67 protein-coding genes (1 of these 67 only partly in view) are annotated in these 57,671 nt (G+C 43.9%); all 67 read left to right on the top strand.

What is annotated here, in order from left to right:
* Positions 1–232, top strand: the final stretch of a protein-coding gene (gene smc, locus E4663_RS07525; protein WP_135327139.1) for a chromosome segregation protein SMC. 3,335 nt of this gene lie to the left of the window's left edge; only the last 232 of its 3,567 coding nucleotides appear in the window; its start codon lies beyond the left edge, outside the window; it ends in the stop codon at positions 230–232.
* Between the two features lie 13 nt (positions 233–245).
* A complete protein-coding gene (gene ftsY / locus E4663_RS07520) occupies positions 246–1,511 on the top strand; it encodes a signal recognition particle-docking protein FtsY (RefSeq protein WP_135327138.1) in 1,266 nt (421 codons plus the stop codon).
* Positions 1,512–1,660: 149 nt separating this feature from the next.
* A complete protein-coding gene (locus E4663_RS07515; protein ID WP_079480218.1) occupies positions 1,661–1,990 on the top strand; it encodes a putative DNA-binding protein in 330 nt (109 codons plus the stop codon).
* Positions 1,991–2,002: 12 nt separating this feature from the next.
* A complete protein-coding gene (ffh, locus tag E4663_RS07510; protein WP_135327137.1) occupies positions 2,003–3,343 on the top strand; it encodes a signal recognition particle protein in 1,341 nt (446 codons plus the stop codon).
* Positions 3,344–3,439: 96 nt separating this feature from the next.
* On the top strand, positions 3,440–3,709 hold the full coding sequence (rpsP, locus tag E4663_RS07505) for a 30S ribosomal protein S16 (RefSeq protein ID WP_079480216.1): 270 nt from the start codon (positions 3,440–3,442) through the stop codon (positions 3,707–3,709).
* A 21-nt stretch (positions 3,710–3,730) separates the two neighbouring features.
* Positions 3,731–3,958 (top strand): KH domain-containing protein, encoded by a 228-nt coding sequence (locus E4663_RS07500; RefSeq protein ID WP_079480215.1) that lies wholly within the window; start codon positions 3,731–3,733, stop codon positions 3,956–3,958.
* A 121-nt stretch (positions 3,959–4,079) separates the two neighbouring features.
* Positions 4,080–4,463, top strand: a complete 384-nt coding sequence (locus E4663_RS07495) for a YlqD family protein (protein WP_135327136.1) — start codon at positions 4,080–4,082, stop codon at positions 4,461–4,463.
* An 8-nt stretch (positions 4,464–4,471) separates the two neighbouring features.
* Positions 4,472–4,981 (top strand): ribosome maturation factor RimM, encoded by a 510-nt coding sequence (gene rimM / locus E4663_RS07490; RefSeq protein ID WP_079480213.1) that lies wholly within the window; start codon positions 4,472–4,474, stop codon positions 4,979–4,981.
* A complete protein-coding gene (gene trmD, locus E4663_RS07485; RefSeq protein WP_079480212.1) occupies positions 4,981–5,712 on the top strand; it encodes a tRNA (guanosine(37)-N1)-methyltransferase TrmD in 732 nt (243 codons plus the stop codon). The genes rimM and trmD overlap by 1 nt, the downstream gene beginning before the upstream one ends.
* Positions 5,713–5,840: 128 nt before the next feature.
* Positions 5,841–6,185 (top strand): 50S ribosomal protein L19, encoded by a 345-nt coding sequence (gene rplS, locus E4663_RS07480; RefSeq protein WP_079480211.1) that lies wholly within the window; start codon positions 5,841–5,843, stop codon positions 6,183–6,185.
* 249 nt (positions 6,186–6,434) lie between these two features.
* Positions 6,435–6,989 (top strand): signal peptidase I, encoded by a 555-nt coding sequence (gene lepB, locus E4663_RS07475; protein ID WP_079480210.1) that lies wholly within the window; start codon positions 6,435–6,437, stop codon positions 6,987–6,989.
* A gap of 1 nt (position 6,990) precedes the next feature.
* The gene (ylqF, locus tag E4663_RS07470; protein ID WP_135327135.1) at positions 6,991–7,833 is read left to right on the top strand and encodes a ribosome biogenesis GTPase YlqF; all 843 of its coding nucleotides are present in this window, start codon (positions 6,991–6,993) and stop codon (positions 7,831–7,833) included.
* Positions 7,834–7,941: 108 nt separating this feature from the next.
* A complete protein-coding gene (locus E4663_RS07465) occupies positions 7,942–8,712 on the top strand; it encodes a ribonuclease HII (RefSeq protein WP_135327134.1) in 771 nt (256 codons plus the stop codon).
* Positions 8,712–10,640, top strand: coding sequence for a hypothetical protein (locus tag E4663_RS07460; RefSeq protein WP_135327133.1), 1,929 nt, complete (start codon positions 8,712–8,714; stop codon positions 10,638–10,640). The genes E4663_RS07465 and E4663_RS07460 overlap by 1 nt, the downstream gene beginning before the upstream one ends.
* The gene (locus E4663_RS07455; RefSeq protein WP_135327132.1) at positions 10,637–10,906 is read left to right on the top strand and encodes an EscU/YscU/HrcU family type III secretion system export apparatus switch protein; all 270 of its coding nucleotides are present in this window, start codon (positions 10,637–10,639) and stop codon (positions 10,904–10,906) included. The genes E4663_RS07460 and E4663_RS07455 overlap by 4 nt, the downstream gene beginning before the upstream one ends.
* Positions 10,907–11,204: 298 nt before the next feature.
* Complete coding sequence (gene sucC / locus E4663_RS07450; RefSeq protein WP_135327131.1) at positions 11,205–12,365, top strand: ADP-forming succinate--CoA ligase subunit beta; 1,161 nt, start codon at positions 11,205–11,207, stop codon at positions 12,363–12,365.
* Positions 12,366–12,382: 17 nt separating this feature from the next.
* Positions 12,383–13,285: a succinate--CoA ligase subunit alpha gene (sucD, locus tag E4663_RS07445; protein ID WP_079480204.1), complete on the top strand. Its 903-nt coding sequence runs from the start codon at positions 12,383–12,385 to the stop codon at positions 13,283–13,285.
* Positions 13,286–13,350: 65 nt separating this feature from the next.
* Positions 13,351–14,229, top strand: coding sequence for a DNA-processing protein DprA (gene dprA, locus E4663_RS07440; protein ID WP_079480907.1), 879 nt, complete (start codon positions 13,351–13,353; stop codon positions 14,227–14,229).
* Between the two features lie 162 nt (positions 14,230–14,391).
* Positions 14,392–16,467, top strand: coding sequence for a type I DNA topoisomerase (gene topA, locus E4663_RS07435; protein WP_079480203.1), 2,076 nt, complete (start codon positions 14,392–14,394; stop codon positions 16,465–16,467).
* Positions 16,468–16,772: 305 nt separating this feature from the next.
* Positions 16,773–17,663 (top strand): tyrosine recombinase XerC, encoded by an 891-nt coding sequence (xerC, locus tag E4663_RS07430; protein ID WP_079480202.1) that lies wholly within the window; start codon positions 16,773–16,775, stop codon positions 17,661–17,663.
* Positions 17,664–17,673: 10 nt separating this feature from the next.
* Positions 17,674–18,216 carry an ATP-dependent protease subunit HslV gene (gene hslV / locus E4663_RS07425; protein WP_079480201.1) on the top strand — a complete coding sequence of 181 codons (543 nt, stop codon included), beginning with the start codon at positions 17,674–17,676 and terminating at the stop codon, positions 18,214–18,216.
* An 11-nt stretch (positions 18,217–18,227) separates the two neighbouring features.
* The gene (gene hslU / locus E4663_RS07420; protein ID WP_079480200.1) at positions 18,228–19,628 is read left to right on the top strand and encodes an HslU--HslV peptidase ATPase subunit; all 1,401 of its coding nucleotides are present in this window, start codon (positions 18,228–18,230) and stop codon (positions 19,626–19,628) included.
* Positions 19,629–19,648: 20 nt separating this feature from the next.
* Entirely contained in the window at positions 19,649–20,428 is a 780-nt protein-coding gene (codY, locus tag E4663_RS07415) for a GTP-sensing pleiotropic transcriptional regulator CodY (RefSeq protein WP_079480199.1), read from the top strand.
* A gap of 456 nt (positions 20,429–20,884) precedes the next feature.
* Positions 20,885–21,280, top strand: coding sequence for a flagellar basal body rod protein FlgB (gene flgB / locus E4663_RS07410; RefSeq protein WP_135327130.1), 396 nt, complete (start codon positions 20,885–20,887; stop codon positions 21,278–21,280).
* Positions 21,281–21,283: 3 nt separating this feature from the next.
* Positions 21,284–21,739: a flagellar basal body rod protein FlgC gene (gene flgC / locus E4663_RS07405; RefSeq protein ID WP_079480197.1), complete on the top strand. Its 456-nt coding sequence runs from the start codon at positions 21,284–21,286 to the stop codon at positions 21,737–21,739.
* A 61-nt stretch (positions 21,740–21,800) separates the two neighbouring features.
* Positions 21,801–22,073 (top strand): flagellar hook-basal body complex protein FliE, encoded by a 273-nt coding sequence (fliE, locus tag E4663_RS07400; RefSeq protein ID WP_241657168.1) that lies wholly within the window; start codon positions 21,801–21,803, stop codon positions 22,071–22,073.
* Positions 22,074–22,136: 63 nt separating this feature from the next.
* Complete coding sequence (gene fliF, locus E4663_RS07395; RefSeq protein WP_135327129.1) at positions 22,137–23,726, top strand: flagellar basal-body MS-ring/collar protein FliF; 1,590 nt, start codon at positions 22,137–22,139, stop codon at positions 23,724–23,726.
* A 12-nt stretch (positions 23,727–23,738) separates the two neighbouring features.
* Positions 23,739–24,752 (top strand): flagellar motor switch protein FliG, encoded by a 1,014-nt coding sequence (gene fliG, locus E4663_RS07390; RefSeq protein ID WP_079480194.1) that lies wholly within the window; start codon positions 23,739–23,741, stop codon positions 24,750–24,752.
* A complete protein-coding gene (fliH, locus tag E4663_RS07385; RefSeq protein ID WP_158290445.1) occupies positions 24,745–25,494 on the top strand; it encodes a flagellar assembly protein FliH in 750 nt (249 codons plus the stop codon). The genes fliG and fliH overlap by 8 nt, the downstream gene beginning before the upstream one ends.
* Entirely contained in the window at positions 25,487–26,794 is a 1,308-nt protein-coding gene (fliI, locus tag E4663_RS07380; protein WP_135327127.1) for a flagellar protein export ATPase FliI, read from the top strand. The genes fliH and fliI overlap by 8 nt, the downstream gene beginning before the upstream one ends.
* An 11-nt stretch (positions 26,795–26,805) precedes the next feature.
* Positions 26,806–27,255, top strand: a complete 450-nt coding sequence (gene fliJ / locus E4663_RS07375) for a flagellar export protein FliJ (RefSeq protein ID WP_135327126.1) — start codon at positions 26,806–26,808, stop codon at positions 27,253–27,255.
* Positions 27,256–27,259: 4 nt separating this feature from the next.
* On the top strand, positions 27,260–27,841 hold the full coding sequence (locus tag E4663_RS07370; protein ID WP_079480190.1) for a MotE family protein: 582 nt from the start codon (positions 27,260–27,262) through the stop codon (positions 27,839–27,841).
* Between the two features lie 32 nt (positions 27,842–27,873).
* Positions 27,874–29,307 carry a flagellar hook-length control protein FliK gene (locus E4663_RS07365; RefSeq protein ID WP_135327125.1) on the top strand — a complete coding sequence of 478 codons (1,434 nt, stop codon included), beginning with the start codon at positions 27,874–27,876 and terminating at the stop codon, positions 29,305–29,307.
* A gap of 10 nt (positions 29,308–29,317) precedes the next feature.
* The gene (flgD, locus tag E4663_RS07360; RefSeq protein ID WP_135327124.1) at positions 29,318–29,803 is read left to right on the top strand and encodes a flagellar hook assembly protein FlgD; all 486 of its coding nucleotides are present in this window, start codon (positions 29,318–29,320) and stop codon (positions 29,801–29,803) included.
* On the top strand, positions 29,796–30,167 hold the full coding sequence (locus E4663_RS07355) for a TIGR02530 family flagellar biosynthesis protein (RefSeq protein WP_135327123.1): 372 nt from the start codon (positions 29,796–29,798) through the stop codon (positions 30,165–30,167). Before flgD ends, E4663_RS07355 begins: the two co-directional genes overlap by 8 nt.
* Before the next feature lie 79 nt (positions 30,168–30,246).
* Positions 30,247–31,200 (top strand): flagellar basal body rod protein FlgG, encoded by a 954-nt coding sequence (gene flgG / locus E4663_RS07350; RefSeq protein WP_135327122.1) that lies wholly within the window; start codon positions 30,247–30,249, stop codon positions 31,198–31,200.
* A 52-nt stretch (positions 31,201–31,252) separates the two neighbouring features.
* Positions 31,253–31,465, top strand: coding sequence for a flagellar FlbD family protein (locus E4663_RS07345; RefSeq protein WP_079480186.1), 213 nt, complete (start codon positions 31,253–31,255; stop codon positions 31,463–31,465).
* Between the two features lie 6 nt (positions 31,466–31,471).
* A complete protein-coding gene (gene fliL, locus E4663_RS07340) occupies positions 31,472–31,885 on the top strand; it encodes a flagellar basal body-associated protein FliL (RefSeq protein ID WP_338323616.1) in 414 nt (137 codons plus the stop codon).
* A gap of 31 nt (positions 31,886–31,916) precedes the next feature.
* A complete protein-coding gene (fliM, locus tag E4663_RS07335) occupies positions 31,917–32,918 on the top strand; it encodes a flagellar motor switch protein FliM (RefSeq protein ID WP_135327121.1) in 1,002 nt (333 codons plus the stop codon).
* Positions 32,908–34,128: a flagellar motor switch phosphatase FliY gene (gene fliY / locus E4663_RS07330; RefSeq protein ID WP_135327120.1), complete on the top strand. Its 1,221-nt coding sequence runs from the start codon at positions 32,908–32,910 to the stop codon at positions 34,126–34,128. The genes fliM and fliY overlap by 11 nt, the downstream gene beginning before the upstream one ends.
* Positions 34,129–34,142: 14 nt before the next feature.
* A complete protein-coding gene (locus E4663_RS07325; protein WP_079480182.1) occupies positions 34,143–34,505 on the top strand; it encodes a response regulator in 363 nt (120 codons plus the stop codon).
* Between the two features lie 12 nt (positions 34,506–34,517).
* Positions 34,518–35,183: a flagellar biosynthetic protein FliO gene (locus tag E4663_RS07320; protein ID WP_135327119.1), complete on the top strand. Its 666-nt coding sequence runs from the start codon at positions 34,518–34,520 to the stop codon at positions 35,181–35,183.
* Positions 35,176–35,841: a flagellar type III secretion system pore protein FliP gene (gene fliP / locus E4663_RS07315; RefSeq protein ID WP_135327118.1), complete on the top strand. Its 666-nt coding sequence runs from the start codon at positions 35,176–35,178 to the stop codon at positions 35,839–35,841. Before E4663_RS07320 ends, fliP begins: the two co-directional genes overlap by 8 nt.
* Before the next feature lie 18 nt (positions 35,842–35,859).
* Positions 35,860–36,129: a flagellar biosynthesis protein FliQ gene (gene fliQ / locus E4663_RS07310; protein ID WP_079480179.1), complete on the top strand. Its 270-nt coding sequence runs from the start codon at positions 35,860–35,862 to the stop codon at positions 36,127–36,129.
* A 3-nt stretch (positions 36,130–36,132) separates the two neighbouring features.
* The gene (gene fliR / locus E4663_RS07305; RefSeq protein ID WP_079480178.1) at positions 36,133–36,909 is read left to right on the top strand and encodes a flagellar biosynthetic protein FliR; all 777 of its coding nucleotides are present in this window, start codon (positions 36,133–36,135) and stop codon (positions 36,907–36,909) included.
* A gap of 4 nt (positions 36,910–36,913) precedes the next feature.
* On the top strand, positions 36,914–37,999 hold the full coding sequence (gene flhB / locus E4663_RS07300) for a flagellar biosynthesis protein FlhB (protein ID WP_079480177.1): 1,086 nt from the start codon (positions 36,914–36,916) through the stop codon (positions 37,997–37,999).
* 18 nt (positions 38,000–38,017) lie between these two features.
* Positions 38,018–40,051, top strand: coding sequence for a flagellar biosynthesis protein FlhA (flhA, locus tag E4663_RS07295; RefSeq protein ID WP_135327117.1), 2,034 nt, complete (start codon positions 38,018–38,020; stop codon positions 40,049–40,051).
* Positions 40,048–41,139, top strand: coding sequence for a flagellar biosynthesis GTPase FlhF (flhF, locus tag E4663_RS07290; RefSeq protein ID WP_135327116.1), 1,092 nt, complete (start codon positions 40,048–40,050; stop codon positions 41,137–41,139). Before flhA ends, flhF begins: the two co-directional genes overlap by 4 nt.
* Complete coding sequence (locus tag E4663_RS07285; protein ID WP_135327115.1) at positions 41,132–41,998, top strand: MinD/ParA family protein; 867 nt, start codon at positions 41,132–41,134, stop codon at positions 41,996–41,998. Before flhF ends, E4663_RS07285 begins: the two co-directional genes overlap by 8 nt.
* A gap of 2 nt (positions 41,999–42,000) precedes the next feature.
* Positions 42,001–43,053 (top strand): protein-glutamate methylesterase/protein-glutamine glutaminase, encoded by a 1,053-nt coding sequence (locus tag E4663_RS07280; protein WP_135327114.1) that lies wholly within the window; start codon positions 42,001–42,003, stop codon positions 43,051–43,053.
* A 14-nt stretch (positions 43,054–43,067) separates the two neighbouring features.
* Complete coding sequence (locus E4663_RS07275; protein WP_135327113.1) at positions 43,068–45,119, top strand: chemotaxis protein CheA; 2,052 nt, start codon at positions 43,068–43,070, stop codon at positions 45,117–45,119.
* A gap of 14 nt (positions 45,120–45,133) precedes the next feature.
* On the top strand, positions 45,134–45,601 hold the full coding sequence (locus tag E4663_RS07270) for a chemotaxis protein CheW (protein ID WP_135327112.1): 468 nt from the start codon (positions 45,134–45,136) through the stop codon (positions 45,599–45,601).
* Positions 45,601–46,236, top strand: a complete 636-nt coding sequence (locus tag E4663_RS07265; protein ID WP_135327111.1) for a chemotaxis protein CheC — start codon at positions 45,601–45,603, stop codon at positions 46,234–46,236. The genes E4663_RS07270 and E4663_RS07265 overlap by 1 nt, the downstream gene beginning before the upstream one ends.
* Entirely contained in the window at positions 46,229–46,726 is a 498-nt protein-coding gene (locus E4663_RS07260) for a chemotaxis protein CheD (protein ID WP_079480169.1), read from the top strand. The genes E4663_RS07265 and E4663_RS07260 overlap by 8 nt, the downstream gene beginning before the upstream one ends.
* Positions 46,726–47,088 carry a hypothetical protein gene (locus tag E4663_RS07255; protein ID WP_135327110.1) on the top strand — a complete coding sequence of 121 codons (363 nt, stop codon included), beginning with the start codon at positions 46,726–46,728 and terminating at the stop codon, positions 47,086–47,088. The genes E4663_RS07260 and E4663_RS07255 overlap by 1 nt, the downstream gene beginning before the upstream one ends.
* Positions 47,089–47,108: 20 nt before the next feature.
* Entirely contained in the window at positions 47,109–47,885 is a 777-nt protein-coding gene (locus tag E4663_RS07250) for a FliA/WhiG family RNA polymerase sigma factor (protein ID WP_079480167.1), read from the top strand.
* A 22-nt stretch (positions 47,886–47,907) separates the two neighbouring features.
* Positions 47,908–49,272 (top strand): DUF342 domain-containing protein, encoded by a 1,365-nt coding sequence (locus E4663_RS07245; protein WP_135327109.1) that lies wholly within the window; start codon positions 47,908–47,910, stop codon positions 49,270–49,272.
* An 80-nt stretch (positions 49,273–49,352) separates the two neighbouring features.
* Complete coding sequence (locus E4663_RS07240; protein ID WP_135327108.1) at positions 49,353–49,646, top strand: hypothetical protein; 294 nt, start codon at positions 49,353–49,355, stop codon at positions 49,644–49,646.
* A gap of 6 nt (positions 49,647–49,652) precedes the next feature.
* Positions 49,653–50,129 carry a DUF6115 domain-containing protein gene (locus E4663_RS07235; protein ID WP_135327107.1) on the top strand — a complete coding sequence of 159 codons (477 nt, stop codon included), beginning with the start codon at positions 49,653–49,655 and terminating at the stop codon, positions 50,127–50,129.
* Between the two features lie 156 nt (positions 50,130–50,285).
* On the top strand, positions 50,286–51,026 hold the full coding sequence (gene rpsB / locus E4663_RS07230; protein WP_135327106.1) for a 30S ribosomal protein S2: 741 nt from the start codon (positions 50,286–50,288) through the stop codon (positions 51,024–51,026).
* A gap of 84 nt (positions 51,027–51,110) precedes the next feature.
* Positions 51,111–51,995 carry a translation elongation factor Ts gene (tsf, locus tag E4663_RS07225; protein WP_135327105.1) on the top strand — a complete coding sequence of 295 codons (885 nt, stop codon included), beginning with the start codon at positions 51,111–51,113 and terminating at the stop codon, positions 51,993–51,995.
* A 95-nt stretch (positions 51,996–52,090) separates the two neighbouring features.
* Complete coding sequence (gene pyrH / locus E4663_RS07220) at positions 52,091–52,813, top strand: UMP kinase (RefSeq protein WP_079480161.1); 723 nt, start codon at positions 52,091–52,093, stop codon at positions 52,811–52,813.
* A 2-nt stretch (positions 52,814–52,815) separates the two neighbouring features.
* Positions 52,816–53,373 (top strand): ribosome recycling factor, encoded by a 558-nt coding sequence (gene frr, locus E4663_RS07215; protein WP_079480160.1) that lies wholly within the window; start codon positions 52,816–52,818, stop codon positions 53,371–53,373.
* A gap of 188 nt (positions 53,374–53,561) precedes the next feature.
* On the top strand, positions 53,562–54,335 hold the full coding sequence (locus E4663_RS07210) for an isoprenyl transferase (protein ID WP_079480159.1): 774 nt from the start codon (positions 53,562–53,564) through the stop codon (positions 54,333–54,335).
* A gap of 14 nt (positions 54,336–54,349) precedes the next feature.
* Positions 54,350–55,150 carry a phosphatidate cytidylyltransferase gene (locus E4663_RS07205; protein WP_135327104.1) on the top strand — a complete coding sequence of 267 codons (801 nt, stop codon included), beginning with the start codon at positions 54,350–54,352 and terminating at the stop codon, positions 55,148–55,150.
* Between the two features lie 19 nt (positions 55,151–55,169).
* Positions 55,170–56,312 carry a 1-deoxy-D-xylulose-5-phosphate reductoisomerase gene (dxr, locus tag E4663_RS07200; RefSeq protein ID WP_079480157.1) on the top strand — a complete coding sequence of 381 codons (1,143 nt, stop codon included), beginning with the start codon at positions 55,170–55,172 and terminating at the stop codon, positions 56,310–56,312.
* 16 nt (positions 56,313–56,328) lie between these two features.
* Positions 56,329–57,588, top strand: a complete 1,260-nt coding sequence (gene rseP, locus E4663_RS07195; RefSeq protein WP_135327103.1) for an RIP metalloprotease RseP — start codon at positions 56,329–56,331, stop codon at positions 57,586–57,588.
* Positions 57,589–57,671 lie beyond the last annotated feature (83 nt).

Here is a 57,671-nt window from a genome sequence, read left to right as displayed (position 1 = left end):
TCCTTTCTGCGTGTTGGATGAAGTAGAAGCTGCTTTAGATGAAGCGAACGTCGACCGGTTTGCCGCTTTCTTGAAAGAATTCAGCGAGGAAACCCAATTCATCGTCATCACCCACCGTAAAGGGACCATGGAACAATCTGACGTATTGTATGGTGTAACGATGCAAGAGTCCGGTGTTTCGCGTCTCGTATCGGTAAGGTTGGAAGAGACAACAGAATTATTAGAAGCATAGAAAGGATGAGTTGATGAGCTTTTTCAAAAAGTTGAAAGATAAGTTTACGAAAGACCTGCACCCTAACTTGGAACAAACCGAAGAACAAAAACAAGACCAACAAGAAGTCGAAGAGATGCCGCAAGAAGAAGTTGAAGAAGCTCCGGTAGAAGAGACACTTGGAGAAACAGAAGTCCCTGTCGAAGAACAGTCGACAGAATTGACTGAAGAGACAGAGGCAGAAGAGGAATCCACACCAGATGAAGAACCTTCAGCTGTCGAACCAGAACTCGAAGAGCCGACAATGGAGGAAAAGGAAGAGGAAGTCGTAGACTCTGTCGCCGACAAGTTCAAGAAGGGATTAGCTAAAACGCGTAACTCCTTCTCTAGTCGAATCAATGAACTCGTTGCCCGTTACCGTACGGTCGATGAAGATTTCTTTGAGGAGCTTGAGGAAGTACTCATTTCCGCAGACGTCGGTGTGAATACTGTCATGGAAATGATCGATGAACTGCAAATGGAAGTGAAACGACGCAATATCAAAGACACGAAGAAAGTGCGAGAAGTCATTTCAGAAAAACTGGTTGAAATCTACTATGGAGATGATGACTCCAGTGAAATTGAAGGCTTAACGGAAAACACGGACGGTCTTACAATCTACCTGTTCGTCGGTGTAAATGGTGTTGGTAAAACAACTACAATCGGTAAACTTGCACACCAGCTGAAGGCAGAGGGTAAAAATGTCACGCTAGCAGCAGGAGATACATTCCGTGCAGGAGCGATCGATCAGTTGGAGGAATGGGGCAAGCGCGTCGGCGTCAATACAATTAAACACAGTGAGGGAGCCGACCCAGCAGCCGTCATCTATGATGGAATCCAATCCGCTAAATCACGTAATGCAGACGTACTAATCTGTGATACAGCAGGTCGCTTGCAGAACAAAGTGAACCTGATGAATGAATTATCTAAGGTAAAACGCGTCATTGAGCGGGAGGTACCTGGAGCTCCTCATGAAGTGTTGTTAGTCCTTGATGCGACAACAGGTCAAAACGCTATGAGTCAAGCGAAGACCTTCTCTGAAGCAACGGACGTTTCTGGGATCGTACTAACGAAACTTGACGGAACTGCAAAGGGCGGAATTGTCCTCGCTATCCGAAAGGAACTGGATATTCCGGTGAAATACGTCGGTCTTGGTGAGAAAGTTACGGACCTTGAACAATTCGATGCCCACGCATTTGTATATGGACTTTTCGCAGATATGATAGACAATTACGATGAAGAGGAAGAAGAGGAGTCTTAATTAGGTGTTTCTCTTTTTCAATGCGGTTCTATTTATTATCTGACCGATTTTAATCTTAATAAAAAGGGAGGCAAGGCTTGACAGTAGAGCCTTGTCTCCGTTAATATTCCTATGTAAAGGTATTTCACTTAACAAGGGGTTGTTCTTGCGTGCTAGAAAAAACGACACGAGTCAATTATCTATTTGACTTTTACCAATCGTTGCTCACGCCGAAACAGAGAAACTATATGGAATTATATTATCTCGAAGATTATTCGTTAGGTGAGATCTCAGAGACCTTTGATGTGTCGCGTCAAGCGGTTTATGATAATATCCGCCGAACAGAAACGATGCTAGAAGAGTATGAAAAGAAGCTTCATTTATACGAGAAGTTCCAGAAGCGCCAACAGGTGATCAAAGAAATGGAGACCGAAGTAGAGGCAAATAACCTTCACACTCCATTCAAGGAATGGCTCGATCAACTACATGAACTAGAATAGGAGGTCATTCAGGTGGCATTTGAAGGTTTATCCGACCGTTTGCAGGAAACGATAAAGAAAATAAAAGGCAAAGGGAAGGTAACCGAACAAGACGTAAAAGAGATGACACGTGAGGTTCGTCTAGCCCTCCTCGAAGCCGATGTTAACTTCAAAGTCGTAAAAGACTTTGTTAAACGCATTAAAGAACGTGCGATAGGTCAAGAAGTAATGGAAAGTCTGACTCCCGGTCAACAAGTCATCAAGGTCGTAAAGGAAGAACTGACGGAATTGATGGGTGGCGATGAAAGTAAAATTGCCGTTGCCAAGCGGCCGCCGACAGTCATTATGATGGTTGGTCTGCAAGGTGCCGGTAAGACAACCACTACAGGGAAATTAGCTAACCATCTGCGCAAAAAGCACAATCGTCAGCCATTGCTCGCAGCAGCTGATATTTATCGTCCTGCTGCAATCCAGCAGCTTCAAACACTTGGTAAGCAGTTGGGTATGCCTGTTCACGAAGAAGGAACAGAAGCAGATCCTGTTGATATTGCGAAAAATGCTATTGCAAAGGCAAAAGAAGAGCATAATGACTATGTCATCATTGATACTGCCGGTCGCCTTCACGTGGATGGAGACTTGATGGAAGAATTACAGCGCATTAAAGAGGCAGTCCAGCCAGACGAAATATTCTTGACTGTAGACGCCATGACGGGGCAGGACGCTGTCAATGTTGCCGAAAGCTTTGACGAGCAGCTAGATGTGACTGGTGTGCTACTTACGAAGCTCGATGGCGACACACGTGGTGGTGCAGCGTTGTCTATCCGTGCTGTAACAGGCAAACCTATTAAATTTGCCGGTATGGGAGAGAAGCTGGATCAGCTGGAGCCGTTCCACCCAGAACGTATGGCATCCCGTATTCTAGGTATGGGAGACGTGCTTACACTCATTGAAAAGGCACAGACCAACGTCGATGAAAAGCAAGCTAAAGAGCTCGAATCGAAGATGCGTAATGCATCCTTTACATTTGAGGACTTCCTAGAACAGATGCAGCAGGTCAAAAATATGGGCCCACTGGATGAACTGATCAACATGATCCCGGGGGCAAATAAAATGAAAGGATTGAAGAACGCTTCGTTTGACGATAAGCAAATCGTCCACGTTGAAGCGATTATTCAATCGATGACTAAGCATGAGCGTCAAGATCCTTCTCTAATGAATGCAAGCCGGAAAAAACGGATTGCCAAAGGATCAGGCACGAATGTTTCAGAAGTTAACCGTCTACTGAAACAGTTTGAAGAAATGAAGAAGATGATGAAACAGATGAGCAATACCAAAGGGAAAAAAGGCAAGGGAATGAATTTTCCATTCATGTAATGGAAAAACCCTTTACACACAAATGAAGTTCTGCTAGAATCATTATTTGTGTGAAACTATATTAATTTTTCATGAAATATATGGAGGTATGTAACAATGGCAGTAAAAATTCGTCTTAAGCGTATGGGTTCTAAACGTAACCCATTCTACCGTGTAGTAGTAGCAGATTCTCGTTCCCCTCGTGATGGTCGCATCATCGAGCAAATCGGAACGTACAACCCAGTTGTAAACCCTGTAGAGGTTAAGCTGGATGCAGAGAAAGCAATCGACTGGATGTCTAACGGTGCGAAGCCTTCTGACACAGTACGCAACCTATTCTCTAATGAAGGCATCATGAAGCAATTCCACGAATCAAAAAACAACTAATTTTAAAGTAGTGGTGATTCCATGAAAGCCTTAATCGAAACGATTGTAACGCCGCTTGTTGATCATCCTACCGAAATTCAGGTAGAAGAAAGGGAAGAAGACGACAAAGTCGTCTATCACCTTTCTGTTCATCCAGAAGATGTCGGCAAAGTGATCGGTAAAAACGGGCGGATTGCAAAAGCGATTCGAACTGTCGTATATGCGGCAGGGTCTGATTCGGAAAAACGAATCTATTTAGATATTATGTAAGAAAAGGGAGAGGGCTAACCTTTCCCTTTTTTTCTAAGCTAAGGTAAAGATGCCAGTATTCATAGCTCCGGTTCCTACCGGTGTTTCTCCTTACTAAATATGAAGAACTTAGAGGTGTCCTATGAAGATCATTCAGAAAGTAACCGTCAAACAAGTTCTAACAACGACAAGTCGTGAGGAACTTAGGGAACGATTCAATCAGAGGACAGAGCAACTGGAGCGAGAATGCAGACAACTAGAGTTTGAGCAGAAGAAACTTGAACGCAAGCCCGAACTATCGAAACAAGAAGTAGAAAGACGATTTTCCATAGAGATCAGTAGGAGAAAGGACCGAATCAGGTGGATGTCCCACCAATTGCAACAATTGTCCATTTTGCCGAATGGAAGCGAGTTGGATACGGATGAGGTAGAATCCATTGTCGATGTTGAAGAAGGCGATCAATGGGAAGAAATCCGAAATAAGGAAATTGTCATACGAGACGGCAAAGTAATACGAGCGAGGTAATATAAGCGATGGAAAAACTATTCAATGTAGGAAAAGTCATCAATACACATGGTATTAAAGGAGAAGTGAAGGTTCAGCGGATCACGGATTTTGATGAACGATTTGAACCTGGGCAGACTTTGTATTGGGTGAATGATAAAGATGATCGAACTCCTTTGGTTGTACGCTCTCACCGTGTACATAAAGGTTTCGATTTGATCAGTTTCGAAGATCATCCTTCTATTAATGATGTCGAGCAGTACAAGAATGGGAAGTTGATGGTCACAAGCGAACAGCAGGTAGAACTTGATGAGCATGAATTTTATTTTCATGAAATCATCGGCTGTACGGTCTATTTGAATTCAGGAGAGGAACTAGGGGTTGTCAAAGAGATCCTAACACCAGGTGCGAATGATGTGTGGGTGGTCAAACGACAAGGGGAAGAGGATGCACTGATCCCTTATATCGAACCTGTCGTTAAAGAAGTGAATACAAAAGACAAATCCATTATCATTGATCCAATAGAGGGGCTGCTTTAATGCATATCGACATTTTGACATTATTTCCCGAAATGTTTGATGGAGTATTAAATCACTCGATTTTGAAGCGAGCTCAAGAGCGAGACGCCTTCACGTATAATTACGTGAACTTTCGAGACTATACGACGAACAAACATAATAAAGTGGATGACTACCCGTACGGGGGAGGCGCAGGGCTTGTATTAACGCCTCAACCAATTTTTGACGCTGTAGAAGCCATTCAGGAAAAGGTCGATAAGAAGCCGCGAGTAGTGCTTATGTGCCCCCAAGGAGAACCATATAATCAGCAAAAGGCAGAAGAGCTTGCTAAAGAAGATCATCTCGTCTTTATTTGTGGTCATTATGAAGGTTATGATGAGCGTATCCGCAAGGAACTTGTCACAGATGAAATTTCTATTGGGGATTACGTACTGACAGGTGGGGAGTTAGGGTCGATGGTCGTGATTGATTCTGTAGTCCGGCTTCTACCTGGCGTGCTTGGTAATGAACAATCTGCACCAGAGGATTCTTTCTCTAGTGGACTTCTTGAACACCCTCACTACACAAGGCCGGCCGATTTCAGAGGCCATAAAGTCCCTGATGTCCTGTTGTCAGGCAACCATGCTAAGATTGATGAGTGGCGTCACCAACAGTCACTGAAGCGAACTTATCAACGCCGTCCTGATCTATTACAGGAAAGAGAACTCTCGGACCGTGAAAAAACATGGATCGAAGAGTGGAAAAATAGTTAGAACAGGTTGATGTACCAACCTATCTATGATATATTTAAATTTGTGCTTAAACGTACGGTTTAAGTGGAAAACGATGTTCCGCTGTTTCATAGAAGACATGAGCATTAGTTAAAAAGGAGTGAAAATCCATGCAACAATTACTACATGACGTAACAAAAGAACAGCTTCGTACAGATCTACCGGATTTCCGTGCTGGTGATACAGTACAGGTACACGTGAAGGTTGTCGAAGGTAACCGTGAACGTATCCAGGTATTCGAAGGTGTTGTCATCAAGCGCCAAAACGGTGGAATCAACGAAACTTTCACTGTTCGTAAAGTTAGCTCTGGCGTTGGAGTAGAGCGTACATTCCCTGTACACTCCCCACGTATCGCTAAGGTTGAACGTACTCGTAAAGGTCGCGTTCGTCGTGCTAAACTTTACTACCTACGTAACCTACGTGGTAAAGCTGCACGAATCAAAGAAATTCGATAAAGTAGTGAGAAGGAGCTTGCATCGTCAAGCTCCTTTTTTCTTCTTAAATATTCTGACTTTGTACAAGAACCAGTTCAAAATAAGATTCAAAAAACCGATCCTCCAGTGAAAAGAAGCTGGTGTGATATACTAGTACTCTTTCTATTTGCATTACTATAGAGATACTACAAATAGAGACAATATTAGGGTATATTTGTAATAGTTCCTTAAAGAAACAGATGGGAAGTAGATAATAGAGGAGAGCTGGACATGAAACAACAGTGGTTGGATTGGATTAAGGCGTTTGTCATCGCAGCAGTTTTAGCTGTGGTTGTCCGTGTCTTTTTGTTTGCCCCCGTTGTCGTAGAAGGGCCTTCGATGTTAACGAACTTACATAGTGGAGATCATTTGATAGTGAGTAAAATCAATTATACACTAGGTTCTCCCGATCGGTTTGATATCGTCGTTTTCCATGCAACGGAACGGAAGGATTACATCAAACGCGTCATCGGTGTACCTGGCGATCACGTAGAGTATGTCGATGATCAATTATACATTAATGGCGATCCTGTCGAGGAGCCTTTTTTAGATGAACAGAAAGAGCAACACCCGAATGAAAATTGGACAAATAACTTTTCCATTGAACAACTTCCAGGCGGTTACGAAGAGGTACCCGAGGGTTCACTCTTAGTCCTTGGGGACAATCGTCAGAATTCAACGGACAGTCGGATGCTAGGAGTCATTGACGATGATCAAATCGTCGGACAGGCCCTTCTTTCTTACTGGCCGCTGGATCGTGTACAATGGCTAAGCGAGGAGGGTTAGAATGACCATACAATGGTTCCCCGGCCACATGGCCAAAGCAAGACGCGAAGTAACAGAAAAGCTTAAGTTAGTCGATTTTGTCATGGAGCTCGTAGATGCCCGGGCTCCGGAGTCATCACAAAATCCGATGTTGCAAGAAATCCTTCAAGAGAAGACGAAAATGATGGTGTTGATGAAGAAAGACCTCGCAGATCCTGAAACCACTAATGCATGGATAGAATACTATAAAGCTCAAGGTATGGAAGCTATTGCGATTGAAGCGAACCGAAAACAAGATGTTCAGAAAGTCATTCAACTAGCAAAGCAACTAGGTCAGAAAAAGCAAGATAAGTTGAAAGCCAAAGGAATTCGACCACGCCCTTCTAGAGCGATGATTATCGGCATACCGAACGTCGGCAAGTCAACACTCATCAATAGACTGGCAAACAAGAAGATGGCTCAAGTCGGAGATAAACCTGGCGTCACGAAGAAACAACAGTGGATCAAAGTGAAAAAAGAATTCGAGCTACTAGATACACCAGGTATTTTATGGCCGAAGTTCGAGGATGAAGAAGTAGGTTACAGGCTTGCTTCCATCGGTACGATCAAGGATCAGATTCTTCCGAAAGAAGATGTAGCTGCCTATATTTTAAATTACTTGGAATCAGACTATCCTCACCTATTAGAAGAGCGTTACGGTTTTTCAAGCTACGACGACATTATGGAAGCTTTCGAAACAATCGGCAGAAAGCGTGGTTGTTTAGAAAGCGGAGGTCACGTCAATTTTGAAAAAGTGGCCGACGTCATCATTCAAGACTTGCGGAGCTCTAAACTAGGTCTTGTAAGTTTTGAAAAGCCAGAATAAGCGCAACGAAACGCAGGCAGTACTTAGCTTGCGTTTTTCTTTTTATCCTTTGCTACATACATGGACAAGTTCTACCGATAACAAAAGAAATGAAGGGGATCTTCTATTATGACAACAATGACCATTACAGAAATTAAAAAGAAAATACAAACAGAAGAAGTGTCTTCAAAAGAGCTCGAGCAGTTCAAACAGGATACTAGAAAAGGCGTACAGAAGTTAGTCGCACAGTATGAGAAAAATCAGACAAAAAAAGCAGCATTACAAGCTCAATTTGAAGAAATGAAAAGCTTCGAATATGCTGCGAAACGTAACGGAAAACAACTCATTGCAGGAATTGATGAGGCTGGGCGTGGTCCGCTTGCGGGTCCAGTAGTAGCGGGAGCTGTGATCTTGCCAGAAGATTTTTATTTAGAAGGATTAAATGATTCGAAAAAGTTGTCTCTTGCTAAACGAGAGTTATTCTTCGATTATATTAAGACCCATGCAGACTATGGTGTTGGGATTGTCGACAACGAAGAAATCGATCGCTTGAATATCTACCAAGCGACCAAACTCGCCATGCGCCGTGCTGTAGAAGACCTAGAACAGACGCCTGACCATCTATTAGTGGATGCGATGGAACTAGATGCGTTCCCTTCCCAAGAGAGCATTATAAAGGGCGATGCACGCAGCGTATCGATAGCTGCAGCTAGTGTGGTTGCTAAAGTGACGAGAGACCGGTATATGAGTAAGATTCATCAATCCTATCCTATGTATGAGTTTGCTTCTAACCAAGGATACGGTACTAGTGACCATTTAGCCGCACTGAATAACTACGGTCCTTCACCGTACCATCGGTATAGTTTTTCCCCTGTGAAAGAGGTAAGGAGTGGAAGATAATGAACCCATCTGTTTCAAGTTTAGGTAAGTTAGCGTCTACACAGAGCGCTCTCACAAAGTCTGGTCAAGTGATAAAAGGAGAAGTACTTGAATTGAAACCTGGCAATCGGGCCGTTGTACTTGTCGGAAAACAAAAGATCCAAGCACAACTCGAGACGCCCCTGACGAAAGGTAAGTCTTATGTATTTCAAGTCATGTCAGAAGAGGGTGGTGCGACGAAATTGCGGGTCGTATCTGAAACGAAAGGAATAGCAGAGCGTCTCGATTTACAGCAACTCCTTAAGGGGCTTAGTTTAAAATCAACAAAGCTTAATAAGGATTTCCTCCAATCACTTCTGAAAACGAACGTATCGTTCCAGACACAAGACTTGAAGCAAGCCTTGACACTTCTTCAACAGGCAGAGAATAAAGCCGCTGCCAAGGATGTCCTCCTTCAATTGATGCAAAAAAAGTATCCTGTAAAACCGGCTGTTTACCAAGCTTTATTATCCAAGAAAACAACGGAGTTGACCCAACTTTTGAAGCAGTTCACCACTTCGGAGAGTCCTCAGACTTCTAACGATCAACGTGTGCAGAAATTGGTCGCAAGCCTGAAGGGGGTATCATCAGCTGTTTCATCCTTGGAATCCTCTGTTGCTAAGGTTTTGACAGAAGTCAGCAAAGACCAGAAAACATCTTTTCAGCTATTTCAAAAAGCAGGCATTATCCAGCACAAGCAGTCTTTCACTCAATACCAACGAGAGTGGAACCAGTGGGCGAGCCATGAGTCTCTTGACGCTAAGACTAGTTCTCAAGGAATGAAGTCATTAAGCTTCAAAGAAATCCTCCATTTGATTCAATCACCGAATACGACACCTCCGATCCCCGCTTCGCTTGATCAGATGGCTCAAGATATGAAGCGGTTGTTTGATCTGCAACTACCACTGACGAAAACGGAGCATCAAGCATTGAACCGCTGGACTTCCAATCTGGAGAAGCTAGGTTCCTCAACGGACACGCGGCAAGCAGGAATAAGTCTATTCACAGATTCCGCAAAACATAAATGGAGTGCGGACCATCAGCTTTTGCACAAGAATCAATCGTTTCAGAAGTTGTTACCGCATTTGACAGAATCAGAACGGTCCGCATTGGAACATGTGACAAGACAACTCCCGAAATTGTTGGACCATCAACTAGCTATGAATCAACCACCGCGAGAGGTTGTACAGGCTCTCCGTAACATCCAGTCGATGCAGCTTACTCAAGTTCAAAAGGCATCGCTGACAGATTGGATCAGTATGCTATCTGACCATCTTTCCCCTTCTGTAAAAGATTCAATGCTAATAAAGTTGAAAAGCATGTTACACCTATCTGGAATTCAAGATGAGTCGATGATGAAGCAAGCAGTACTCAATGACGAACCTCCTATCAGAGAGGGTAGTCTGAAGTCTGCACTCTTACAAAGCATGCAAGACCCTCATACGCAGATCAGGCCAGAACTAGCAAGGCAAATGGTATCTCTAGTGAACGGTATACAGCTGTCTGTTCATCAGGAAACTACTCAAACGATTCAGATGGCATTACAATTCCCTGGAGATCTGGTAGGAGCGACAGAAGATATCCAGATGAATATGGAGGGGCGGAAAACCGAGAAAGGGGAGATCGACCCTGCTTATTGTCATATAGTATTTTTCCTTCAACTAGAGAACTTCGAAGCTACGGTGATCGATATGAGTATCATAAATCGCCGTGTAGGTGTCACCGTATATAATCATCATGAAATTGACCCAGTCGTTGAAGAATTCAAACCGATGTTGAAAGATGGCTTGACGGCACTAGGTTATCAATTATCCTCCTTGCAAAGGAAACCACTTCAAAATGAAATGTCCAAACGCCATTCTACACAGGGCGATAGGCGACAAGAGGATGGAGTTGATTTACGGATATGAATGAAAAGAGAAAAGAGGCAATCGCGCTTAGTTACCAATCTGAACAAGCATCGGCACCTAAAGTCGTCGCGAAGGGTAAAGGTTATGTAGCAGGGAACATTTTAGAAAAGGCTAAAGAAAACGACGTACCGGTTCAAGAAGATGCATCCCTTGTGGAGTTGCTCTCAGAGCTTAATATCAATGAACAAATTCCAGAAGAGTTATACCATGTAGTAGCAGAGGTGTTTGCCTTCATATACAGATCTGATCAGAAGTTCAAGAAGTGACGGACCGTTCTAAGGGTTTTCTTAGAGCGGTTTCTTTGTGTATAAGCGATGCTGAATATAACTTTATTTCTAGCAATTTTATGAAAATGATAGAACGTGAAAGCAGTCAAATCGTTGTGAAAACAAAGAAAAGTGTCGAAAAATGAGGAGAAATAGTGGGATACAACCACATGGTTTACATAATATTAAACTAGTAAACATGTCAGAATTCTCTGCAAGAAAACCAGCTTACTATAGACAATTGACAGCGTTTTTATATACAATGGAAATGCAGTGAAATTTGATGGGAGGATGAAACATGAACATTCACGAGTATCAAGGAAAAGAGATCATGCGTGATTTTGGCGTATCTGTTCCAACAGGTTACGTTGCGTATACCGTAGATGAGGCTGTTGAAGCCGCAAAAAAATTAGGTAGCGATGTAACAGTCGTCAAAGCACAAATCCATGCAGGTGGACGTGGGAAAGCCGGTGGAGTGAAAATTGCCAAAAATCTTAATGAAGTGCGTACATACGCTGATGAGATACTGGGTAAGACACTTGTAACCCATCAGACAGGACCAGAAGGTAAAGAAGTAAAGCGCTTACTCATTGAGGAAGGCTGCGATATTAAGAGCGAATATTACGTAGGACTAGTCCTCGATCGTGCGACAAGTCGCGTGACGATGATGGCGTCTGAAGAAGGCGGTACGGAGATTGAAGAAGTAGCCGCTGAAACTCCAGAGAAGATATTTAAAGAAGTCATCGACCCTGTTACAGGATTGACTCCTTTCCAGGCACGTCGTTTAGCTTTCAATATTAATATTCCGAAAGAATCTGTAGGCAAAGCAGTCAAGTTTATGCTCGGCCTTTATGACGTTTTCGTGAAAAAGGATTGCTCTATTGCAGAAATCAACCCACTGGTGACAACTGGTGATGGTGATGTTCTTGCATTAGATTCGAAACTGAACTTTGATGACAACGCTTTGTTCCGTCAAAAAGATGTGGCAGACCTTCGTGACTTTGATGAGGAAGACCCGAAAGAAGTCGAAGCTTCCAAATACGACCTAAGTTACATTGCACTTGATGGAAACATCGGCTGTATGGTAAACGGCGCGGGTCTAGCGATGGCGACAATGGATACAATCAAACACTACAGTGGTGACCCAGCGAACTTCCTGGATGTTGGTGGAGGAGCCACAGCAGAAAAAGTAACAGAAGCATTCAAAATCATACTATCAGACGACAACGTCAAGGGGATTTTCGTCAATATCTTCGGTGGAATCATGAAGTGTGATGTAATCGCAGAAGGTGTCGTAGAAGCGACGCAACAAATCGGTCTGACTCTTCCTCTAGTTGTACGTCTTGAAGGTACAAACGTAGATGCTGGTAAGAAGATCCTAGAAGAATCCGGATTGAATATTACTTCTGCTGACTCGATGGCAGAAGGCGCACAAAAAATTGTAGAACTAGTCAAGTAAGAAAGGCGGGGAAACAGATGAGTGTATATATTAACAAAGATACAAAAGTCATTGTTCAAGGAATTACAGGCTCTACAGCCCTTTTCCATACAAAACAAATGGTTGAATACGGTACACAGATCGTCGGTGGTGTAACGCCTGGAAAGGGTGGAACAGAAGTCGAAGGTATTCCGGTATTCAACACCGTGTCAGAAGCGGTCGAAAAAACGGGAGCAAATGCATCCGTTATTTACGTACCGGCTCCATTTGCAGCTGATGCAATCATGGAAGCGACCGATGCAGAGATGGATCTAGCAATCTGTATTACAGAGCATATTCCCGTTCTGGATATGGTCAAGGTGAAGCGTTATATGGAAGGCAAAAAGACGCGCCTTGTCGGACCTAACTGCCCAGGTGTCATTACTCCAGATGAGTGTAAGATCGGTATCATGCCTGGTTACATTCATAAGAAAGGTCATGTTGGAGTTGTTTCCCGTTCTGGTACGCTTACGTATGAAGCGGTTCACCAACTCTCTGAAGCTGGTGTCGGACAGTCTACAGCCGTAGGTATCGGTGGAGATCCTGTAAACGGTACAGACTTTATTGACGTGCTGAAAGCATTCAATGAAGATGATGACACAGAAGCGGTCATCATGATCGGAGAAATCGGCGGAACTGCGGAAGAAGAGGCAGCTGAATGGGTGAAGGCTAACATGAATAAGCCTGTAGTTGGCTTTATCGGCGGACGTACTGCACCTCCAGGAAAACGTATGGGTCACGCTGGTGCCATCATTTCAGGTGGTAAAGGAACAGCAGATGAGAAGATCCGTGTCATGAACGAATGTGGTATTCAGGTAGCTGAGACACCATCCGTTATGGGAGATACGTTGATTAATGTATTAAAAGAAGAGAACTTGTACGAAAAATGTAAGACTCATTAATCTATTAAAGAAGGGAAACTGTGTCAGAAATGGCACAGTTTCTTCTCTATGAAAAGAGGAAGATTATGAATTTAAACCTACGACTCGCCCTCCTGCACCACTCTCCCCATGTAACGCGCCGTTTACTAAGGAAATGGCTTAGAAAAGACCGAGAACTTGCTTCAGCCCTTCAAATGTCCATAAGCGATCTTGCAACTTATTTGCAGATTCCCATCGAACGAGCCTCGAAAATCCACCACCATATACACCACCCCAATATAATGAAGAAAGTCGACATATTTCTATCGAATTACCAGTTCATCCCCTTCTATGACCCATTATTTCCACCGTTACTAAAGACGATTCCTGATCCTCCTGTTGTACTATATGCCCTCGGAGACCCCCATTTAATGCATACTTCCAAGTCCTTAAGTGTGATTGGTACAAGGACCCCTTCAAAAGAAGCTTTTTCATCTATGACGTATATTCTTTCTCCTATTATTCATAATGGTTATACCGTCGTAAGTGGTATGGCGAAAGGTGTCGACCAGTACGCACACCGTTTAGCCATAAGGCAGAAAGGTCGGACGATTGCTGTTCTTGGGTCAGGTTTTGAGCATATCTACCCAAGAAACGACATAGCTTTATACCAAGAGTTGGCTAAGGAGCATCTCATAATAAGTGAGTATCCTCCCGATCAAGCTCCAAGGAAGTATCACTTTCCAGAGCGTAATCGTCTTATCTCAGGCCTTACACCTTCCACTTTCGTCGTAGAGGCTAGGGTGAGGAGTGGATCGTTGATTACGGTGGACCAGGCACTTGAGCAGGGTAGAAATGTTTACGCTATGCCAGGGCGCCCAGGTTCTCCAACAAGTGAAGGGTGTCATCAAATGATCAATGATGGAGCGAAGCTGGTACACCAGGCTTCGGACATGCTCTCAGAGTGGTCAGAAAAATTTGAATAAAATTGTGACAAATGCCATCAGAACAAGGGATATAGTAGAAGTCAACCTACAAAAGTCCAACATTGATGTTTGACAAACGGTTTCATTGTATTTAATAATAGGGAAGATTTACTTTATGAATGAAATAGAGAAATTGAAAACACCTCTATGGGAGGAACCGATATGGCAGATTATCTAGTCATCGTTGAATCACCCGCAAAAGCAAAAACGATTGAACGATATCTTGGAAAGAAATATAAAGTGAAAGCATCACTCGGACACGTCCGTGACTTGCCGAAAAGTCAAATGGGCGTTGACGTTGAAAATGATTTTGACCCGAAGTATATTACCATCCGGGGTAAAGGCCCGGTATTGAAAGAATTGAAGACTGCCGCGAAAAAAGCGAAGAAAGTCTATCTTGCAGCCGACCCCGACCGTGAAGGGGAGGCAATCGCCTGGCACTTGGCGCATAGTCTGAATATTGATGAAGACTCTGATTGCCGCGTTGTCTTCAACGAAATCACCAAAGATGCAATTAAAGATTCGTTTAAACAACCGCGATCGATTAATTCAAATCTGGTGGACGCGCAACAGGCTAGACGGATATTAGACCGTTTAGTCGGGTATAACATCAGTCCTATACTATGGAAGAAAGTGAAAAAAGGACTGAGCGCAGGACGTGTTCAATCCGTTGCCGTGAAGATCATCATCGATCGAGAGAATGAGATTAAAGCATTCCAGCCGGAAGAATACTGGACGATCGAAGGGAACTTCCTGAAGGAGAAAGAGAAGTTCGAAGGTTCGTTCTATGGTGTGGATGGCAAGAAAAAAGAATTGAAATCAGAAGAAGATGTAAAAGAGATTCAAAAGCGTATGAACGGTGACGAATTCAAAGTCGACAAAGTCAATAAGCGTGAACGTCGCCGCAACCCATCTTTACCGTTCACGACTTCTTCTCTACAACAAGAAGCTGCCCGAAAGCTGAACTTCCGTGCTAAGAAGACGATGATGCTTGCTCAGCAGCTGTACGAAGGTATTGACCTTGGTGGTAAGCAAGGTACAACAGGTTTAATTACCTATATGCGTACGGATTCCACTCGTTTATCGGAATCTGCTAAAACGGATGCAAAGCAATATGTGGAGGATACGTTCGGGAAAGAATTTCTTGGAAAAGGAAAAGAAGCCAAGAAAAAAGAAGGCGCACAGGACGCGCACGAAGCGATCCGCCCTACATCAGCAGGAAGAGACCCTAAGTCCATGAAGAGTGTTTTATCCCGTGACCAACACCGCTTATATAAGCTGATTTGGGACAGGTTCATTTCCAGTCAAATGGCACCTGCAGTATTGGATACGATGACCGTCCATATGTTGAATGAAGGCGTCGAATTCCGTGCGACCGGATCCGAAGTGAAGTTCAAAGGATTCATGAAGGTGTATGTCGAAGGGAACGATGACAACAAGAAAGAAAAGGACAAGCTCTTGCCTCACTTCGAGGAGGGCATGATCGTAAAAGCGGAAGAAATTAATCCGAACCAGCACTTCACTCAGCCACCTCCGCGTTATACAGAGGCGCGTCTCGTCAAAACGCTGGAAGAGCTCGGTATTGGTCGTCCGTCCACCTACGCTCCTACACTGGATACCATCCAAAGGCGAGGATACGTAGCTCTTGATAACAAACGATTCATTCCAACAGAACTCGGAGAAATTGTTTTAGAACAGTTGAAGGAATACTTTCCAGAGATCATTGATGTGGACTTCACTAAGGAAATGGAAGATGATCTCGACTCCGTAGAAGAGGGCGATCAAAACTGGCATGCGATTATTCGTGAATTTTATAAAGATTTCGAACCACGGGTCACGAAAGCGGAAAAAGAGATGGAAGAGATCGAAATCAAGGATGAGCCAGCCGGTATCGATTGTGAAAAGTGTGGCCATGAAATGGTCTATAAGATGGGCCGTTACGGCAAATTCCTTGCTTGCAGCAACTTCCCTGAATGCCGCAATACGAAGCCTATTCTGAAGAAAATTGATGTCACTTGCCCTAAATGTGAAAAAGGAGAAGTCGTCGAACGTAAGAGTAAAAAGAATCGCAAGTTCTTTGGTTGCGAAAGGTACCCGGATTGTGACTTTATCTCGTGGGACAAGCCGATCACTCGCCCTTGTCCGAAGTGTGAATCCCTGCTTGTCGAGAAGAAGCAGAAGAAAGGTACGCAAGTCCAATGTACGAATTGTGACTATAAAGAAGAGCCTCAATCATAAGGTTATATTTTCTGGAGTCTATGACTATGCTTATAGTTGTAGACTCTTTTTAATTTTCAACCAAATCATTTCAATTTGACAAATCCCCTCATTTTTACATTGACACGGTAGGGGGAGACCGCTATAATTACGCTTTGTCAGTCTACATAGTTGACAAACTTCGACAAATCTAGCACATTAGAAATGATCATATTCTTGGAAACAATTCAGAATTTTGTTACATTTTTATTAAAGCCATTGTTCTAACTATTTGAAATGTGATAAAATTTAAACGCCTTTATGAGGGAAGAAGGAGAGAGTGCTCTATGTACAAATCGTCGTTCTTGGAATATTTGCAAATAGAAAAGAATGCATCTCCTTTGACAGTGGAGCATTACGCTCATGATATAGATGAGTTTTTCGTTTTTTTACAAACGGAACAGCTGAGCATCGAACAATGCGAGTACTCGGATATTCGTATCTTTCTCTCCGGCTTATACGATAGAGGCCTATCTAGAAGATCGGTTTCACGGAAAGTATCCTCAATCAGGAGTCTGTACCGTTTTCTAGAAAGAGAAGAAAAAGTGAAACAAAATCCATTCTCATTCGTATCTCTACCGAAAGCTGCCCATCCGATTCCTGAATTCTTCTATGAAGAAGAATTGCAGGAGCTTTTTACTGTGAGTGATCTCGAGGATCCGTTAGGACAACGTAATCAAGCGATCCTTGAGTTGTTATATGGAACAGGCATCCGTGTAAGTGAATGCACGAATGTAGAGCTTCGGGACCTGGACTTTTCCTTGTCTACGTTACTTGTACACGGAAAAGGGAATAAAGAAAGGTATGTACCGTTCGGGGCATTTGCGAGTCAAGCATTAAAGCATTACATCGAAGACGGTCGTGGGAAGCTTTTGCAGAAGGGTAAGGGCAATACCGACCGGTTGCTTTTAAACGCCAAAGGAGGCCCCTTAACGGCCCGTGGCATACGATTGATTTTAAATAAACTAGTAGATAAGACAGCTATTACAGCTGATATCAGCCCCCACAAACTTAGACACTCTTTCGCCACACATCTATTGAACGCTGGGGCAGACTTGAGGTCCGTTCAAGAATTGCTCGGACACAGCCAGTTGTCTTCTACGCAAATTTACACGCACGTATCCAAGGATCGGCTTCGAAACGTCTATATGGATAGCCATCCTAGAGCAAATAAATGAGGTGAAAAACATGGAACAATTTCACGCAACGACGATTTTTGCTGTACAGCACAACGGCCAGTGCGCCATGAGTGGTGATGGGCAGGTGACTCTTGGTAACCAAGTGGTCATGAAACATAAAGCGAAAAAAGTCCGCCGGTTATTCAATAATCAAGTTCTAGCGGGTTTTGCAGGATCAGTTGCAGATGCCTTTACGCTCTTTGAGAAATTTGAAGGTAAGCTTGAAGCTTTTGACGGGAATCTCGCCAGAGCCTCTGTTGAGCTTGCGAAAGAGTGGCGCAGTGATCGCGTGCTAAGGAAGCTTGAAGCTATGCTTATTGTAATGGATAAAGAGAAAATGTTTCTCGTCTCCGGTACAGGGGAAGTAATAGAACCGGATGATGGAATCCTTGCAATCGGGTCCGGTGGTAATTTTGCATTGAGTGCAGGTCGAGCATTGAAGCGTTATTCTCCAGATCAATCCGCAGAGCAGATCGCAAAGGCTGCTCTTGAGATAGCAGGAGAGATCTGTGTGTTTACCAATGACCAAATCGTTCTCGAGGTACTCGAGTAAGGAGGCGTACAATGTCACTTAATTTAACCCCTAAACAAATTGTAGAGAGACTTGATCAATATATAATTGGACAGAACAATGCGAAGAAATCGGTAGCGATTGCGCTCCGAAACCGTTACCGCCGTATGCAGTTGAATGATGAAATTCGGGATGAGATTGTTCCGAAAAACATTCTGATGATGGGTCCTACCGGTGTCGGGAAGACAGAGATCGCCCGCAGACTTGCTAAACTAGTCGGAGCCCCTTTTGTGAAAGTGGAGGCAACTAAGTTTACAGAAGTCGGTTATGTGGGGCGTGACGTGGAGTCCATGGTGCGCGACCTTGTCGAGATGTCCGTTCGGATGGTCAAGGAAGAGAAAATGGAATCAGTGAAGGACAAAGCAGAAGAACAAGCGAACAAACGCCTTGTGAAACTGCTTGTACCGTCGAAGAAGAAACAGGCAAACAACTTCAAGAACCCGCTTGAAATGTTCTTCAACCAAACGAACCAACAGGAAACCTCCGATTCCAACCAAGACCAAGAAGAAACAGAGATCGAGACCAAGCGCCGTCGCATTCGCCAACAACTGGATATGGGAGAACTTGAGGATCAGATGGTTACAGTAGAAGTAGAGGAATCCCAATCATCTATGTTTGATATGCTCCAAGGTTCGGGCATGGAACAGATGGGGATGAATATGCAAGATGCATTCAGCCAGTTTATGCCGAAAAACAAGAAAAAGCGTAAACTACCTGTATCAGAGGCCCGCAAAGTCCTAACACAAGAAGAGGCTGGCAAGCTTGTTGATATGGACGAAGTGGGGCAGGAAGCTGTCAACAAAGTAGAGCAGTCTGGTATGATCTTTATCGATGAGATAGACAAGGTAGCAGCAAAAGGAGAACAGCAAGGGAATGTTTCTCGTGAAGGCGTACAGCGTGATATCCTTCCGATTGTAGAAGGTTCCACTGTTGTCACTAAGTATGGCCCTGTTTCTACCGATCATGTCTTATTTATTGCTGCTGGTGCTTTCCATATGGCGAAGCCTTCGGATCTTATTCCAGAATTACAAGGGCGTTTCCCTATAAGGGTAGAGCTCAACAAATTGACTGTAGAAGACTTCAAGAACATTCTCATTGAGCCGTCTAATGCTCTTTTGAAACAATATAAGGCACTTTTAGAAGTCGAAGGTATAAAGGTTGAATTTTCTGACGATGCTATTACTAGACTCGCAGAAATAGCTCATGAAGTGAATCAGGAAACAGATAACATCGGAGCCCGTCGTTTGCATACGATTCTTGAGAAGCTTCTCGAAGATTTATCTTTCGAAGCTCCGGATGTCATGATGGAAACGATAGAGATCACACCTCAATACGTGGACAGCAAGCTATCTTCTATTGTTAAAAACAAAGATTTAAGTCGATTTATTCTTTAACTTTTGAGGAGGAAACTAACATGAAATTACTAGACCGTGCAAGAAACATTAACGCGATGCTGCAAAAAACAACCGGAAAATCCGTGGACTTTAACGATATGTCCGCAACACTACGTGATTCGATTGGCGCGAACACTTTCATCCTAAGTCGCCGAGGAAAGCTACTAGGCTTTGCTATCCGCCAGGAAATTGAGAACGAGCGTATGAAAGCAATGCTCTCAGAGCGTCAATTCCCACAAGAGTACACACAAAATCTATTCAATATTCAAGAGACAACACCTGACATTGATATCGACAGTGAATATACTGCTTTCCCTGTTGAGAACCGTGAGCTATTTGAAAATGGACTAACGACTATCGTACCAATCATCGGTGGCGGTCAACGTCTAGGTACTCTAATTTTGAGCCGATTAGACGGAAGCTTCCTAGATGACGATCTGTTGCTTGCTGAATACGGAGCGACTGTGGTTGGTATGGAAATCCTTCACGAGAAGACAGAGGAAATCGAGCAAGAAGCACGCAGTAAAGCGGTCGTTCAAATGGCGATCAGCTCCTTGTCTTACAGTGAGCTAGAAGCGATTGAACACATTTTCGAAGAGCTGGAAGGAAACGAGGGGCTGTTAGTAGCTAGTAAAATTGCAGACCGTGTCGGCATTACTCGTTCCGTTATCGTAAACGCTTTGCGTAAGCTTGAGAGTGCAGGTGTAATAGAATCACGCTCTCTAGGTATGAAGGGAACGTATATCAAAGTACTAAATAACAACTTCCTATTAGAACTTCAGAAGCTCCGTACAAACTAAGGAGCCTACTACAGCAACAGTCCACCGCATTGGTGGACTGTTGTTTTTTTTATTGCAAAATTTATCGTTTGTAACGGCATAAGAAAAAGCTCCCTCTGAAAGATTATTGGGAGCTTTTTTGTAATAGTTTCATAACAAGAGTAGTTGCGATCTAAGAGAGGGTCTTAGTGGGGGTGGCGACTTCTAATAAGAATATGTAAGTACAGCTTTTCATTCGACATACTTAGACCAATTCCCCTACCATTAGTCAGAAAACTATGACATAATAAGCTGTACAGACCATTCGTAGGATAAATGTAAACAAATTCCACAAAGTAGAGAATAAATCCCTAATTCGTTCGTACTGTTTGTAACACTATCGTAAAAATTCTGTAGATTTCGTAGACATGAGTATACAAAAATCCTTACAATGTAATTTGTAGGACTGCTGAAATTGTCGAATTTGAGGTGAAAAACTTGAATCTTTTCGGACAAACGTTCAGCGCATTAGAGAATGCGATGAACTACTCCACAGCCAAAAACCGTGCTATATCGAATAATATTGCTAATGTGGACACACCAGGTTATAAAGCGAAAGACGTCGTCTTTAAAGATGTATTACGTTCGGAAATGTCGTCTATAGATACAAAAAGAACGAATGCTAGACATATTGATTTTAAACAACATAACGGAGTATCCCCTTTCCAGACGATAACGAAACATAATACTACATATAATCACAACGGCAATAATGTCGATATCGACAAAGAAATGAACGAACTCGCTCAAAATCAGATCCAATACCAGGCATTGACTGATCGTTTGAGTAGTAAATTCCGCGGAATTGAATCCGTTCTCAAAGGAGGTAACTAATCTTTGAGTATCTTTAACGCAATGAACACAACCGCAAGCGCGTTGACTGCCCAGCGACTTCGCATGGACGTGGCGTCATCGAATATTGCCAATGCCAATACCACAAGAGCGACCGTGAACGAAAACGGGGAGTGGGTACCATACCAAAGGAAAATGGTTTCTTTTCAATCAAAAGAACAAGACTTCCGTTCGTATCTGCAAATGGCTTCGAACCAATCTTCAACACCTGGCCAAGGGGTCAAGGTGACGGAAATCGTTGATGACGATGAACCGTTCAAACAAGTTTTCAACCCTAATCACCCAGATGCAAACGGTGAAGGGTATGTACAGATGCCAAACGTTGATCCCCTTCAAGAGATGGTAGATATGATGAGTGCTACACGTTCTTATGAAGCGAACGTGACTTCTCTTAACGCCACGAAAAGTATGATGATGAAAGCATTAGAGATTGGAAGATAAAAAATAGGAGAGTTCATTTATGCCAGAAATCACTAATCAATTTATTCCAACGTCATTTCCAATGGATTCAACTGCGAAAACCTCAGCGTCAAAGGTGACACCAGGGGAAGCGCACGCAACTTTCGCCAACCAGTTAAAGAGCGCCATCGACGGAGTGAATAAATCTCAAGTACAATCCAACCAAATGACACAAGCGTTGGCTCGTGGTGAAGTGGACGATTTACATAATGTCATGATCACAGCACAAAAGGCCAGTATCACCATGCAAACCACTGTTGAGATTCAAAATAAAGTCGTGGAAGCTTATAAAGAAATTATGCGAATGCAAGTATAATCCATATACAATTCTATCGGTATTATACTATTCTCTTAAGTCGCGCTTTTTTTGGGGGCAATTATGAAAGAAAAATTATTAATTTATCAGCAAAGAATGAAATCATTCTGGAAGGATCGCAGCAAGATGCAAAAAGGGTTAATGGTAGGTTCGGGACTTGCCGTTATCCTTATCCTAGTCGTAGCTAGTATCTTTGCATCCAGTTCCAGAATGGTACCTCTATACAATAACCTGACACTACAGGAGGTAGGTCAGGTGAAAGCCGAGCTGGATACAAGGGGAGTACCCTACGAACTAACGGACGGCGGCACTACAATCAAAGTTCCTGAACCTCAGGCAGAGTCCTTGCTTGTTGACATGGCAGCATCAGGACTTCCCGACAGTGGCTCGATAGATTATAGCTTCTTCAGCGCAAATACTTCCTGGGGAATGACGGATAATGAGTTCGGGATGATCAAACTCGATGCGATGCAGAGTGAACTTGCAAGTCTGATGATGGGCATTACCGGAATACAAGATGCGCAAGTGATGATCAATTTACCAGAAGAACAAGTATTTCTCGATCCCGAATCCCAGCAGACAGCATCTGCATCTATCGTACTAGGTGTCCAGCCAGGATATCAGCTCGAAAATCAACAAATAGAAGCCCTTTATAACTTAGCTTCAAAGTCCGTTCCAAATCTTTCTAAAGATAATATCGTCATAATGGATCAAAATTTTCAGTATTATGACACAGAAAATTCAAATCCTTCTCAATCCGGAGACCTTTATACATATCAGCAACAAGTTAAGCAAGATATTGAACGGGATATTAAGCAACGTGTTCAGCGCATGTTAGGTCAAATGATTGGTCAACAGAAAGTCATCGCCACTGTGACAGCGGATATCGATTTCACTCAGGAAACGAGACAGGAAGAACTTGTAGAACCGGTTGATCCCGAAAGTATGTCTGGACTGCCTGTTAGCGTCGAAAGAATCGAAGAGACATATGAAGGCGGTATGCCAGAGGACGGAGGCGTACCAGGCGCCGGCGATGAAGACGTCACGAATTACCCAGCCGGTGTGAACGGGTCAAACGGAGACTATGAAATGACTCGTGAAACCATTAACAATGAATTCAACCGAATTCGACGTAACATCGAAGAAGCTCCTTACAAAGTGCGTGACCTAGGTATTCAAGTAGCGATCGACAACACCAAAGCAGGAGAAAATGGGGATGAAGTGACACTGACTCAGCAAGAACAGCAGACAGTAGAAGACAGTGTGCAATCTATTCTCGACTCTATGATTACAACTTCTATTAACGGAAGTTATGGAGAGGTCGATCCCGAAGAGAAAGTGTCGATTGTGTTCCAAGAGTTCAACGGGCAGATCGAAACGCAACAACCAGGTTTCAGCATTCCTATGTGGGCTTACGCAATAGCTGCGGTAATAGCAGCTGTCATCGGAGTACTCATATGGATGCTTGTTCGCAGGAGAGGTTCAGAAGAAGAAGTATATGAAGAAACGTTCGAGCGGGTTCCGGAAGAGATACCTGCTATTGAAGAAAAGTTTGATGAATCTACGCAACGAAGAAAACAACTCGAAAAAATGGCGCAGGAAAAACCAGAGGAATTCGCAAAATTATTGCGATCATGGATTGCAGAAGATTAAGGGGGTCCCTGTATGGCCGTGAAGAAATCGGAATTAACGGGCAGGCAGAAGGCCGCTGTTCTGTTAATTTCCCTTGGGCCGGATGTAGCTGCCCAAGTGTATAAACATTTGAACGAAGAAGAAATCGAACAGCTTACTTTAGAGATCTCTTCTGTACAGAAGGTTAAATCGAAAGAGAAAGAGGAGATCCTAGAACAGTTCCACCAAATCGCATTAGCACAGGATTATATTTCCCAAGGCGGAATAGGCTATGCGAAGACAATATTAGAAAAGGCTCTTGGTGATGAGGGCGCGGCGAATATTATCGGCCGTCTCACATCTTCCCTTCAAGTCAAACCTTTCGATTTCGCTCGAAAGGCGGACCCGAGCCAAATCTTGAACTTTATCCAGAATGAACATCCTCAGACGATTGCACTCGTCTTATCTTATCTCGATGCAGCTCAGTCGGGACAAATATTATCCGAGTTACCACAAGAGTTGCAAGCGGATGTAGCGAGAAGGATAGCAACAATGGATTCGACTTCACCTGAAGTGATCAGCCAAGTGGAGCAAATTCTTGAGAAGAAACTTTCCACTACAGTGACGCAGGATTATACCGAAACCGGAGGCATTCAAGCTGTAGTCGAAGTCTTGAACGGTGTGGACCGAAGCACGGAGCGAACCATACTGGATTCACTGGAAATCCAAGACCCAGAGCTAGCAGAAGAAATCAAGAAGCGTATGTTTGTGTTCGAAGACATTGTTACACTGGATAACCGTGCTATTCAACGCGTCATACGTGAAGTGGAAAATGAAGATCTGCGTCTTTCCCTTAAGATTTCGAGTGATGAAGTCAAAGAATTGGTATTCAGCAATATGTCGAACCGTATGGCAGAGACGTTTAAGGAAGAGATGGAATTCATGGGTCCTGTCCGATTGCGCGATGTTGAGGAAGCGCAAACACGTGTCGTTTCGGCAATTCGTCGCCTTGAAGACGTAGGCGAAATAGTCGTTGCCCGTGGCGGAGGAGATGACATCATTGTCTAATCGAGTTATAAAGATCAAACCGATTCTCTCTCCGAATGAAGAGGTAGAACATGAAGGCCACGGGCAAAGCAGCCTCGCACAACAGAAACAAGAAGAAGCTCTTCTGAAACTAGAAGAAGCAGAGAAGACAAAAGCAGCTGCCCATGAAGAGGCGGAACAAATGAGGCAAGCTCTCAAAGTGGAGATGGAAGAAGCGAGACAGGGATGGGCTTCGGAACGTGAAGCTCTCATTGAATCAGCAAAGCAGGAAGGTTATCGAGAGGGTCTTGAGCAAGGCTTAGAAGATGCCAAAATGCAATTTGAAGAGAAGCTGAATCAAGCCAACGAAATTATCGACCAAGCCAATGCTTCTTTTCATCAAACCGTCAGGTCTAGTGAAGAAACCATTATCGAACTGGCTCTAGTCAGTGCAGAGAGAATTATTGGTTATGAATTAGACCAGAAGGATGAAGCGTTTGTAGAAGTCGTGAAAAGGGCGATTCGGGAAGTGCGGGATCAACCGGAAATTACGGTGACAGTCCATCCGGACCAGTATCACCACGTCTTTTCACAGCAAGATGAGTTGCAACGAATCACCCATTCGAGAGCAGACCTCTCTATTTACGTACGAGACGATGTCGATCCTCATGCTTGCCTGATCGAATCTCCATTCGGTCTCATTAATGCTGGTGTCGATCAACAGTTGAGTGAGTTGCGCCAAACGTTATTTGAAGTCGTGAATGAGGAATTGGGAAATGAATAAACAAACCTACTTACAAGCGATCAATCGCACCAATACGTTGAAAAGATACGGAAAGATCCACAGAGTAGTCGGGTTGATGGTGGAATCCAAAGGACCGGACGCATCTATTGGCGATGTTTGTCACATCTATCCGTTATCAGAAGGGGAAGAACCGATTGCGGCAGAAGTAGTCGGATTTCATAGTGAAAACATCTTGCTTATGCCTTATAAAGAGATGAGAGACATCAGCCCTGGAAGTTTGGTTGAAGCAACTGGGCAACCTTTGAAGGTGAGAACAGGCAAGGGACTGATCGGTCAAGTGCTTGATGCAACAGGTCACCCACTAGATGGAAGTCCACTCCCGAAAGGTTTGAAGGTGTATCCGACAGAACAGGAGCCGCCAAACCCTATGTCCCGCCCGACAATCAAAGAACCGATCCAAGTCGGTGTAAGAACTATTGATTCATTACTCACGGTAGGAAAAGGCCAGCGAGTAGGTATCTTCGCTGGTAGTGGAGTCGGGAAAAGTACATTGATGGGTATGATCTCTAGGAATAGTTCCGCAGATATCAATGTGATCGCTCTTATCGGAGAGCGTGGTCGTGAGGTGCGAGAATTCATTGAAAACGATCTTGGTGAAGAAGGACTCAAGCGTTCTATAGTCATTGTGGCGACTTCTGACCAACCGGCATTGATGAGGGTTAAGGGGGCTTATACGGCAACCGCCATCGCTGAGTTCTTCCGTGATCTCGGATATAACGTCAACTTACTGATGGATTCGGTTACCAGGTTTGCCATGGCGCAGCGGGAGATTGGTCTAGCTACAGGAGAACCTCCAACGACGAAAGGTTATACACCATCGGTATTCGCAATGCTACCTAAACTATTAGAGCGGACCGGTACTTCCAGCAAGGGAACGATAACTGCTTTTTACACAGTTCTAGTGGATGGAGACGATTTGAATGAACCAGTTTCAGATACGGTTCGAGGCATCTTGGACGGGCACTTCGTACTGGATCGACGGCTTGCAGAGCAAGGACAGTTCCCTGCAATTAACACATTGAAGTCGATCAGCCGAGTCATGAAGCAGATTGTTTCAGAGGAACATAAAGAAGCAGCAGAGCAATTGAGGGCGCATCTTGCAACGTATGAAGAAAACAGTGAGCTTATCCAAATCGGTGCCTATAAAAAAGGAAGCAGCCGTGAAGTCGATCAAGCGATTCATTACCACCCTTCAATCATCCAATTTCTCAAGCAAGGCGTTCACGAACCCTCAAGTTTTGAGCAATCTACGGAGATGCTGAATCAATTATTGACTTAGGAGGGAAAGGCTTGGCTCGTTTAGAAACGTTCTACAAAATAAAAAACTTAAGAGACAGAGAAAAGCAGGACCATCAGAAGAGGTATCAGCTTGCTGTCGAAGCCTTTGAAGAAAAAGCCACCTTGTTATATGACATGTTGAAGAAGAAAGAACATGCGGAACAGGCTTTTGAAGACCAATTAGATCAAGGTTCAGTCCAAGCAGACTTGTTCATTCAACATCAGAACTACATAATGAAATTGGATGAGAAAATAAACGAATTGTATCCGGAAGTGAATCAAGCAAGAAACCAAATGAACCAAAAACAGACTCGCTTGACGAACGCTCATGTGGAAGTGAAGAAATTCGAGAAAATTATCGAGCGTAAAATGGAGAAACAGTCTCAGTGGCTGAAAGAAGAAGAGCATAAATTCATGGACGAATTGTCCATGCAACAATATTTAAATTTCCAGAATAGGTGATCAAATGGCAAAGAGCGAACAGGCTAAACACGGTGGAAATAAACTGCAGTGGTTTTTCTTCGTCATTGTCATCCCTGTTGTGTTTGCCATTACCTTAGCATTAGCGATCTTCACTTTACTCGGAATCAATGTATTCGAGCAAGCAGAAAAATACGCCAATCAAGTACCAGGATTATCTCAAATGGTGACAACAGAAGATGAGAAAGTAATAGAAGGGCAGACGAGTGAACTCGAGGCAACCATCGCGAACAATAACGCTCAAATCGAACAGTTGGAACAAGAAGTCAGCGGCAAAGACGCAACGATAGACGATCTTAATCTCCAAATCGAGAAGTTAGAGAAAGAGCTTGAATCATCAAAAGAGGCAAAAGAAGATACTAGCGAGCAGGTCAGTGACCTCGCGACTTCATTCCAAGGAATGGATGCAGAACAAGCCGCTCCGATCCTTTCGAACATGAGCGAGGCGCTAGCGATTGATGTACTTCAAGAAATTTCAAGTGAAGAAAGAGGAGAAATTTTAGGAGCAATGGATCCTGAAGTGGCAGCTAGTTTAGCGAGCTCATTCCTAGGGAGTCCATCACCCTGAAACTCTAAGACTTTGAAAGGAGGTGAGAATAAATGAACAGCGTGATGGCATTATTAACCCAATCTTCTCCCAGTAAAACGTCTTTGTCTCCCTCAAATGGCGGCCAAGCTGGTGAGTTTCAACGTTTGTTATCAAACCTTGCATCAACAGGGAAGGGAGAAGAGGATGGGATAACTCTATCGCCAAAAAAGGTCGAACAACTTCTTGAAAAGGTGAAGAGTATTCTGAAAGGGCTCGAGGCTGAGTTAGATGGGATTAACTTGAAAGAACTCCTGACAAATGGTGAAGAAGGAATAACGGTTAATCAATTGTTCCGTGAACTGGAGGATAATTTATTATCAGACGATCTATCCGTCCAGATGGAAGGTTTGAATAATCTGAGCGTTATAGTATCTGATCTGTCTGATGTTGGAATCGATAATTCAAAGCTAAAACAAGTTGAAAATCATGTCGCAGAGCTCATGACACGTTTCGCAGCAGTTATTTCTAAAACGACAAGTCAAAAAAATAGTCCTGCAATAATGGTAGATACCAAAGTCATGAGAATGAATTCTTCTCAGCAAGTGAACTTACATGCCGATCAACAACAAGCACAGCAGCAATTACATACTTTATGGCAGAAGTTCAAAGAGCTAACAGGTTCCGTAGGGCAAACAGATAATAAAGAAGCGATCGAGCTTAAAACAGCCTTAGCAATCAAACAGGTAATGCAAGACATTTCCAAAGTGCTGAAGGCTCATCCTGTTCAAGGGAAAGAATGGATGGCGCAACTAACAAAGCAAGGATCTGAATTTCAGCAGCAATTGTTCAAGAATCTAGCACAGCCTTTCTTGAACAGACAGAACCTTCCGTCTTCTTATCATCAACAAGTGCCAGTAAAAGCAAAAGACATCGCCAAGTGGATTTCGCAATTTGTAGAACAAGAATCTTCTCATCAGAAGAATTCCGTTTCGCAGACTGGATATGCACCTTCTCAAACGACTATGTCCAAAGTGGAACAGTTCGTAGTCCATGTTAACCAGAATCAATCTCAGGCTGCTAAACAACAGCAGTTCATACAAGAACTTGAACGCGTCTTCCAATCCAGTAAAATGTTTGCTAACCGTGCAGGCGGGATGGAGATGCAACTTAAGTTAAAACCCGCAAACATGGGGGATATGCTGATTCGCATGGTACAGATGAATGGAGAAATGGCAGTGAAGATCCTCGTCAGCTCCCAAGCAGCCAAGGATATGCTTGACGGGAACATGAATCAACTTCGCCATATGTTCTCTCCACAACAAGTCATTGTCGAGAAGCAGGAGAACATGCAGGCTCAGCAGACCTTCTTCCAGGATGCGAATATGAAAGAGGACGACCAAGGTAATCAAAGAGAACAAGGTAATGCTGATGAACAACATTCTCTAGAGGAAGAGAATGAAGAAGAATGGACGTTCAAAGAAATACTAATGAATGAGAAAGTGTAGGTGACGGGACATGCCGACAATTGATCCGTCTTTCTATTTAAAGAACCAACAGACCCGTGGCACCGGTAGTAGTTCACTTGGAAAAGACGATTTTCTAAAGATATTAATGGCTCAAATTCAAAACCAGAACCCGCTTGATCCAATGAAAGACAAAGAATTCATTTCCCAGATGACCCAATTCTCTAGTCTGGAGCAAATGACGAACATGTCGCAATCTTTCCAAAGCTTCACAGAATCTCAAAGTCTACCACCTGTCATTCAATACAGTCATTTGATTGGGAAAGAAGTTTCTTACCCTGTGATAGATGAGGAGACGGGATACGTCAATAGCATGGAGTCGGGTGTCGTGAAGTCGGTCAGTCAGAAACAAGGCGACACGCTTTTGGAACTTGAGAATGGGTCTATGATTCATGTGATGGATGTTCAGAAGGTAAGTGAGGAGTTTGAAGACGAACAAACTGGTGGAGAGAGTTCCTCTAATGAAGCTGATGTCTAAAATTCAGCCTCGTGCGCATCAGCTACTCCAGCCGTTTCCACCTAGCAAGAAGACAGCGGAAACGAAACAAGCACAAGCTTCCTTTAAAACGGTTTTCGAACAAGCTAATGAGCTGAAAGTTAGTAAACATGCAGCCCAGCGGCTTAATGAACGCAATATTCAAATTGATGATAAACAATGGGAGAAGATCTCAAACAAGATGACCGAAGCAAAACAAAAAGGCATAACAGACTCATTGGTCATCACAGACCAAGCAGCGCTCGTCGTGAGTACGAAGAACCATGCCGTTGTTACGGCTATGGGGAGACAAGAAGCAAATGCAAAGATATTCACGAATATCAACGGAACGATTCTTATGGATTAGGCTGGACCCAGAAGGGAAGCCGAACAGCCCGCTGACCGATCGAAGCGGCTGACTTCATTCACTTGAAAGGAATGGTTATATGCTACGTTCAATGTACTCAGGAATTGCTGGAATGAAAGGGTTCCAAACAAAGTTAGATACAATTGGAAACAATATCGCGAACGTAAACACCTACGGTTACAAGAAGGGGCGCGTGACGTTTCAGGATATGATGAGCCAGACGATGTCCGGCGCTCAAGGTCCAACCGCTGATTTGCAAGGCGGCGGGGCTGGGACCCTACGCGGAGGGTTAAACCCTTCTCAAGTTGGGCTTGGTTCTCAAATAGGCTCCATAGACACGATTCATACCCAAGGAAACCGCCAGACGACAAATCGACCGCTGGATCTCGCCTTAGAAGGCGATGGCATGTTCGTACTGGCAGAAGGAACAGACGGGAATACCATTGACACAGAAAACACATTTGGTGCTGATATGAGTGGACTTAATTTGAGCTTCAGCAGAGCAGGTAACTTCTATTTAGACAATGACGGCGCCATCGTGAATAACAGTGGTCAGTATTTAGTAGGTGAACCGTACGATACTACCTCAACTGGAGCTACAAATCCTGCAAAAGGTCAAGCAGGAGTGCTCACGATTCCAACGGATGCACAAAGCTTCAGCATCCAGACCGATGGAACAGTGAATTACATCGATAATCAAGGGCGTTCGAAAGTAGCCGGTCAGATCCGATTAGCTCAATTCTCCAACAATAGCGGACTTCAAAAAAATGGCGCGAACACTTTCTTGAATACGAATAACGCTGGAGTGTCTACTAACAATGACGATGGTGTATTCGATAACTTGAACGATATGGTCGTCCCTGGCCAAGGTGGAACTGGAAATATGGTTTCAGGTGCCCTTGAAATGTCGAACGTCGATCTTGCGGAATCCTTTACCGAAATGATTACGGCACAGCGCGGTTTCCAGGCGAACACCAGAATCATTACAACTTCTGATGAAATCCTTCAAGAGCTCGTAAACCTTAAACGATAAGCTAAAAAAGGAGGGAGGAAGGTTTTCTAACTAGAGAACCTTCCCAATCACTATGATTTCACTGACACGCTTAAACGGGGAAACGTTTACGTTCAATGCGATATACATAGAACAATTACAATCCAACCCAGATACAACGATCACTACAACCCAAGGAAGGAAATTTGTAGTGAAGGAACCAGAAGAAGTTGTCATCAAACGAACAAAGAAGTTTTACAGGGAATTAGGGTTGTTACGAATTGTCGATCGAAAAGAGGATGATTGAATGAATATGTTTAAAACCATGGTCATTATTTTAGGAACGCTTACCGTCATCGGAGTCGTTGCATTAATCCTTGTATTTAACTTGAACGGTGAGCCGGAAGAGGCAAATGGAGAGCGCTCCATCGATGAGATAAGAGAGTCGTCCCTCATGACAGAAGAAATCACAACCGATCTTGAGGACGGGGACTTCATCCGAATCCGTTTTCGGATTGTGACAGACGGTAAGGATGCACTCGAAGAATTAGAGAAGCGTGATTTCCAGATGCAGAATGTTCTCATTAAAGAACTAGCAACGATGGAAGGGAAGGCCTTTCAGTCAGGCTTATCCAATTTAGAGGAAACAATCAAACTGAAGCTGAACAAACTCATGGAAGAGGGAGAAGTCACGAACGTCTATACCGTAGATAAGGTGCTTCAATAGCCTGACATAGTCAAATCAAGGGGGTGAGGTATTGGCAGATGAAGTTCTCTCGCAGAATGAAATAGACTCCCTCTTATCTGCATTATCAACCGGTGAAATGAATGCCGAAGAATTGAAGAATGAAGAAAAAGAGAAAAAGGTGCGTGTATATGATTTCAAGCGCGCCCTCCGGTTTTCGAAAGACCAAATTCGAAGTCTCGCAAGAATACATGAAAACTTTTCGAGGTTGTTGACCACCTATTTTTCTGCTCAACTAAGGACCTACGTAAACATCGAGGTGGCCTCGGTTGATCAGCTTCCTTACGAAGAGTTCATCCGTTCGATTCCTACGATGACGATTTTGAACATATTCAGCGTTCCGCCTCTAGAGGGACGCATCTTAATGGAATCGAATCCGAACATCGCTTATGCGATGCTCGATCGTGTCTTGGGCGGTCGTGGAAGCAGTGTCAACAAAGTTGATAATCTGACGGAAATTGAAACGACCATCATGTCCCATTTGTTTGAGCGCTCTCTAGAAAACTATCAGGAGGCATGGGGATCTATCGTAGACATTGACCCTATTCTAGAGGAATTTGAGGTCAATCCTCAATTCTTACAAATGGTATCTCCTAATGAAACAGTAGTTGTCGTTTCCCTGAACACGACGATCGGAGAGACAAGCGGCATGATCAACATCTGTATTCCTCATGTTGTACTCGAACCGATCATCCCTAAACTTTCTGTTCATTACTGGATGCAGACCCAGCAACCGAAAGAACGGAATGAAGAGGAAGTCAATGCCCTCTCTAAGACCATTCGCGGAGCAGAGGTTGATGTCAGAGCCATGTTAGGAGAGGCGGATATGTCGATTGAACAATTCTTGGGGTTGAAACAAGACGATGTCATTCGACTCGATCAGCCGATTGATCAGCCGATGCGGATGAAAGTGGACGATGAAGAGAAGTTTTACATTCAACCAGGAAAAATGAAGAATCATCTGGCTGTTCAAATCATTGAAGAGCTAAGAGAGGAGGCCCTAGATGATGAATGATGATATGTTATCTCAAGATGAGATAGATGCGCTATTAAACGGGACAGATGACGATGAAGAAATGGACGAACAACCTACTGGCAGGGTAGAAGATCATATCACAAACTTAGAAGAGGATGCACTTGGTGAGATAGGAAACATATCGTTCGGCAGTTCTGCCACAGCATTATCTTCTCTGCTCAATCAAAAGGTGGACATCACAACACCACAAATCTCTGTTGTGAAGCGAGCGGATTTGCAAAAAGAGTTTCCTAAACCTCACGTAGCAATCGGTGTAACCTATACCTATGGATTCACGGGAGAGAACGTACTGGTTATCGCATCGAAGGATGCTGCCATTATCGCAGATCTAATGCTTGGAGGAGATGGTACGTCACCTGATGACCACTTGAATGAGATTGCATTGAGTGCCGTTCAAGAAGCAATGAACCAAATGATGGGCTCTGCTGCAACGAGCATGTCGACCATTTTCAATAAGAAAGTGGACATTTCTCCGCCGACGATAGATGTACTAGATTTGGAGGAAAATCAAGGGACTGAACAAATTCCCGATGATGAAGTGTTAGTGAACGTTTCCTTCCAACTGCAAGTCGGTAATTTGATCGATTCGAATATCATGCAACTGCTGCCGATGGGATTTGCAAAAGAACTAGTGGATCAACTATTGAATCCGGAAGAGCCAGCACAAGAAGAAGCACCAGGCGAACAAGCTCAACCTTCACCACAGCCTAATGAGAGAGCACCAGAACAAGGGAGCGCTGCTTCACCTGATCAGACAATACCTGAGCAACCCATCCAGCAAGAGCCTGTTCAACAGACTGCAAGTCAGCAATCGTTCCAACAACAACCTCAATTCGTCGGGGGACCGCAAGGCAAAGATGTACAAGATGCTTCCATTCAATCGGCAGAATTTCAGAATTTCGAACCGGTCCAGCTAAGTAACAATGAGCATAAGAACTTGGACATGTTGATGGATATCCCGCTGAAAGTAACCGTCGAGCTCGGGCGGACCAAGCGTACGATTAAAGAAATACTAGAGTTGTCTGCTGGGTCTGTCATTGAGCTTGATAAATTAGCAGGCGAACCAGTTGATATACATGTTAATGAAAAATTGATGGCGAAAGGGGAAGTTGTCGTCATAGACGAGAACTTCGGGGTCAGAGTGACCGATATCCTAAGTCCTAAAGATCGACTAAGTAAATTACGATAGGGGAGGAATACAAGATGGGACAAAGTATTTTAATTGTGGATGATGCAGCTTTCATGAGAATGATGGTGAAAGATATTTTAACGAAGAATGGCTACGAAATTGCCGGGGAAGCGGAAGACGGTAAGAAAGCAGTAGAAATGTATAAAGAGCACCAACCGGATCTTGTAACTATGGATATCACGATGCCTGAGATGGACGGTATTGCTGCCTTGAAGGAAATCAAATCAGAGAACCCGAATGCAAAAGTCATTATGTGCTCGGCAATGGGTCAACAGGCGATGGTAGTGGATGCGATCCAAGCTGGTGCAAAGGACTTCATCGTAAAACCCTTCCAGGCAGACCGCGTCATCGAAGCAATACAAAAAGCATTAAGTTAAAGAGGGTTTCTTATGAGTCGAACGGCTAAAATCATACTATTAATCATGACAACATGTTTGCTCTTTCCAGCCGTCACCTATGCATCACCGACTGTCATTGAATGTTCAAACAACCCTGAGTTAGAAGGATGCGCTTCGTTTGCTCCTGCAGGTGATTCGAAAGAATCACCTGCAGACGGGGAAGCAGAGAACATGACTGGATCGGATGCATCATTAGTTGGGACGATTATCAAATTAATATTCGTTCTCATTCTAATATTAGGTTTGATTTACGGACTGCTTAAGTTCTTCAATAAAAAAAATAAACTTTTCAGCCGGAACCGGACGATGGAAAACCTGGGCGGGATGAACTTGGCACCGAATCGATCTGTTCAAGCAGTTAGGATCGGGGAGCAGGTTTTCATTTTGGGGGTAGGTGACGACGTCCAATTAGTGACAGAGGTAACAGATGAGAATACGAAAACTTCTCTTCTCGACCGTGAACAACTAGGACAGGCACAACCTTTCAAAGTGGGACGCATCATGGATAAGTTCAGGCAGACGGAGAAGTCGAACGATCAAACCGCATCTTCTTCTACCGTCCAGTTCCAAAAGCTTTTTGAAAACCAACTCAACGAGATGAAGCAAAAGACGAAGAAAGTCAGACGGCAGAAGCAGGAGGGTTCAGACGATGAATGAATTTATAGATATCTTCTCGAATTCTGATCCTGAAAGTATTTCAACTTCTGTCAAACTGCTCCTCTTACTGACCATACTTTCTGTGGCACCAGGTCTCTTAATATTAATGACTAGTTTCACTAGAATCATCATAGTATTGTCGTTCGTAAGGACATCGCTGGCTACACAACAGATGCCGCCGAACCAAGTGCTGATTGGAATTGCTTTGTTCTTAACTTTTTTTGTGATGGCGCCTACTTTTCAAGAAGTGAACGATCAAGCGTTGACGCCGCTATTCAACAATGAAATCACGTTGGACGTAGCGTACGAAGAAGCAAGCGTTCCGATGAAAGAGTTCATGGGTAAGCACACCAGACAGAAAGACTTGGAATTGTTTATGGGTTATTCCGAAATGGAGAGGCCGGAGACGATACAGGATGTACCACTTACCACATTGGTTCCAGCTTTCGCGATCAGTGAACTGAAAACAGCTTTCCAGATGGGATTCATGATTTTCGTACCGTTTCTTGTAATAGACATGGCCGTTGCAAGTGTATTGATGTCCATGGGTATGATGATGTTACCACCAGTCATGATCTCCCTTCCATTCAAAATTCTTCTGTTTGTGTTAGTGGATGGCTGGTATTTAATTTCAAAGTCTCTGCTCGAAGGGTTTTAACATAGGAGGTCATGCACATTGAACAGTCAAATGGTCATTTCATTTGCAAAAGAAGGCATCTACACCGTATTAATGGTATCCGGTCCTTTGCTTATATTGGCATTGGCAGTCGGGTTGTTGGTCAGTATTTTCCAAGCAACGACGCAGATCCAAGAACAAACACTAGCTTTTATCCCAAAGATTGTCGCAGTAATGATTGGAATGGTCTTTTTTGGACCGTGGATGTTGACGAGCATGGTGGAATTCGCTGCAAACGTCTTTAATAATTTGAATGTGTTAGTTGGATAAGCGATGCTTGAATCTATTAATCTTGCCGCATTACCTGGTTTTTTGCTTGTTTTTATCCGGGTGACATCATTCTTTGTAACACTACCTGTTTTTTCTTATCGGAATGTTCCGACCCGACATAAAGTCGCGTTCAGCTTTTTTTTAGCATTGATTATGTATTTCACCATTTCCACTCCTGTGTTGCCGCTCGATGCTACTTACTTTCTATTAATATTGAAAGAAGCAGCTGTCGGCATCAGTGTAGGCTTGCTCGCTTACATTGTCATAGGTGCCATACAAATTGCTGGTGGCTTCATAGATTTCCAGATGGGATTTGCGATAGCAAACGTCATAGACCCCCAGACTGGTGCCCAAAGTCCGCTGATCGGCCAATATCTATACATAGTGACAATGTTATTCATTTTAGCAGTTGATGGCCATCATTTGATGATTGACGGTGTGTTTTACAGCTACGATTTGATTCCAGTAGATCAATTCCTTCCACTTGAAGAAGAGAATTGGATTGCCTTTGTTATAGATGCTTTCAATCAGATGTTTGTCATTGCCTTTTTGATGGCGACTCCGGTTGTCGGGTGTTTATTCCTTGTTGATGTAGCCTTAGGAATCATCGCCCGGACTGTTCCACAGTTAAACGTGTTTGTCGTAGGATTACCGCTTAAAATTTTCATTGGATTATCTGTCCTTGTTATTGGGATGACGTTTTATGTCATGTTGATCCGAAACTTATTCGAAACCATGCTCACGACGATGCGCGAGTTCATGCAAATCCTTGGAGGCTGATGCTATGGAGTTTCTCAAGCTAGATCTCCAGTATTTTGCTGCAGATGAGAAAACAGAAAAAGCGACACCAAAGAAGAGGGAAGACACGAGAAAGAAAGGTCAAGTCCCTAAGAGTCAGGACGTGAACACCGGGTTTCTGTTGTTGCTCGTCTTCGGTATTCTTTTTCTTCTTGGTCCCTCGATGAAAGACACCATGACAGGGATGTATGAACACGCGTTTCGTGAAAATATGTTACGGGACGTTACGGAAAACCAAGTACATACCGTGTTTGTAGAAATGACTTGGGAGATCAGTAAAGTCATTGCGCCGATTATGGGGGTGGCAATTGTCGCTGGTGTAGCGTCTAACCTATTGCAAGTAGGAGTGATGTTTACCGGGGAACCGCTCAAGATGGACCTTAAGAAATTGGACCCTATACAGGGGGCTAAGAAAATCTTCTCCGCCCGTGCTTTAGTCGAGCTGGTCAAGTCACTCCTGAAAATTTCCATGGTTGGCGTCATAACGTTCTCCATCATCTGGGCAAACAAAAACCATATGATGAATGCGTCTCAGAAGTCCGTTGAAGCGGCATTGTCATTCTTCGGAACAACTACCATTATTATGGGGCTCGCTTCTGCTCTTGCTCTCCTGATTTTGTCCGTTATCGATTACACGTATCAACGATATGACCATGAGAAGAACATCAGAATGTCGAAGAAGGATATCAAAGATGAACACAAGAACATCGAAGGGGATCCTCAGATCAAATCGAAAATCAAGGAGAAACAAAGGCAGATGTCTTCTGCCAGGATGATGAGTGAAGTTCCAGAAGCGGATGTCGTCATCACGAACCCGACCCACTATGCTATCGCCATTAAGTATGATGAAGAACGGTCGGATGCCCCCATCGTCGTAGCGAAGGGTGTCGATTTTGTTGCCCAGAAGATAAAAGAAATCGCCAAAGCGAACGATGTTATGCAAGTGGAAAATCGACCGTTGGCAAGAGCTATGTATGCAGACTCTGAGGTCGATCAACCAATCGACGAAAAATTCTTTAAAGCCGTGGCGGAGATTCTTGCCTACGTGTACCGCCTCGAGAAAAAAATGTAAGGAAAAGGAGTGCCCAACATGTCAGCTAGAGACTTATCCGTATTAATTGGCGTGATTCTTATCATAGTCATGCTCGTAATCCCGTTGCCTGGGTGGCTCCTTAGCTTTTTTATCTTAATAAATATTTCACTTGCGCTATTAGTGATTCTAGTATCGATGAATATGGATGAAGCACTTAAATTCGCCGTGTTCCCAACACTGTTACTGCTGTTAACATTATTCCGTTTAGGACTGAACGTTTCCACTACACGTTCGATCTTATCAGAGGCAGAAGCAGGGGGCGTCATCGCAACGTTCGGGACCTTCGTAATCGGTGGTAACCCGCTTGTCGGATTCGTCGTCTTCGTTATATTAGTCATCATACAGTTCTTGGTCATAACAAAAGGTGCCGAACGTGTATCGGAAGTCGCTGCGCGTTTCACCCTTGATGCGATGCCTGGTAAACAAATGAGTATCGATGCGGACCTGAATGCCGGGATGATCAACGAACAGCAGGCGAAGGACCGTCGTAAGAAAATCGAAAATGAAGCGGACTTCTACGGCGCCATGGATGGTGCTAGTAAGTTCGTAAAAGGCGACGCGATAGCTGGAATCATAATCGTTTTAATCAACATCATTTTCGGATTGATCATAGGTATGGCGCAAATGAGCATGTCCTTTACAGAGGCAATCGATACGTATATGCGTCTTACTGTAGGGGATGGACTTGTCAGTCAAATCCCAGCTTTATTGATCTCCACCGCGACAGGAATTGTAGTAACGCGAGTGGCATCAGAAGGGAATCTCGGAACGGATGTGACGGCTCAACTTTTACGTTATCCAAAGCTTCTGTATATTGCAGCGGGAACCATCTTCCTGCTCGGCTTGACACCTATCCCGTTCTTCTTAACGACGTTGATCGCTTCTGTATTGGCATTCGGAGGATATTGGTTGTCAAGACAAAGCGAAGAAGAAATAGAAGAAGAACCTGAAGAAATGGATGAGGCCGAAGGAGATCAAATGAAATCACCAGAGAATGTGGTCAACCTCATCTCCATGGATCCTATCGAATTTGAATTCGGTTATGCTTTGATTCCGATTGCTGACACCAATCAGGGGGGAGACCTCCTTGACCGAATTGTCATGATAAGAAGGCAGCTCGCTATCGAACTCGGGATTGTCATCCCAGTTGTCCGGATTCGTGACAATATTCAGTTGAACCCAAATGAATATCGATTGAAGATCAAAGGGAATCAAGTTGCTCAAGGAGAACTGCTCTTGGATCATTATTTGGCTATGACACCCGGCGATGAAGAGGACATCATTGAAGGGATCGAAACCCAAGAACCCGCCTTTGGTCTTCCGGCGAAATGGATTGCAGAAGATCAGAAGGATGAAGCGGAACTGTCCGGCTATACGGTGGTCGATCCACCGTCTGTTGTCTCGACGCATATTACAGAAGTGATCAAACAGCACTCACACGCTTTACTCGGGCGTCAAGAAACCCAACAGTTGATCGATCACTTGAAAGAATCTTATCCAATTTTAGTTGAAGAGGTCACACCAGATCCGCTATCTATTGGAGATGTCCAGAAAGTATTAGCTAAGCTGTTGAGAGAAAATGTATCTGTGAAAAATCTACCCGTCATTTTCGAAACATTAGCAGATTTCGGTAAGATGACAAATGACACAGAGCTGCTAGGGGAATATGCGAGGCAGTCCCTTGCTGCTCAAATTACGTCACAGTATATGAAAGATGACCAAAGTGTTAAAGTCATTACTGTTTCTGGGAAGGTTGAGAAGGTCATCGCAGAAAACATTCAACAGACGGAACACGGTAGTTATCTGGCACTTGACCCTGAGTCACAACAAACGATCATCAGTGCTGTAGCAGAACAAGTAGAACAAATGTCGCTTCAGGAAGAAACAGCGATACTTCTTTGTTCTCCTGCTGTAAGGATGTATGTGAAACAATTGCTCGACCGCTTTTTACCACAAGTCGTAGTTTTATCTTATAACGAGTTGGAACCGAGTGCGGAAGTCCAAAGTGTAGGGGTGGTGAATGTTGCATGAAGGTGAAGAAGTTCCAGGCTCCTACTATGCCTGAGGCAATGAAGAAGGTAAAGAAAGAATTAGGACCGAATGCGGTTATATTGAATCAGAAAGTTGTAAAAGTCGGCGGCTTCCTCGGTATGTTCAAGAAAGACCAAACGGAAGTGATCGCAGCCATAGACCCTGTAGATCGAAAAGCGAATGTAAAGAAGGATACGCAGTCTAAACCAACACCGCTACCTACACGTGAGGAAAAAGGGACAACGGAGATTATGAAAGAAATCCAGTCGCTCAAGGCAATGGTGAGAAGTCAAGATTCCGTTACGACTTTCCCTGAAGGGTTACAACATGTGTATGAGCACCTTCTTTCCCAAGAAGTAGATGAGGAATTGGCAAAAGCGTGGGTACAATACGTCGTCGAACAAGGTCTGGATGACTCCCCTGTTGAAGATCAATTGACCCGCCACATCTATCAACAAGTAAAGGACATGCCATTCGGAAATGCTGAAGATCATAAGCCTTTCATCCATTTAGTAGGTCCTACTGGTGTAGGCAAGACGACGACTGTTGCAAAACTAGCTGCAGATGCTTCATTGAACAAACAGCAAAAGGTCGCCCTGATTACGACGGATACCTACAGAATCGCAGCGATCGAACAGTTGAAAACCTATGCGAAGATCCTAGACATCCCCATAGAAGTCGCATACAGCATGGAAGATTATGCAGAAGCAAGGCAGAAGTTCGCAGATTATGACCTAGTCCTTGTGGACACAGCCGGTCGTAACTTCCGTGATGCCAACTATGTGAAGGAACTCGATGAGTTGATCGAGTTCAGTGAAAACACAGAAACTTATCTCGTATTGTCTTTGACAAGCAAGTATCAAGATATGGATGACATCTATCGTCAGTTTCAGCACCTTCCCATACGGCAGTTCATTTTTACCAAACTGGATGAAACATCGAGTTATGGAGGTGCACTGAACATGGTGATGCATCATGAATTAGGCATTGCATATTTCACGAATGGTCAGGACGTACCTGATGACATCATAGAAGCAACACCGATGCGATTATCCAGGCAGGTTGTAGAAGGAGCCGTCTATGAGTGATCAGGCGGAACGTTTGCGACATCGTTTAAGACAGATGAACAGCAAGAAAAAGGCTCGAACAATTGCAATCTCCAGTGGCAAAGGAGGAGTGGGGAAATCGAACTTCACAATTAACTTTGCTCTGAAACTGATGGAACATAAGAAAAGAGTGTTGATAATCGACATGGATATTGGAATGGGGAACATCGATATTCTTCTTGGGGTCACCCCTCGGCATTCGTTTGTTGATCTTTTCAAGAACGGTAGTTCAATTCAAGAGATCATTGAGTCAGGTCCAAACGACCTTTCCTATATTGCAGGGGGGTCGGGTTTGACTGATGTTTTCCAATTGGATGAAGCGATGTTCCTTCACTTTCAATCGCAATTTGAAAGTCTGATAGCTTCATATGATTATATTTTATTCGATATGGGGGCAGGAGCCACAAATGATAGTCTCCACTTTATTTCCTCTGCGGATGAGTCCATCGTTGTGACGACACCCGAACCGACCTCTATAACCGATGCTTATGCCATGATCAAGCACCTTGTCAGAGTCGAAGCCACTTTACCTATTTCGATTCTGGTAAATCGCTCGTTGAAAGAGAGAAATGATTCCTCTTTTACAAGGCTGCATGCTGTAGTGGATCGTTTTCTTGAGAAGGAGGTCACATCACTAGGAGTCATGCCGGACGACCGCAACGTGCTGAAGGCGGTCAATCGTCAACAGCCATTTGTTCTTTCACACCCTTCCACGAAAGCAAGTATGGCGATGTCTGCGATCGTTCAGAATTATTTGAAAGTGGAGAGAAAAGAACAAATTGAAGAGAAGCCCTCATCATTCTTGTCTAGACTAAAACGTTTTGTAGTAGAGAGGTCATAATGATGAAAAAAATACGTGTGCTTATTGTGGATGATTCTGCTTTCATGAGAAAAGTGTTAACCGACATACTCAATAGAGATTACAGAATTGAAGTCGTCGGGAAAGCACGGAACGGTAATGACTGCATGAAACAATTGAAAACACTGAACCCGGATGTCGTGACAATGGATGTGGAGATGCCCCATATGGACGGGTTGGAAGCCCTCGAGGTAATCATGAAAGAGCATCCCGTTCCTGTCGTAATGGTATCCAGTTTAACTAAGCAGGGAGCAGAAAGTACTATCAAAGCGATGACACTTGGAGCGGTAGACTTCATAGAGAAGCCATCTGGGCCGATATCATTAGATATGGAGAAGGTTGAAGATCAGGTCATTAAGAAAGTACTAGTAGCAAGTAAGGCAACCGTTTCGCAGAAGCCAACAGCGAAGAGACAACAACCCATCAATAACCTTGCAAAGCACTTAGTTTCCATTTCACAACAGCCCATTATCGCCATCGGGACTTCGACTGGGGGGCCAAGGGCTCTTGACCGAGTGATTACGCAGCTCCCAGAAGACTTACCTTGTCCAATTGTCATTGTTCAACATATGCCGAAAGGGTTCACTCGATCCCTTGCAGATCGCCTCAACAAACAATCTAAAGTGCAAGTGAAAGAAGCGGAACATGAGGAAGTCCTGAAGAATGGGTGTGCATATATTGCACCAGGTGGAGAGCATTTAACCATCGTTAGAAAAGGGAAGCACTTGCATGCAGTACTGGATAGTTCAGAGCCGATCTACGGTCATCGCCCTTCTGTAAACCGGATGTTTCTGTCGCTTTCAGAGGTGGAGAACCTCCAAGTGATCTCCGTTATCATGACTGGCATGGGGGCAGACGGGACAGATGGACTTGTAGAGCTTAAGAAAAAGAAAACGAATACCTTATGTATCGCCGAGGCAGAAGAATCTTGCGTGGTATTCGGGATGCCGAAAGCAGCAATCAAATCAGGACTTGCCGACAATATTGCACCTGTATCTGAAATCAGTCAGCTCCTTACAAAAGCATTAGGAAAATAGAGGGGGAAATCGTAATGGAAAACAATCCTTACCTGGAAGTCTTTATTGATGAAAGCAAAGAACATCTACAAGCCTGTAATGATCATTTACTTAAACTAGAACAGAATCCTGAAGACTTGGCAATCGTGAACGAGATTTTCCGTTCTGCTCATACTTTGAAAGGGATGGCTGCTACGATGGGTTATCAAGATTTAGCTAACTTGACCCACCAGATGGAAAACGTCTTAGATGCCATTAGGAATGAAAAGATCAAGGTGGACTCGGATGTCCTTGACGTCGTATTTGATTCTGTCGACGATCTTGAAGCCATGGTGGTCGATATCTCGGAAGGGGGAACCGGTGAGCGTAACGTTGAGAGAGTAGTCGCTAAGTTATACGCCATCGAAACCGGTGAACCTGTCGCTGATAAAGCAGATGAAAAAGAGGAGCAACCTATACATAACAAAAGGGAAGCATTACAAATAGATGAGTTCACCCTGACAGTTCTTGAGCAATCTGCTGAGCAGCAATTGAATAATTTCGAAGTGGTTGTCACATTACGGGAAGACTGCATGCTAAAAGCAGCTCGAGTATATATGGTGTTCGAGGTGTTAGAACAGCTGGGGGAAGTCGTCTTATCAGATCCAACGGTCGAGCAGTTGGAAAATGAAGAGTTCGACACTAGCTTTACTGTCCTTCTTGTGACGAAAAGTGACCAGCAAGAGGTTGCCTCCAAAATAAATAAAGTCTCAGAAATAGAAGATGTGTCGGTAAATCATTTTGTTGTATCAGCCTATACAGAGCCCCAGGAAGAGGCTGGGCAGGAACCCGAACCTCCAAGTACATTCAATAAGGAAACGGAAACTGCGGTTGCGACTAAGCCAAAGCCTAAGCAGGAGCAACAGACGACATCAGAACCTAAAGAGCAGAAGCAAGTAGGAAACAAAACAATCCGAATCAACATTGACAGGTTGGATGTTTTGATGAACTTATTTGAAGAACTCGTGATTGATCGCGGACGCCTTGAACAGATCTCAAATGATTTGAATCATAACGAATTGCAAGAGACTGTCGAACGAATGAGTCGCATTTCAGGTGATTTGCAGAGCATCATTTTGAATATGCGGATGGTACCGATCGAGCAGGTCTTCAATCGTTTCCCCCGTATGGTCCGTCAACTTTCCAGGGACTTGAATAAAAAGATTGATTTACAGATTGTCGGAGCGGAAACAGAACTTGACCGAACAGTAATCGACGAAATCGGAGACCCGCTCGTACACCTTATCAGAAATGCTCTCGACCACGGAATAGAGGGACCTGAAGAGCGATTAGCAAAGGGTAAAAACGAAGTAGGAAGCCTTGAGCTAAAAGCATATCACAGCGGGAACCATGTCTTTATTGAAATCAGTGACGATGGTGGTGGAATCAAGCGTGAGAAGGTCATCGAAAAAGCCGTTCAGAATGGTGTCGTAACAGAAGAACAAGCAGCGAACATGAATGATAAGCAGGTATTCGAATTGATTATGTCCAGTGGTTTTTCTACTGCTGACAAAATATCAGATGTGTCTGGTAGAGGAGTCGGCTTGGATGTCGTCAAGAACACGATTGAATCACTAGGCGGTAACATTAGCATCGACTCAAGGGTCGACGAAGGCAGTGTCTTCTCCATCCAGTTACCTCTCACATTATCTATCATTTCTGTCATGCTTGTTGAAGTGCAAAAAGAGAAGTATGCGGTTCCGCTATCTTCTATTATTGAGACGGCCATTGTTAAGAAAGAGGACATCATGCACGCGCACAATAAAAAAGTGATCGACTTCCGCGGAAAAGTAGTTCCGCTCGTATTCTTAAAAGATATCTTGGAAGTTCCGGAAGCGTTAGAGGAGGACGAATACTATTCCTTAGTAATGGTGAGAAAAGGGGACAAGATGGCAGGTCTCGTCGTCGATTCCTTTATTGGTCAACAGGAGGTCGTTCTCAAATCCCTCGGAGACTACTTGTCTGGAGTGTTTGCTATTTCGGGTGCAACCATTCTAGGAGATGGCCAGGTAGCACTAATTCTTGACAGCAACGCCCTGATTAAATAGAAGGAGTGGTAACCATGACAGAAGAGAAATCCCTTGTAAAAGTAATCGTTTTTCAACTCCAAGACGAAGAGTACACAATTCCGGTTGACCGAGTAGGGTCCATAGAGCGGATGATGCCTTTCACTCGAGTACCAAGAACAGCTGCTTTTGTAAAAGGCGTGATCAACTTACGTGGTGTGGTGACACCCATCATAGATCTTCGCGAACGCTTCGGTCTTGAGGCTGTTGAAAATACGGAACAGACTAGAATCATTACCGTAACAATTAACGGCATGGACGTCGGGTTAATCGTAGATGCTGCAAATGATGTACTGGATATACAGGAAGATTCGATTGAACCTCCTCCGGAAGTGGTGGGAACGGTCGAAGCAGAGTATATCCAAGGTGTGGTGAAACTTGATCAGCGTCTCTTCATTCTACTGAATATGTCCAAAGTATTATCAGGCGATGATGTGAAACAACTGCAGGAAATCGATGTCTGATGACGTTCAGCCAACGATTGACTGACATGCATTTAGACGTTTTGAAAGAGATCGGAAATATCGGAGCTGCTCACGCTGCAACGTCGCTCTCGAAACTGCTGGATAAGAAGATCGACATGCGGGTGCCGGCGGTCCGGCTCGTCGAATTCGATGAAGTGATGGAATTAGCAGGAGGTACAGAAAAAGAAGTTGTCAGCGTCTTCCTACGTATTGAAGGCGAGGCCCCTGGTAACATGTTTTTCATCCTTTCTCCTGAACAAGGAGAAGCGTTCGTGGAGCGGATGACGGGGATCAAAGGAGTCCGTTTTGATGGGGAGGATGAGCTGGCTGTTTCTGCCCTGCAGGAATTAGGTAACATTTTATCAGGCTCCTATTTAACCGCCTTATCTGACTTCACCAAGCTCGACCTGTACCCATCCGTACCTTCGCTATCGCTTGATATGGTCGGAGCTATTTTGACGTTTGGTCTGATTGAACTTTCACAGGTCAGCGACCAGGCAATCGTTATTGAAACTTCACTTACGGATGTGGACCATGCTGAAGCAGAGGACATAGAAGGCCACTTCTTTCTGTTTCCTGACCCCCAATCCTATTATCCACTTTTCAAATCACTAGGAGTTTCGAGTTATGAATGAAGTATTGAACATCATTAAAGTGGGGATAGCAGATCTCAAGTTCGTTTCAGCGCCAGACAGGATCCGAACGTCAGGATTAGGTTCATGTGTGGGGGTGGTCCTGTTTGATCCCCGGAAACAATTAGCGGGAATGGCCCATGTGATGCTGCCTGATTCTCATATGGCCAAGCAAGAAAAAATGAATCGCTTCAAGTATGCAGACACAGCACTCGATGACTTGCTTAGGGGGCTGACAGACAACGGAGCTTCCAAATTTCGGATGAAGGCTAAGATAGCAGGTGGAGCTCAAATGTTTTCTTTCAAAACTTCAAGCGACATGATGCGTATCGGTCCGAGAAACATAGAGGCGGTCAAAGAGAAGTTAGCACAATTTCACATTCCAATTATTGCAGAAGATGTCGGGGGAAAGAGTGGCCGAACGATCGTTTTCGACCCATCTACGACGGATCTACATATAAGGAAAGTGAATCATGGAGAGGTGACGATCTGATGTCAGGAACCGTCAAATTCAATCTCTTAGGGGCTTTGCTCGGCTTTTCTCTCCTTTTTCTATTTTCATTGACTTCGAACGTATGGCAGACGTCCGTTATAAGAGGGGCTATAGGCTTTTTCAGTTTTTTCCTGATTGCATTTATCTTCAGGGGACTGTGGGGGGTAATTGCAGCGGATGCAACGAACGTTAGGGGAGGAGATGGCAGGTCTCGTGGTAATAATCAACATGATGTTGAGCAAGTGAATGAACAGTCACAGAGTCAAACTAAAGAAACAGAGGCTACGGCAGAAGAAACGTCCAAGATGATTCGATCACTATTGCAAGAGGACGAAGAAAGTCCAACGAATACAAATGATTAGAAAGAGCGAGGAGGATTCTGATGGCAAGCTGTTTGTCTCCTCAGGAACAAATTCTATGGGATTTATGGACGAACGACCAAGACGATGATGCCGCCAACCAACTAGTGGAAAAGTACGGGTACTTAGTGAGTTATCACGTCCAGCGGATAACGGCGCATCTACCGAAAAGTGTCAGTAAAGATGATGTGAAAAGCTTGGGGATGCTCGGATTATATGATGCGCTGAAAAAATTCGACCGAAAACGCGATCTGAAATTTGATACGTACGCTTCTTTCCGAATCAGAGGTTCTATCATGGATGGACTTAGGAAGGAAGATTGGCTTCCTAGGTCTGTCCGCGATAAAACGAAAAAAATCGAACAAGTGAGTGAGCAGCTTGAGCAGCAACTACAAAGGCCGGTAACGGCAGAAGAAGTTGCAAAGCATTTGGGTATGAAAGCAAGTGAAGTGGAAGAAGCGATTAAAGATTCCTTATATGCAAATGTACTATCGATGGAAGAGAAGCCGAAGGACGGGAAAGACGATCATAAAGAAGGGATCGGCTATTCCATTCCTGACCAACAAACCATTACACCTACAGAATCTATCATTCAATCAGAAAACTACGAAGAGTTAGCCAGAGAGATACAAGGTTTGAATGAGAAAGAACAAATGGTGATCAGCTTATTCTATCAAGAAGAGCTGACATTGACAGAAATTGGTCAGATTATGGATCTGACCACCTCGAGAATCTCACAAATACATGCAAAGGCCATCTTCAAGCTGAAGAATGCATTGGCAGATATCATGGAGGCCTAGGCTCTGAGGAGGTAACAGGTGCGTGGAACTGCATAAACATTTTAAAGTGTCTGTGTCCCATGACAAACTGGAAGCTTACCTAGATCAACTCGAAACATACGAAAAAGTTACAGAAGAGGAACTGCAAGCATTTCTGGAAGAGCATCGTGTTTCCTATGGGATTCTTGAAGAAGAGATTGGACGAATCATTGACAAGGACGAAACCATCCAATATCCATTACTCATCGCCCAAGGGAAGTTTCCTGTTCATGGGAAAGACGGAACGGTAATCTATGATAAAGAAGTAAGCTTTGAAATAAACGAGCATGACCGGGCTAGTTTCAGAGATATCATATCCATCCCGTCCGTAGTGGAAGGGGAAAGGATTGCAGCAATAAAACCCCCGACGAATGGGATACTAGGAAGGAATGTTCATGGGGAAGAATTACCATTCAAGCCAGGGAAGCCTGCTCAGCTGAAGGCGGGGAAGAACACTACCTTTAAACGATCGGATGATGCGTTATACGCAAATATTGCTGGTCAGCTGAGTGCGGATGAACGCTCCTTGCAAGTCCAGCCACTATTTGAAGTAGAGGGCAACCTCGACCTTAGAACAGGCAACCTTGATTTTATCGGGTCGATCATCATAAAAGGGAATGTTCCGACAGGGTTCAAGGTATTCGCTCAAGGGGATATCACAGTGTATGGTTTAGTAGAGGGTGCGAACGTCGTGGCTGGGGGATCCGTTTATGTGTCAGAGGGTATTTCTGGTTTGGGGAAGGGAATTGTGCAGGCTGGTCACGACATACGTGCGGGATATATCAACCAGGCTACAGTAGAAGCTGGACAAGATTTGTTTGTAGAGAACTCCATCCTTCACAGTGACGTGGTAGCGCACCGGAGTGTTTATTGTCAAACTGGCCACATTATCGGTGGAACAACTTCTTCCGGCTTACATATTGAAGCGAAGGATATAGGTAACCGATTGAATACGCCGACAGGACTATATTTAGGCGTCAATAAAAAAGTCGAAGAAAAACAAGCTAAATACAGTCTTTCGTTGAGGCGAAAAGAAGAAGAAAAGCGAAAACTGGTTTTAATCGGTTACAAGCTAGAAGAAAAAGAAGCGACGGGTAATCTGTCAGCTCAAGATCGCGTAATGAAGTTGAGGCAAAGAAATTCTCTGCAGGTTGTGTTAGAGGAGATTGCGGAACTATCAGAACGACTAGAGAAGATGCGTACAACAATAGGAGATTTATCCGGAGTGAAAGTAATAGTTAATGGTAAGGTTTATGGGCAAGTCCACTTAGGGTTCGGAAAGTATCAACACCAGATTCGGAGTGAATACCGAGAGGTGCAGGCATTCTTAGCTGAAGGAGAAATTATCTTACGCTCTTTGTCATCCTAAGAGGATTAAGAGAATGATCAATGACCTGATCTGATATAATCATGGAATACGGAATTCTATATATAGAAGGAAGTGGGTAAATGAGTTGGAAGGCTGTAGAAATGCAGGTAGCGCTCCCTAGAGTACAGGACGCAGGGAAACTTCAAGAGCAGATTGCACAGCGAAACCCTACTTTACAACACTTTGTCAGTCAGAGACAGGAGCAGATCGACCGGAAGAAAAGAACCTCTATCATGCAGCAGGAAAATGTAGAAGAAGCATTGGTGCATGAAAAAGGGGATGGGAGAGAAAGAAGCAAGGAAGGGAAAGCAGGACACCAAGATGAAACAATCGACCATCCCTATCTAGGCAAGAGAATCGATTTTAGTGGGTGACATAGCATGACAATATTTTTACTTATCATCAGTTTTATTATAGATGGAGTGCTTCTACTCGGCATCTTCACCTTGAGTACTCGAATCAAGAAAGCCGAAGAACTCGAGCTCCGTCAGCAGGAAATCGCTAGTGAAATCGAGGGAATGTTCTCATCCTATCTTTTGGAGATCAAGGAAGAGAATCAGCGGATGACAGAATGGATTGAAAGAAAGCCCTCCTTCCATACGGAAACTAGTAATGAGGAACACATAGGTTTTTCCGTAGCGGAGAAATTAAGCACTAAAGAAGGAGCAGGGGACAGTCAACCTGCCGGCTATACGCCACCAGAGCCTGAAGAACAGCCGTCAGGCTATACCCCCTCCGCTTCTTCTGAGATTCTAAAGATGCGCAATAAAGGATATTCTATAGATGATATTGCAAAGCAACTGGACAAGGGTAAGACAGAAGTAGAGCTCTTACTTAAGTTCCACCAAAAAAAATAGCAATTAAACTTGATAGAAGCACTACCTTATGGTATATTTACTGACGGTGTCAATACACACGCCTTTGGATTTCCTTATCGGTTGCTCTCACGAGTTGATAGAGAAAAATGAAAAAGGCGGAGGATACTAAAAAAAACCATTCAGGAGGAAACAAACATGTCTGTAATTTCTATGAAACAGCTACTAGAAGCTGGTGTTCATTTCGGACACCAAACTCGTCGCTGGAACCCGAAAATGAAGAAGTATATCTTCACGGAGCGTAACGGGATCTATATTATCGACCTACAAAAAACAGTTAAGAAAGTAGATGAAGCGTTCAACTACGTACGTGACGTAGCAGCGAACGGTGGTAACGTTCTTTTCGTAGGTACGAAAAAACAAGCACAAGACACAGTGCGTGATGAAGCGACTCGTTGCGGTATGTTCTACATCAACCAGCGTTGGTTGGGCGGAACTCTAACAAACTTTGACACAATCCGTAAGCGTATCAACCGTCTTAAAGACATTGAGCGCATGGAAGAAGACGGTACAACAGACGTACTTCCGAAAAAAGAAGTCGTTGATATGATGAAAGAAAAAGAACGTCTTGTTAAATTCCTAGGCGGTATTAAAGAAATGAAGAGCCTTCCAGATGCAATGTTCGTAATCGACCCTCGTAAAGAGCGTATTGCAATTGCAGAAGCTCACAAACTAAACATCCCAGTTGTCGGTATCGTTGACACGAACTGTGATCCGGATGAGATCGACTATGTAATCCCTGCAAACGACGATGCAATTCGTGCCGTTAAATTGCTAACTTCTAAGATGGCAGACGCTGTTCTTGAAGCGAAGCAAGGGGAAGAGAACGAAACAACTGAAGAAGCTGGAGAAGCAGAAGCTGAAACAGCTGCTGAGTAAGACGTTCGAAAGGTGATAAGGGGGAAGACCTTTTATCACCTTTTTTAAAGAAAATATGCTCACTTAATTAAGGAGGCTTTCAAAATGGCTGTAAACGCTAAGATGGTAAAAGAACTTCGTGAAAAAACTGGTGCTGGAATGATGGATTGTAAAAAAGCACTTACTGAAACAGATGGTGATATGGAAAAAGCGATGGAGTGGCTTCGTGAGAAGGGTATCTCTAAAGCTCAGAAGAAAGCAGACCGTATCGCAGCTGAAGGTGCTGCTGCAATCGAGATCTCCGGTAACACGGCTGTTCTTTTCGAAGTGAACTGTGAAACAGACTTCGTAACGAAAAACGACAGCTTCAAAACGATGCTTCAAGATCTAGGGAAGCACCTAGTATCCCAAAAGCCTGAAACAGTAGAAGCAGCTCTTGAACAACCACTTCACGGTGATGGTCAAAAGCTAGGCGACTACATTACAGATATGATCGCTAAAATCGGTGAGAAGATTTCTCTTCGCCGTTTCGCTCTTAAAGAAAAGACAGACAATGATGCATTCGGTGCTTACCTTCACATGGGCGGTAACATTGGTGTACTAACTGTACTTGAAGGCTCTACAGACGAGCAAGCTGCAAAAGACGTTGCGATGCACGTAGCAGCAGTTAACCCTCGCTATGTTTCTCAGCAGGACATTCCTGAAGAGGAAGCGAACGCAGAGCGCGAAATGCTTAAAACACAAGCATTGAATGAAGGAAAGCCTGAAAACATCGTTGAGAAGATGGTAGAAGGCCGCTTGAACAAATTCTTCGCAGAGATCTGCCTTCTAGAGCAAGATTTCGTTAAAGATCCAGACCAGAAAGTGAAACAGTTCGTTGAAGCTAAAGGCGGACAAATCAATGCTTTCGATCGCTTCGAAGTAGGCGAAGGTATGGAAAAACGTGAAGAAAACTTCGCAGACGAAGTAATGAGTCAAGTTAAAAAATAATGACGTGACAGCATAGGGGACACATCTGTGTTCCCTATTTTCAAAAATGGCTACATATAGTAGCACGATGAAGAAGAAACACACGGGAGGTAACTATGACAACTGCTCGCTATCGTCGTATTGTATTAAAATTGAGCGGAGAAGCCTTGAGTGGCAAAGCTGGTTTCGGTTTGGAGCCTAGCATTATACAATCCGTTTCTCGTCAAGTGAAAGAAGTCGCTGAACTAGGGGTGGAAATTGCCGTAGTAGTTGGCGGCGGTAATATTTGGCGTGGCAAAGTCGGCAGTGAAATGGGCATGGACCGTGCGAATGCTGACTATATGGGAATGCTCGCAACTGTCATGAACTCACTAGCATTGCAAGACAGCCTTGAAAATCAGGGGATTCCAACCCGTGTTCAAACGTCTATTGAAATGAGACAAGTAGCGGAACCTTATATCCGTAGGAAGGCGATTCGCCACTTAGAGAAGAAGCGCGTCGTCATTTTCGCAGCAGGGACAGGTAATCCGTACTTCTCAACCGATACCACCGCTGCGCTAAGAGCTGCTGAGATTGAAGCAGACGTTATTCTAATGGCGAAGAACAATGTGGATGGCGTTTATACGGATGATCCAAAACTAAATGAAGATGCCAAAAAGTATGACGAACTCTCTTACATGGAAGTACTCAATGAGGGACTTGGTGTAATGGATTCAACCGCTTCTTCTTTATGTATGGACAACGACATCGATTTATTGGTATTCTCTATAACTGAAGAAGGTAATATCAAAAAGGCCGTAATGGGCGAAAATATCGGAACCATTGTTAGGGGGAAATAATCATGTCTGAAGCCGTGATTAATGAAACAAAACAACAGATGGAACAAGCTGTACAAGCTTTCTCTCGTCAGTTGGCTACTGTACGTGCCGGCCGTGCGAACCCATCCATCCTAGACAACGTATATGTTGATTACTATGGTGCTGCAACGCCACTTAATCAACTAGCGCAAGTTTCTGCACCAGAACCTCGACTGCTAGTCATTACTCCATATGACAAGACTGCGATTGCAGAGATTGAAAAAGCCATTCAAAAGGCAGACTTAGGACTGTCTCCTTCTAGTGACGGTAATATTGTGCGAATCAATATTCCAGCGCTTACAGAAGAACGCCGTAAACAACTCGCTAAAGTTGTCGGTAAGTATTCTGAAGAAGCGAAGGTACAGGTTCGTAACATCCGTCGTGAGTCTAATGACCGTTTGAAAAAGCTTGAAAAAGACGGAGAACTTACGGAAGATGACCTTCGTTCTTTCCAAGATGATGTTCAGAAGGTAACAGACCAAAACGTCCTCAAAATCGACGAATTGGCGAAGACAAAAGAAGAAGAAATCATGGAAGTGTAATGCTTTCCAGTCCCATGCCATAATGTGTATAAAGCCGCGCTGTTAATGTTTGGCAGCGTGGCTTTTCTTTTTGTAAGGTGATAAGCTGCTAGGGTGGACGCTCGTTTCAGTGGCGCTTTTCATTCGTTTTGGCATGGTGTAGGATAAGAGTATAGAATAGATGGAAGAAATGGACTGGGGGACTAAACATGCCAATCAAGTTTCCATTTATAAAAAAACGGAAAAATGAAGAGCCCTTACCGCAGCCTGTGGGCTTAGATCACACACAAATCCCGAGGCATGTGGCAATTATAATGGACGGGAACGGTAGATGGGCAAAAAATAGAGGAATGCCTAGAATTGCCGGGCACAAAGAAGGCATGGGTGTCGTGAAGAAAATCGTAAGGTTCGCTTCTGATATTGGTGTCGATGTATTGACCCTCTATGCGTTCTCAACAGAAAACTGGAAGCGCCCGAAAAACGAAGTAGAATTCTTAATGAAACTACCGGTGGATTTTTTAAATACATATTTGCCTGAACTCATTGAAAAGAATGTCAGAGTGCAGACGATTGGGGATTTCGATGTTCTACCTCCACATACTAAGAAAGCTGTGGAAGAGGCAATCGAACAGACGAAGCATAACGACGGATTAACCCTGAACTTTGCACTAAACTATGGCAGTCGCTTTGAAATGGTCAATGCAGTCAAGCAAATAGTAACTAAAGTAGAGCGTGGCGAACTGAAACAAACCGATATAGACGAGGAGTTGTTCTCATCTGAACTGTACACCTCTGACTTAGTGGAACCGGATTTGCTTATACGCACTAGTGGCGAACAACGTCTAAGCAACTTCTTATTATGGCAGCTTGCCTATGCAGAGTTTTGGTTCACCGAGGTTTATTGGCCGGATTTCACGGAGAACCACTTCGAAAAAGCGCTCTATGATTACCAAAATCGTAAACGTCGGTATGGCGGAGTATAAGGTGTGAGAGGATTATGAAACAAAGAACCATCACAGCCGTAGTAGCGGCATTGATCTTTATCCCCATCGTCTTCTTCGGTGGGATGATTTTTAATATATTCGTTTATGTTATCGCAAGTATCGCCCTTCTTGAGCTAGTCCGAATGAAGCGGATTTCCCGTTATTCGGTTGCGGCTGGATTAGGTTTATTACTTATGTGGGCGCTTATGCTGCCTTATAAGAGTATTGAAAACTATGTCGATATCACCGAGTTCATTACGAAGTCCGAGATCACGCTGCTAGCGGTACTCGTACTATTAAGCTATACCGTTCTAGTGAAGAACCGCTTCACATTTGACGATGCAGGCTTCTTATTGATCTCTGTCATCTATATCGGTATGGGCTTCAATTACCTGATTGAGACGAGGAGCGGGGGACTTGAATATCTGTTTTTCGCCCTGTTTATCGTATGGGCTACTGATACCGGCGCTTATCTATTCGGCAGGGCTTTCGGTAAGCGAAAGCTATGGCCTCAAATCAGTCCGAAAAAGACAATCGAAGGCTCCGTTGGCGGTATTCTGCTTGCCTGCGCCGTCGCCATCATCTTCCAACTAGTTGCGCCACTTGACCATTCTATGATTATCGTCATCCTCGTTACGATTTTGATATCCATAGCTGGTCAGATAGGAGACCTAGTGGAATCTGCATTCAAACGGCACTACGCCGTGAAAGACTCCGGAAAAATCCTACCTGGACATGGGGGAGTGCTTGATCGGTTTGATAGCCTGATTTTCATTCTGCCTATTCTCCACTTGATCAACTTTATTTCTTTGTAGTGAGAGGAGCTAGTTTTCGATGAAACAAATTGCTTTATTAGGAGCTACAGGGTCTATTGGCGTTCAAACCCTTGACGTCATCCGGCTTCATCCTGACGAATTTAACCTTCACTCGATGGCTTTCGGTCGGAACGTCGAGAAAGCTTTACCGCTCATTAAAGAGTTTAACCCGAAGACGGTCGTGGTTCAGGACGAGGCGACAAAAGATGCGTTATCCAGACTGATCGATCAGCCTATTTATACGGGAACAGAAGGTTTAATTGAGATCAGTGTTGACGATGCTGTAGATGTAGTAGTGAATGCTGTGATGGGAAGTATAGGACTTCCTGCAACGTTGAAAGCAATCGAAGCAAAAAAGACGATAGCGATTGCGAACAAAGAGACGCTAGTAACAGCTGGACATCTTGTCATGTCAGAAGCGAAAAGGCATGGAGTAGAACTTCTGCCGGTTGACAGTGAACACTCAGCTATCTATCAGTCATTGAACGGGGAAAACAAGCAGGATATTCATAAGTTGATCATCACCGCGTCAGGCGGAAGCTTTCGTGATCAGACGAGGGAGGAACTAGTCGGCGTCACGGTAGAAGATGCACTGAACCACCCGAACTGGAGCATGGGGGCAAAGATTACCATCGACTCTGCTTCTATGATGAACAAAGGGCTTGAAGTGATTGAAGCGCACTGGCTTTTTGATGTACCTTATGATCAGATTCATGTTATTCTTCATAGAGAGAGTGTCATTCATTCTATGGTGGAGTTCGTCGACCGAAGTGTGATGGCTCAACTGGGAACACCGGATATGAAAGTGCCGATTCAATATGCACTGACGTATCCGAACAGGCTTGATCTTGAAATGACGAAACAGCTTGACCTAGAAGAAATCGCAACACTACATTTTGAAAAGATGGACATGGTCCGATTCCCTTGTCTACGAATGGCCTATGAGGCAGGACGTGAAGGGGGTTCGATGACGACTGTTTTGAATGCAGCCAATGAGGAAGCCGTTCAATTATTCTTAGAGGGAAAGATTTCCTTCCTGGATATCGAGAGAAAGATCGAGCGAGCACTAGAAGCTCACAAGCGTATTCATAACCCGGACTTATCAACCATACTTTCTATTGATAAGGAAACAAGGAATAAGGTCCGTTTCCACTTAAATTAAAAGGAAGGTGCTTCATTTGACTACAGTGATTGCATTTATACTCATGTTCGGCCTCTTGGTGTTTGTTCATGAGTGGGGGCATCTCATTTTTGCCAAACGCGCCGGTATGCTTGCCCGGGAATTCGCAATTGGCTTTGGTCCGAAAATCTTTGCTTTTACAAAAAACGAAACATTGTACACAATCAGACTCCTGCCTATCGGTGGATATGTACGAGTCGCTGGGGAAGATCCTGAGATTATTGAACTCAAAGCTGGTCACCATATCGGTCTTGAGTTTAATGACGAAGGCAAGGTAAACCGTATCATCGTCAACAATAAATCGAAGCACCCTAACGCAAGAGTCATTGAAGTAGAGCGTGCTGATCTCGATCATCGTCTTGTCATTGAAGGCTATGAAGTAGATGAAGACGAAAAACTGTTCTTTGAAGTCGATCCAAAAGCGATGTTCGTTTTGGATGAGAAAGAGACTCAAATTGCACCTTACGATCGCCAGTTTGCCTCTAAAACCGTGCCACAACGGGCTATGCAGCTCTTCGCTGGTCCAATGATGAACTTTGTGTTAGCGATCGTCCTGTTTATGATCCTCGGTTTTGTACAAGGGGTACCTTCCGACGAAGCGAAGCTTGGTGAAATCCAGGACAACTCCCCAGCGGATCAGGCTGGGCTGATGGCAGGAGATGAGATTGTTTCGATTGACGGAGAGTCTGTCAGCACTTGGGAAGGCTTTACGAGAGTTGTTCGTGAGCATCCAGAAGAGTCGTTGCTCCTGACTGTTAACCGTAACGGAAGTACAGAACAAGTAGAAGTTACACCTGCTGAAGTTACGACAGACCGTGACGAATCGATTGGTCAAGTCGGTGTGAAGAGGGCATTTGAAGATTCGTTTGCTAAAAAGCTGACCTTCGGCTTTACGCAGACTTATGATTGGACAGCTCTCATACTGACAAACTTAGGTAAGCTCGTAACGGGACAGTTCTCACTGGATATGTTGTCTGGTCCTGTAGGTATCTATGATGCAACAGACCAAGTCGTACAGACAGGATTGACGAATTTCGTGATGTGGATGGCTATACTTAGCATCAACCTTGGAATAGTTAACTTACTTCCGCTCCCAGCATTGGATGGAGGCCGCCTGATATTCGTCGGGCTAGAGGCTGTTCGGGGTAAACCGATCGATCCGCAAAAAGAAGGAATCGTACACTTTATCGGGTTTGCTCTGCTAATGCTGCTTATGCTGGTCGTAACATGGAACGATATTCAACGTTTATTCTTATAATCAAATGAGCTGGAAGCCGAATAGAGATAACAGCTCTTTAGAGGCTTCCAGCTTTATTGTTTCTATTTACGGAGGGTGGATCA

This window comes from Halobacillus salinus, from assembly GCF_004684905.1.
Classification (GTDB): domain Bacteria; phylum Bacillota; class Bacilli; order Bacillales; family Halobacillaceae; genus Halobacillus; species Halobacillus salinus.
The sequence above is the reverse complement of the archived record's forward strand: the minus strand, read 5'-3'. Positions and strand labels throughout refer to the sequence as shown.

Bases quoted from the DNA above. Each gene is read 5' to 3' on its own strand.
- ftsY (WP_135327138.1), top strand. From the start codon at position 246: ATGAGCTTTTTCAAAAAGTTGAAAGATAAGTTTACGAAAGACCTGCAC.
- rpsP (WP_079480216.1), top strand. From the start codon at position 3,440: ATGGCAGTAAAAATTCGTCTTAAGCGTATGGGTTCTAAACGTAACCCA.
- E4663_RS07500 (WP_079480215.1), top strand. From the start codon at position 3,731: ATGAAAGCCTTAATCGAAACGATTGTAACGCCGCTTGTTGATCATCCT.
- E4663_RS07495 (WP_135327136.1), top strand. From the start codon at position 4,080: ATGAAGATCATTCAGAAAGTAACCGTCAAACAAGTTCTAACAACGACA.
- rimM (WP_079480213.1), top strand. From the start codon at position 4,472: ATGGAAAAACTATTCAATGTAGGAAAAGTCATCAATACACATGGTATT.
- trmD (WP_079480212.1), top strand. From the start codon at position 4,981: ATGCATATCGACATTTTGACATTATTTCCCGAAATGTTTGATGGAGTA.
- rplS (WP_079480211.1), top strand. From the start codon at position 5,841: ATGCAACAATTACTACATGACGTAACAAAAGAACAGCTTCGTACAGAT.
- lepB (WP_079480210.1), top strand. From the start codon at position 6,435: ATGAAACAACAGTGGTTGGATTGGATTAAGGCGTTTGTCATCGCAGCA.
- ylqF (WP_135327135.1), top strand. From the start codon at position 6,991: ATGACCATACAATGGTTCCCCGGCCACATGGCCAAAGCAAGACGCGAA.
- E4663_RS07465 (WP_135327134.1), top strand. From the start codon at position 7,942: ATGACAACAATGACCATTACAGAAATTAAAAAGAAAATACAAACAGAA.
- E4663_RS07460 (WP_135327133.1), top strand. From the start codon at position 8,712: ATGAACCCATCTGTTTCAAGTTTAGGTAAGTTAGCGTCTACACAGAGC.
- E4663_RS07455 (WP_135327132.1), top strand. From the start codon at position 10,637: ATGAATGAAAAGAGAAAAGAGGCAATCGCGCTTAGTTACCAATCTGAA.
- sucC (WP_135327131.1), top strand. From the start codon at position 11,205: ATGAACATTCACGAGTATCAAGGAAAAGAGATCATGCGTGATTTTGGC.
- sucD (WP_079480204.1), top strand. From the start codon at position 12,383: ATGAGTGTATATATTAACAAAGATACAAAAGTCATTGTTCAAGGAATT.
- dprA (WP_079480907.1), top strand. From the start codon at position 13,351: ATGAATTTAAACCTACGACTCGCCCTCCTGCACCACTCTCCCCATGTA.
- topA (WP_079480203.1), top strand. From the start codon at position 14,392: ATGGCAGATTATCTAGTCATCGTTGAATCACCCGCAAAAGCAAAAACG.
- xerC (WP_079480202.1), top strand. From the start codon at position 16,773: ATGTACAAATCGTCGTTCTTGGAATATTTGCAAATAGAAAAGAATGCA.
- hslV (WP_079480201.1), top strand. From the start codon at position 17,674: ATGGAACAATTTCACGCAACGACGATTTTTGCTGTACAGCACAACGGC.
- hslU (WP_079480200.1), top strand. From the start codon at position 18,228: ATGTCACTTAATTTAACCCCTAAACAAATTGTAGAGAGACTTGATCAA.
- codY (WP_079480199.1), top strand. From the start codon at position 19,649: ATGAAATTACTAGACCGTGCAAGAAACATTAACGCGATGCTGCAAAAA.
- fliE (WP_241657168.1), top strand. From the start codon at position 21,801: ATGGATTCAACTGCGAAAACCTCAGCGTCAAAGGTGACACCAGGGGAA.
- fliF (WP_135327129.1), top strand. From the start codon at position 22,137: ATGAAAGAAAAATTATTAATTTATCAGCAAAGAATGAAATCATTCTGG.
- fliG (WP_079480194.1), top strand. From the start codon at position 23,739: ATGGCCGTGAAGAAATCGGAATTAACGGGCAGGCAGAAGGCCGCTGTT.
- fliI (WP_135327127.1), top strand. From the start codon at position 25,487: ATGAATAAACAAACCTACTTACAAGCGATCAATCGCACCAATACGTTG.
- E4663_RS07370 (WP_079480190.1), top strand. From the start codon at position 27,260: ATGGCAAAGAGCGAACAGGCTAAACACGGTGGAAATAAACTGCAGTGG.
- E4663_RS07365 (WP_135327125.1), top strand. From the start codon at position 27,874: ATGAACAGCGTGATGGCATTATTAACCCAATCTTCTCCCAGTAAAACG.
- flgD (WP_135327124.1), top strand. From the start codon at position 29,318: ATGCCGACAATTGATCCGTCTTTCTATTTAAAGAACCAACAGACCCGT.
- E4663_RS07355 (WP_135327123.1), top strand. From the start codon at position 29,796: ATGTCTAAAATTCAGCCTCGTGCGCATCAGCTACTCCAGCCGTTTCCA.
- flgG (WP_135327122.1), top strand. From the start codon at position 30,247: ATGCTACGTTCAATGTACTCAGGAATTGCTGGAATGAAAGGGTTCCAA.
- E4663_RS07345 (WP_079480186.1), top strand. From the start codon at position 31,253: ATGATTTCACTGACACGCTTAAACGGGGAAACGTTTACGTTCAATGCG.
- fliL (WP_338323616.1), top strand. From the start codon at position 31,472: ATGTTTAAAACCATGGTCATTATTTTAGGAACGCTTACCGTCATCGGA.
- fliY (WP_135327120.1), top strand. From the start codon at position 32,908: ATGATGAATGATGATATGTTATCTCAAGATGAGATAGATGCGCTATTA.
- E4663_RS07325 (WP_079480182.1), top strand. From the start codon at position 34,143: ATGGGACAAAGTATTTTAATTGTGGATGATGCAGCTTTCATGAGAATG.
- E4663_RS07320 (WP_135327119.1), top strand. From the start codon at position 34,518: ATGAGTCGAACGGCTAAAATCATACTATTAATCATGACAACATGTTTG.
- fliP (WP_135327118.1), top strand. From the start codon at position 35,176: ATGAATGAATTTATAGATATCTTCTCGAATTCTGATCCTGAAAGTATT.
- fliR (WP_079480178.1), top strand. From the start codon at position 36,133: ATGCTTGAATCTATTAATCTTGCCGCATTACCTGGTTTTTTGCTTGTT.
- flhB (WP_079480177.1), top strand. From the start codon at position 36,914: ATGGAGTTTCTCAAGCTAGATCTCCAGTATTTTGCTGCAGATGAGAAA.
- flhA (WP_135327117.1), top strand. From the start codon at position 38,018: ATGTCAGCTAGAGACTTATCCGTATTAATTGGCGTGATTCTTATCATA.
- flhF (WP_135327116.1), top strand. From the start codon at position 40,048: ATGAAGGTGAAGAAGTTCCAGGCTCCTACTATGCCTGAGGCAATGAAG.
- E4663_RS07285 (WP_135327115.1), top strand. From the start codon at position 41,132: ATGAGTGATCAGGCGGAACGTTTGCGACATCGTTTAAGACAGATGAAC.
- E4663_RS07280 (WP_135327114.1), top strand. From the start codon at position 42,001: ATGAAAAAAATACGTGTGCTTATTGTGGATGATTCTGCTTTCATGAGA.
- E4663_RS07275 (WP_135327113.1), top strand. From the start codon at position 43,068: ATGGAAAACAATCCTTACCTGGAAGTCTTTATTGATGAAAGCAAAGAA.
- E4663_RS07270 (WP_135327112.1), top strand. From the start codon at position 45,134: ATGACAGAAGAGAAATCCCTTGTAAAAGTAATCGTTTTTCAACTCCAA.
- E4663_RS07265 (WP_135327111.1), top strand. From the start codon at position 45,601: ATGACGTTCAGCCAACGATTGACTGACATGCATTTAGACGTTTTGAAA.
- E4663_RS07260 (WP_079480169.1), top strand. From the start codon at position 46,229: ATGAATGAAGTATTGAACATCATTAAAGTGGGGATAGCAGATCTCAAG.
- E4663_RS07255 (WP_135327110.1), top strand. From the start codon at position 46,726: ATGTCAGGAACCGTCAAATTCAATCTCTTAGGGGCTTTGCTCGGCTTT.
- E4663_RS07250 (WP_079480167.1), top strand. From the start codon at position 47,109: ATGGCAAGCTGTTTGTCTCCTCAGGAACAAATTCTATGGGATTTATGG.
- E4663_RS07240 (WP_135327108.1), top strand. From the start codon at position 49,353: ATGAGTTGGAAGGCTGTAGAAATGCAGGTAGCGCTCCCTAGAGTACAG.
- E4663_RS07235 (WP_135327107.1), top strand. From the start codon at position 49,653: ATGACAATATTTTTACTTATCATCAGTTTTATTATAGATGGAGTGCTT.
- rpsB (WP_135327106.1), top strand. From the start codon at position 50,286: ATGTCTGTAATTTCTATGAAACAGCTACTAGAAGCTGGTGTTCATTTC.
- tsf (WP_135327105.1), top strand. From the start codon at position 51,111: ATGGCTGTAAACGCTAAGATGGTAAAAGAACTTCGTGAAAAAACTGGT.
- pyrH (WP_079480161.1), top strand. From the start codon at position 52,091: ATGACAACTGCTCGCTATCGTCGTATTGTATTAAAATTGAGCGGAGAA.
- frr (WP_079480160.1), top strand. From the start codon at position 52,816: ATGTCTGAAGCCGTGATTAATGAAACAAAACAACAGATGGAACAAGCT.
- E4663_RS07210 (WP_079480159.1), top strand. From the start codon at position 53,562: ATGCCAATCAAGTTTCCATTTATAAAAAAACGGAAAAATGAAGAGCCC.
- E4663_RS07205 (WP_135327104.1), top strand. From the start codon at position 54,350: ATGAAACAAAGAACCATCACAGCCGTAGTAGCGGCATTGATCTTTATC.
- dxr (WP_079480157.1), top strand. From the start codon at position 55,170: ATGAAACAAATTGCTTTATTAGGAGCTACAGGGTCTATTGGCGTTCAA.